Consider the following 55,948-nt stretch of genomic DNA (forward strand, 5'->3'; position numbering starts at 1 on the left):
AAACGCGCCCGGTCTTCCGGCAGACCGATCCCATTGTCTGCAATGGTGATGACTGTACCCGCATCATCGCTTGAAACCGCCACCTTGATCTGTGGCACCAGGTTTTCCGGGGCCCCTTTTTCTTTCAGAGTTGCAATGGCTTCTCCGGCATTCTTAATCAGGTTCGTCAACGCTTGATTAAGCATGGTCGCATCTACATCCGCCATGATCGGCTGCTGCGGCAGGTCGGCATCAATCTGTACGTCCGGCTGTCCCGCCTGTTGCAAAAGTACGGCTTCGCGCACCAGTTCGACAAGGTCCTCTTCGCGGCGAACGGGCTCGGGCATCCGCGCGAACTTGGAAAACTCATCCACGATACGCCGCAGGTCATTGGTTTGCCGCACGATGACGCCGGTCATCGATTCAAGGCTGCCGCTGTCTTCCTCATCAAGTTTGCGGGCGAACTTGCGCTTGATGCGCTCTGCGCTGAGCTGGATCGGCGTCAATGGGTTCTTGATTTCATGTGCAATGCGGCGGGCCACGTCACCCCACGCCGCCATTCGCTGCGCGCTGACCAGATCAGTTACATCGTCAAAGGCAACCACATAACCTTCCAGCCCGCCATCCTCTCCACGACGGATAGCCATGCGAACCAGCAGGTTTTCAAGCTGCCCCTTACGTGTGACCTTAACCTCACCCTGAACAGCCTCCTGCCCGCTGTCCTTGAGGCTTTCAAACAAAGGCAGAAACTCGGGAACCGCAATGCCGATAGCCAGGTGTTCTTCACCACGCGACCAGTCCAGCAAGCGTTCAGCCGAGCGATTGACAAACGTAACGCATCCATCGGGGTCCACGCCGACAACACCGGACGTGACCGAACTGAGCACGGAATCAAACAGGCGACGCCTGCTTTCGATTTGCTGGGTATTTTCCAGCAGCGTGTCCCGCTGCCCTTTTAGTTGTCGGGTCATCTGGTTGAAATATCGGCCCAACATCGCAATTTCGTCGTCGCTGGCCTCTTCGATGACCTGAACGCTCAAGTCTCCGGCGCCGACCCGCTGCGCCGCTGTCGTCAAACGTCCGACCGGGCGCGACAGGCGTTCGGCAAACCACATCCCCAGCGACATCGCTGCCAGGATCAGGATCAGCGCAAAGCCCAGATAAAGCAGACCGAATTCGAACAACACCCTGCCCCGTTCACTTTCCAGCTGCTGATAGAACTGCGCCGTTTCCTTGGTGTCATCCAGCAGCGTCAACAGCTGCCCATCCACCTCGCGGCTGACATAGAGGTAGCGGTCCAGATAAGCGGTCAGAGGCACAAGCGCGCGGAATTCATTATTCGGCCAGTCGGCAATGATCAGCAGCCCCTTATCTGACGCTTCCGTCATTTGCTCGGCTGTTGGTGCCTCATAGTTGAACAGATAGGATCGATCCCCGCGCGACCGGATTTCGCCCGTTCCGTCGATGACATAGGCTTCGCGCAACCCGCGCTGAATCCGGGCCTGCCCCTGCGCCAGAACCTCGCGGAGTTCGGCATCAGAAATGTAAAACTCCACCGAACGTGCATTGTTCAGGAACCGCGCCAGAACCGTAGCGTCCTGCGTCAGACCGCTGCGATGTTCCTGCTCATAAGCCTCTGCTGCTGTCAGGGAAGACCCGACAACCTGGCGCACGCGATCCGAAAACCAGCCTTCCAGGCCGATATTCACGGTCAGGCCGGCAAAAATGGCGACCGTAACGGTCGGAACCAGCGCAAGCAGCGTAAACGCCCCAATCAGGCGCAAATGCAGGCGCGAGCCCGCCGACTTGGCCCGTCTGGCCGCAATCAGGCTGCCCAACTGACTGAGCACCAAAGCCGCAACGACCAAAACATAGACAAGATCGGCCAGCAGAATCAGCCGCAATGTCGGCGCGGTCGCACCTAGGTCAAAGGGACCAATGACAAGATATGTGGCAAGCGCCAGAACAGGCCCCAAGAGGACCAGCCCAAAGGTGCCAAAATTGCGCAGTTTCCGTGATTTACGCCATCGACCAATCGATGGGATCATCCCGCTCTGTGCTCGGGTTGCCACCGTCTGCCCTCATCCTGATGTGCCGCTTGTGCGGCTTACCGCCATATATCGTGATCTTTTCCCGACAGATGCCGGGATGCCACGGTTTGTGTGGCGATATTACATCAGTTTGCGGCGCCGTGTCACCTGTATATCGAGATCTGTAATCTTTTTTCGCAGCGTATTTCGGTTAATCCCCAGTAAATCAGCACATTTTGCCTGGTTCCCGCCAGTTGCATCCAGTGCGATTTCGATCAGCGGGGCCTCAACCTCACGCAAAATCCGCTGATAAAGGCCCGGTGGCGGCAATATATTGCCGTGCAGATCGAAATACCGTCGCAGGTGACGCTCGACCGAGGTTGAAAGCTTCTCGCGTTCGCCGCCGCTCAGAACCGGTGCAGCTTCGGGCTGGCTGCCCAACACCATTTCCACCTCGGCCTTTGAAATCTCATCTGCCCGACTGGTCAGCCCCAAACGGCGAACGGCGTTTTCAAGTTGCCGCACATTCCCCGGCCATGAATAGCGCCGCACCAACTCAACCGCTTCCGGGCTGAGCCACCGCTTGTTTCCGCTTTCCTTCTCTTCCCGAGCCAGAAAATGTTCGGCCAGCAGCGGAATATCGTCGACCCTTTCGCGCAACGAGGGCACGTGGATCGTCGCCCCGCACAAACGATAATACAGGTCCTGACGGATACGGCCGTTTTCCATCCCATCGATCAAGTTTGTCTGGCTGGTCGCCATGAAACGCGGAACATGATCACCGGGCGTATCCATCATACGCACCACGCGGGCTTGAATTTCATCGCCGATATCCGCGATTTCATCTATCAGCAGCGTACCGCCACGCACCCGCGCCATCACGCGGGCCGGGCCCTCCAGATCGCTTAGGTCGGCTGCGGTGACTGTGACAAAGGGTAATGTACGCCGATCCGAAAAGTCGTGAATTGCCCGGGCAATCAGCGACTTACCCGTTCCGCTTTCACCCGAAATCATAACCGGCAGGTCGGTGTTCATCACGCGGGCGACCAACCGATACAAAGCCTGCATGACTGGCGTGCGGCCGACCAGCGGCAGTTCATCCGGACGCTCACCACCTGCCTGTATGGGTTCCGGCTGTGCGCGCTGCTTCTGATCCAGCGCCCGCGCCGTGCGCTTCATCAAATCCGGCAGGTCAAACGGTTTGGGCAGATAGTCATATGCGTCAGCCTCAGCCGCCTGAATCGCCGTCATGATCGTGTTTTGCGCGGAAATCACGATAACCGGCAATCCAGGGCGATCCTTTGCGATCTTCGGCAGCATCTCCAGACCGTTGCCATCGGGCATAACAACGTCCGAGATCACCACGTCGCCTTTGCCTTCGCCGACCCAACGCATCAGGGTGGTCAGCGAAGACGTTGCGTGCACCTTGCATCCGGCCCGCGTCAGCGCCTGAGTCAGAACGGTGCGGATTGTGCGGTCGTCATCCGCAACCAGTACGGTGCCATCCATCAGGTGCTCTCCTTCTTGTGTTCGGTTGCATCTCGCGGCGCGCGGCGCAGCGACAGTTTGAAAACGGTGCGGCCGGGCACGGAGTCGGCGGAAATCCAGCCGTCATGGTCGGAAACGATCTTACTGACCAGCGCCAGTCCCAGACCGGTGCCGTTTTCCTTGCCCGACACGAACGGGTCAAAAATGTCACCGCGGATATCCTCGGGCAGGCCCGGACCGTCATCGATGATCTCGATCTGCAACGGCAGGGAATGACCCGATCCATCACTTCGGCGCAGGCGGAAGGAATGTTCGAAATACGTGCGCAGACGGATTGTTCCGCCCTGAGGCCCCGCGGCCTCGGATGCGTTTTTCAGCAGGTTCAGAACCACCTGAAGAAACTGGTCCGGATCGCCATAGGCCAGCGGCAATGACGGATCGTAATCCTCGATGATTGTCATATCCGCGCCAAATCCCAGCAGCGCGGACCGCCTTGCACGGTCCAGTACATCGTGGATATTGACCGGCCTGAGGTCCGGTTTCTGCAAGTTGCCGAATTGCTCGACCTGTTCCAGAAGCTTCACGATCCTGCGGCTTTCGGCCACAATAAGGTCTGTAAGTTCAAGATCCTGTGACGAAATATTCATGCTCAGCAGTTGCGCTGCACCGGTAATCCCGGCCAGTGGGTTCTTAATTTCATGCGCCAGCATCTCGGCCATGCCAATCGCCGACTGCGCCGCTGACTTGACCGTGTTGCCCAAGGTCATCCGGCCCGCCAGTTCACGAGGCGATATGATCATGATCATCGACCCCGGATGCCCGACCAGAGGCGCGATTTGCAACGCACATTGCAAGGGTGCACGATTCCCAGAACCCGCATCCACATCGTTAACGAACAGTGGCGTGCCTTGCGACCGGGCGCGCAGGAAAGCTTCCTCCAGCGGCGCGTCAACGGCGATCTGGTCCCATACCGGGTGCCCGATTACCGACCGGCGCGAGGCATTCAAAAACCCCTCGCCCGCCGAATTCACATCTGCGATGCGGTCGTTTTCATCAATAATAAAGGCCGGAACCGGCAAAGAGTTCCAGATGTTGGCGTTGGAGTTCATGCCGCCGCCTCGCCCGTTTCGGCAAGTGCATCCCCAAGAAGGCGCAGGACATCATCCGTGTTGCGCGACGTCAGAACCGCCCGGCGCAGCGGCGCGGGGGTTGCGGCCTGATCCATGTACCATCCCAGATGCTTACGGGCGACACGCAGGCCCAGATCGGCACCGTAGAACCCCAGCATCGCCTGATAATGCGTGCGCACCATGTCGATCAGGTCATTCCCGACCGGAATATCCGGCGCATCCGCCCCGTAAAGGTCGTGACTGATCTGCGCCAGAAGCCAGGGTTTACCCTGTGCGCCACGCCCGACCATGACGCCATCTGCACCAGAGTGTTCCAAAGCGGTTCGTGCGGCTGCTGTGTCTACAATATCTCCGTTCGCAATAACCGGAATCGACACGGCCTGTTTCACGGCCCGGATTGCGCTCCAGTCAACGCGCCCCTTGTAGAACTGGCATCGCGTGCGTCCGTGGATCGTAACCATCTGAACGCCTGCCTCTTGTGCACGGCGCGCAACCTCGGGGGCATTCAGCAGGGTGTCATCCCACCCCAGACGGGTTTTCAATGTCACTGGAACGTCGACTGCACTGACAACGGCCTCGATCAGCGTCAGTGCGTGGTCCGGTGTTTTCAGCAGGGCCGAACCGGAATACCCATTTGTTACCTTTTTGGCAGGACACCCCATGTTGATGTCGATCACCCGCGCTCCACGATCAGCAACCTGACGCGCGGCCTCCGCCATCCAATGCGCCTCGCGCCCTGCCAGTTGCACAGCTGTGTTTTCCACATCGGCGGACAGTTCGGCGCGCTCCCGCACTCCGGGTTTGGCCTGCACCATCTCCTGACTGGCGACCATTTCGCTGACGACCATGCCGGCACCAAAGCGCATAACCAGATCCCGAAACGGGCGATCTGTGATTCCGGCCATCGGGGCCAGCAAAACCGGCGATGTTACGAATTTGTCAGCGAAGCGCAAAGTCAACGTGCTTAATCCTTGGGCAGTTGCAGTTCTGATATCGAATTCCACGCATATGAACAACAAAACGACGCGCAACAAGCCCGCAAAACCATCATCTGCCTATTTTTTAATCACTAGACCATAGGTGATTGCCACTGCAATCACCGCCGCCTAAACAAACGCAACAAAATGGAGGGCGCGCTGCATGACCACAGCTGCCATCATAGTCGCCGCAGGCCGCGGCATGCGCGCAGGGGGCGACGTCCCAAAACAGTGGCGCAGCCTTGCAGGTCGTCGCGTGGCAGACTGGACAATCGATCGGTTCCGCGGACAGGTCGCTCATATCGTTCTGGTCTTATCCGACGAAGACACTCTGGTCTGGGAGGAGTTTCGTGATACCGATCTGATCCTCGCCTCGGGCGGCACAGATCGCACGGGTTCTGTACGCAATGGTTTGAAGGCCCTGGCGCACCTCGACGTGAAGCGCGTCCTGATTCATGACGTTGCCAGACCCTGCGTTTCGTCACGCACCATTCAGGACGTCTTGAACGCATTGGATGCACATCAGGCCGCCGCCCCCGGACTGGCGGTGACTGACGCCTTGTGGATAGGACAAGACGGGGCCGTGACTGGCACACAAGACCGCAGCAACCTGTTTGCGGCGCAAACACCGCAAGGCTTTCACTATGACACCATCACCGCCGCCCATGCGGCGCATCCGGGCGGTGCTGCTGATGATGTTGAGGTTGCACGCGCTGCGGGGGTAGATGTCTGCATCGTACCGGGCGATGCGGACAACCTGAAGATCACCCGCCCCGAGGATTTTGCCCGGGCGGAACGTATCATGGGAATGGATATGGATGTAAGACTTGGCAACGGCTATGACGTGCACCGGTTTGGCGACGGGGATCATGTGGTCCTTTGCGGTGTGAAGGTTCCCCATGATCGCGGGTTGCAGGGGCATTCAGATGCGGATGTCGGGATGCATGCTGTAACCGACGCGATTTATGGCGCATTGGCGCAAGGGGATATCGGACAGCATTTTCCACCCTCGGATCCGCAATGGAAAGGGGCCGCCAGCGAGATCTTTCTGCGTCACGCGGTCGAACTGGCCGGACAGATGGGGTATCGCATCTCGAACGTGGATTGTACGCTGGTCTGTGAATACCCGAAGATTGGCCCTCACGCCGCTGTTATGCGCGAAGAAATGTCCAAAATCATGGGCTTGCGTGCCGATCAGGTCTCGGTCAAGGCCACCACGTCCGAGCGTCTGGGCTTCACCGGTCGCGGTGAAGGCATCGCATCGATTGCGACGGCCTGTCTGGTGAAATCATGAACGCGGCGCAGTTGATTGGTACCGTTGGCGGTGTCGGATATTTGCGCCCTGCCCCCGGCACCTGGGGTTCGCTGGCCGCGCTGCCGATGGCTTGGGGCCTGCACACGCTGGGGGGATTCCCATTGCTGGCAATCGCGACACTGGTGGTGTTCGCAGGCGGCCTGTGGGCCACGCGCGTGATGACCGACGGTCAGGACGATCACGACCCGTCGGAAATCGTTATTGATGAGGTTGCAGGCCAGTTCATTGCACTCTGGGCGATCTCATATCCGTCCTGGGCGCATGGGATCGACATTACCGCCCTCTGGCCCGGTTGGGTTGCCGGGTTTGCCCTGTTCCGCCTGTTCGACATCACCAAACCTGGCCCCGTCGGTTGGGCAGATCGTCGCGGCGATCCTATGGGAGTGATGCTGGACGACGTGATTGCGGGTATTCTCGCAGCCATTGGCGTGATGGTTCTGGCAGGCATCGCACACGGGGTTTTGGGCCTATGAACGTGCCCGACCTGCTGAACCGCGCCAAAGCGCAGGGCGTTATGATCGCCACAGCGGAAAGCTGCACCGGCGGTATGGTCGCTGCGGCCCTGACGGATATACCCGGCAGTTCGGCTGTCGTGGATCGGGGTTTTGTCACCTATACCAACAGGGCCAAACAGGACATGCTGGGTGTGTTGGCAGAAACCCTGGAGGCTTTCGGCGCAGTGTCCGAGCAGGTCGCTCGCGAAATGGCCGAAGGCGCATTGCGCAACTCACAAGCGCAGCTTGCCGTCGCGATTACCGGCATTGCCGGGCCGGGCGGGTCTGAATTTAAACCCGAAGGGCGCGTATGTTTCGGACTGGCCAGAGAAGGCCGGGAAACCCGAACCGAAACGATTGAGTTTGGCGCGCAAGGGCGGGATGCGGTGCGCCGCGCCGCGCGGGATCATGCGCTGGCGTTGCTTCTGAATGGGCTTTCATAACGCGCACCTTTTTTAAGCATTATCTGCCCATAGCCGCCAAAACCGTCATCACTTGAACAAAAGGCGACAAAATAGGCGACCAATTCGGGTGTTGCCTCTTTTTTCCTCACCTGCCCTCCGCTTCAAGGCTCTGCACATACACTCACTCGATCCCGGGCGTTGTCAGATGACCTGCCCGGGAAACCATGCAGGGAAAAGGAGAGCGGCCCATGAATGGAGCCGATACAGCCTGGATCATTGTTGCTACAGCACTGGTCCTTTTCATGACATTGCCGGGGCTGGCCTTGTTTTACGGCGGGCTTGTACGTGCCCGAAACGTGCTCAGCGTTTTTATGCATTGCTTTGCCATTGCCTGTTTGATGAGCATTCTGTGGCTGGTGGCCGGGTACTCTATCGCCTTTGGAGCCGGTGAAAGTGGGCTTTGGGGTGGTTTGGGCAAGGCTTTCCTCAACGGTGTTGATGTAGACAGCCTTGCTGGCACTCTCCCGGAAATCCTGTTCTTTGCCTTTCAGATGACCTTTGCCATCATCACCCCAGCCCTGATCGTGGGCGCATATGTCGAACGGGTGGGCTTTGGCTTTGTGCTGACCTTCTCGGCGCTGTGGATGCTGCTGTGCTATGCGCCTGTGGTTCACTGGATCTGGGGCGGTGGAATGCTGTCCGATGGTGGTATTTTGGGTGACATTGGCGTGCGTGATTTCGCTGGCGGTATCGTGGTGCACGAAACCGCTGGTCTGGCAGCCCTGATCATCGCCGTCATCCTTGGCCCGCGCCGAAACCGAACGACCCCGCCACATAGTCCCGGCTATGTCATGGTCGGCGCCGCGATGCTGTGGGTCGGCTGGTTCGGCTTCAATGGCGGTTCGCAACTGGCCGCGGACGGTGGCGCTGCGATGGCGATGACCGTTACCCACCTGTCCGCCGCAACCGCGTCACTGACATGGGCGCTTTGGGAACGCATCCGCTTTGGCAAAGCCTCGATGGTGGGTCTTGTCACCGGGACAATTGCAGGTCTGGCCTCGATCACGCCCGCTTCGGGTTTTGTGGGTCCGGTTCAAGCCCTCATCATCGGTGCTGTTGCGGGCATTCTGTGTCAGGAAGCCGTCAGTCTGGTGCGCAACAAGCTGAATATCGACGATACACTGGACGTGTTCGCGGTACATGGCGTCGGAGGCATCTTCGGCACCATCATGATCGCCCTGTTCGGCCTTGGCACATGGACCGCACAGTTGGGCGGGCTGGTTATCGTGGGTGTCTTTACGGCAGCTGTCACGTTTGTGTTGGTCAAACTGGTTGCACAGATCACACCACTTCGCGTAAACGCCGAGACCGAGACAAATGGCCTCGACCTCTCGGTACATGGTGAGCGGGCCTATGACATGAGCAGCTAAGCCCACCTTGGCTGCCTATCGCCCGCAAGGGCAAAAGCGGACCTGTCATGGGTCCGCTTTTCTAGTTTTCGCATCTTATCCACTTACGACACACCCAAAGCACCCTGAACCTTCAGGGCAAATGATCAGCCTGACGCAGGATGCGCATTGGTTCCCTTCGGAATTACGATCCGGCATTCCAGACCGCCAAGCGAGTTGGATGCACCCAGATCAAGCCGACTGTCATAGGCCTTTAACAAATCAACCGCGATGGCCAGCCCGAGGCCGCTGCCCGAAACAGAGGTATCCAGCCTCCCCCCCGATCGCAACGCCTCGCGGTGAGCGTCCTGAGGAATTCCCGGGCCATCGTCGTCAATCACAACTTCGATCCCGTTCGAGGTTCTCATGGCCGTCATGCGGACCTTGTGTTTGCACCATTTGACCGCGTTATCCAGCAGGTTGCCCAAAACTTCTTCGATATCCTGCGCGTCCATTCGCACCCAAAGACCCGGGTCGCGTTCGATTTCCAATGACTTTCCATCCCGCTCGGCCATGGTGGTGAACAGACGCGCCAGTCGATCAATCGAATGAGACAGATCAGTACGAGAATGGGTCAAATCTGCAGTGTTCAGCGCCCGCATTCTGGCCAAAGACCGGCCCAGTTGCGCGTCAATGCGGTCGAGAGCTTCCACAGCGGTTTCCGTAGAACCTCCCGCTTCGGACAACAGCAGCAGTTCATTGCGCATGATTGCAGTAGGCGTTTTCAGGGCATGGGCCAAATCTGCCGCCTGACGACGTGATCCCGATACGATTTCCCGGTTTCGACGCAAGAGCTGGTTCAGATCCTCGACCAGAGGAGACACCTCTTCTGGATAATCGCCTGGTTTAAGGTCTTCGTCCCGATCCCAACGATGCGCCACATCTGACCGAAGCTTTCTGAGTGGCGTCAGGATGATTGACATCAGCAGTAGCGATCCAACGACACCGATCAGACCGACCAGCGCAAAAACCGGAAGCAGGCTTTGTTGTGCAGCGCGGCGTTCCGCGACAAGCTGGGCCTGACTTTCGGCAACGCTGACCCCCCAGACCGTACCATCCTCATAAGTAATTTTCTGAAAGGCTCCTCGTAAAGCTTCGTTTTCCGGACCAGGCGTGTTCCAAAGCGTCGTTACATCAGGGTTCCCCGGCGGTTCGGCAATGACTTCATCAAACAGGGAAGCCGAGGTAAAGATCTCGCCTTCGCTGTTGCTGACTTGCCAGTATCTGCCGGAATACGGTGTGCCATAGGCTGGATCGAACATCAGATTCCGCAGCGCATCCGGGTCATGGGTCGTAACGCTCAACCCAACGACCAGTTGCGTGTGACGATCAAGTAGTGCGGTATCAAACCTGTCTGAAACGCGGGCATTGATGAACGAGAACACGGCCAGCGTACCGACACCCACTGAAAGGGCACCCGACGCGATCCCCCCCAGTAGAGCCCGTTGACGCAGGGATAACATCAGGCAGAGTCGATCATGTATCCGCGGCCCCGAATCGTTGTGATCAGATCAGGGCCAAGTTTTTTGCGCAGACGGGTTATGAAGACGGCAATGGTGTTCGAGTCCCTGTCTCCATCGTATTCGTAGATATGTTCCGACAACTCGGTCCTTGAGATCATACGCCCAACATTATGGGCCAGATATGTAAGAACAGCCAACTCCTGCGCGGTCAGGTCGATGGGCACGCCATCCGCCGTTACACGCCCGTTGCGGGTATCCAGCACAACATTTCCCATTTCGACGACGGGATTCAACTGACCGCTCTGCCGCCGCAGTATGGCACGGACCCGCGCTGCCAGTTCGGGCATATGGAATGGCTTGGTCATGTAGTCGTCCGCGCCTGCGTCCAATCCGTCGACCCTTTCGCTCCAGCCATCGCGGGCCGTGAGGATCAGCACCGGGGTCTTGATGCCCGCGCTGCGCCATTCCCGCAGAACTGAAATGCCATCGCGTTCCGGCAATCCAATATCGAGGATGATCATGTCATAGGGTTCTGTTGCACCCAGATGCAAAGCTTCCAGGCCGCTGTTCACAATGTCCACGACCCGACCTTCAGCGTTCAACAGTTTCTTGATCTGCTCGCAAAGGTGCGGTTCGTCTTCTGCCAGTAAAACTCTCATACTTGGGAATTATAGGCGTGCGAATGGCAGTTTAACCATTACTTTTTACCACCCCCGTTGCCGCCGCCGTTTCCGCCACCGTTACCACCCGAGTTGCCACCACCGTTACCACCGGAGTTGCCGCCACCGTTACCTCCGGAATTGCCGCCACCATTGCCGCGACCGCCACCGCTGTTCCCACGGTTGCCGCTTTGACCACCATTTGCGTTGGCAGAAGACTTGCCTTGAGATTTCGCATTGGCCGAGTTTCCGGGCGCAGATTTGGCCGCTTCTGAGATTTGTTTGCCGATCTTGGACCTGTTGGAAACGACAACGCCGGTTTTTGCGTTAACAATAACACTGACAATCTTCCCGTTCGGTTTTTTAACCAGCACGCGGTAGTAAACTTTGTCGGCCTGAAAAGCTCGCGCATCAATGGGCGTACCGCCAAAGACCTGTTCGACCCCTTTGATGACTTTCTGCAACCGGATTGCGTTGCCCGAGGTTGTTGCTTTGCGCAGTTCTGCCTGCTTCAGCTCACGAACGGCTGCATTGCCTTCTCCGGGCTGGAGAACGGCAACAAGAAACAAGATGGTTAAGAGCTTTCTCATCTTCAGCACTCTTTACTGCGCAACCACCTTAACAATCTATCGATTTCAACATGAACTGGCGATGAACGAACAGTTCGGCGTGGGTTCAATGATGATGGGTTTAGATAGCACCTGTCAGATATTGATTCCGGCAAGCGTTTTCTGTGTGTGCAAAGCGCGAAACACACTGCCGGCCCAAATGAAACCCGCGTTCGACCTACGAGGACCGCTATGAAAACCAATTTGACCGGCGTGCTGAAGGCCTCCGCTCTCGCAATCGCAATGTTGGGCTCCACCGCAATTGTGGCGGCAGTTGCCCTTCCTGATGTGGCCTATGCCAAAGACGGTAATGGCAACGGTGGGGGCAATGGTGGCGGTAAAGGAAACGGCGGCGGTAAAGGAAACAGCGACGGCGCCGGAAATGGCAAAGGCGGCGGTAATGGGGCGGCTAAAAGTGGTGGTTCAAAATCCGCCGGTAAGTCGGGGCGCACTACCTCTGGCGCAAAGGGTTCGAAGTCAAAATCTTCGAAGGGAAAATCGTTCTCTTTGAAAGAATTGTTTACCGGTAAGAAGTCCAAGAAAACTCAGACCAAGACCGCACCGTCAGCGCACGCGACAAAATCCAAGGTTCAAGTCGAGGAAACGGACCTGACCGATTCCCACAAGAAAGGGAACAAACTGGCTGCCGCGCTGGGCGTCCACCCTTCGGAACTGGGCGCACTGAACGCAGCCAACGCAAGTGAGAAGGCCCTTCAGAACGCTGCTCCGAATTCGCGCGTCGGTCGCATTGCAACCTATCGCGACACGGTTTTGGCTGGCGACAGCATCCGAGCTGAGCTTGCCGAAAAACAAGACCTTCTGGATGATATGACCCCGCCGGAGCGCTCCAGCGCTGAAATCAATGACGACCTTGAGGATGCGCTGGCCGATGTTCAGGAAAAGCAGGACATCGTCGATGATCTCGAACAGCAACTGGCAGATGCGGGAGGCACCAATCCTGATATCGAGGACGCACTTCAGGACGCAAACGATGATCTGCAAGCTTCCAAAGATGCCGCTGACAGCCTGAATGCCGAAAAACAGGCTGCCTTGGAGTACGAGGAAGCCGTGCAAGACGTCGAAGACCTGACTGACGCCGTTGAGCAGCAGTCACTCGATGAGCGCGCAGCATTGGAAGACGCTGCGAACAAACCCGTCACCGACGAGGTCGAGGCTGCTGTAAAGGCAATGCTTGGCCTGGATAGCTAACAGCTTTTGCCTTCATTCTTATGAAGTGGGCAAAAGACCGGGCCAGCTAAGTGATTACCAGCCGTTTGGCTGGCCCGACTTTCTCATAAAGATCCTGACTGCCAGGTTGTATTGCGCGCATGCTCTACGCAAGTTGGCAAAGGTTACTGAGAAAAAATTTAGCCCGCTCCAATTCGGAGCGGGCTTTATCTTTCCCTGATCAAGTTGATCCGGAAATCCATCGGACGTCTGATTTTCAGAAGTCCCGGTTCGCCTCTTCTAGTCGCTTGTTATTTACGATTTCTGTCAGTGCATTTTCGATAGGAGGGAAGCGACTGCTGCTCGAATTTGTATTACTTGAAACTTCGCCGTTCATGACGGGATTATGGGGTTGCATTGTCGCACATGCATACGGCGCAACCTCAATAGCAGTCTTGATCATGCTGTTCCCCTTCCATTCAACCGGACGTGGTTTGCCCGGCCTGTGCGATCAGTATGCCCCGAGCCAGTTGAACACTCAGAGAATACATTGTTCACATTATGTTAATGTTGTCGCGAAATCATGAACAACGACTAAGTAGCTAACAAAACAGGATATTTTTTCGTCAACAGATACAATCAAACTGGAAGAGCATAAAAATCTGACGCGCTCTCCCCACTCCGTAGGGTTGTTTCCTCCCTACGAAAGCGGCAGTTGGTCATGGCGAACGAGTCAGATTCCCTACATTGCTATAGAGAGCAAAATTGCGGCCGAAATTTAGAAACTTACAAGACAGCCGACGAAATTGCGACTAAGTTCAGCAGTTGTTCGACCGTCATGGAACAACAATGGGTAGGACCATGACGACAGATGGATCCTTAAAAGATCAAGAAAAGGTCTTCAGACCGTCCTGATAGCAATCCATTCGGTTCGCTAACCCGCGATCTGAGCAAAACCCCTGTCAGCATCAACGCTTCGGTTCAATAGATGCAAAAGCTCGACCTGGCTCGTCGCCCCTGTTTTGGAAAATATGGAACTTAGGTGCGAGCGAACTGTTGTCGGGCCAATGGACAGAGTCTCCGAAATCGTCTTCACTGTCATTCCCTCTTTCATCATCGCACATACCCGAAACTCGCATCTGCTGAGGTCGGCCGGATTATGTGGATCAAGGATCGGAACAAAGCGATTGTTGCTGTTGAACTTGGACCGGTGACTCCGAAGAACCTCGGAGTTGGCAGCAACTGTTCCGGGCAAGCGTTTGCTCCAGCCAGACGATAATGTTGGAGCCAGCGCACTTATCAGATCAAGTTCGAAGGTCTGCGGGTGAATACTGTAGTGAAGCTCAATGTAATCAACCTGCGCCCCGGTTACGTCCAGCGGAATCAGGATAACCTCCACCAGCCCCTCAGGCCTTTGGGGCCGACAATGGGACATTGGTGATGCGTCGGATAACACCAAGTCTGATAGTTTCCAGACTGAACCCGGCCTTGCCGTTGATATACATTCTCCAATAACCAACTCTGCCTGCGTTTGCGGCTGTGAAGGCCAGATTTTCCCCTGCTGGACACAACAGCGCGCAATATGCTTTGCCTTCCAATCCTTTTTCTGCATTCTGACAATTAGAACCGCATCAGCATTTGCCAGGCGCATTAAACAATTTACGGATCGAGACACGGAGCCATTACCGCATAGGGCCTGAGTCCACTCCACTACAAAGTCCAGACTCTCCCTCGCCTGAGCGCTCTTTAAAAAACTCACACTCATAACAATTAACCATTCAACCAAACAGACCGACCAAACAAACAGGTTCGGGTTACTACAACAAATTTGTGTTCCTTTCGAAGTCACAGCAACCGGAATTATAGGCTTGTCTGCGCGGGAAGTTTTCAAACAAAGGCTTTTTAGGAACTTTATATATCTGTTTTTAATATGCTTTTCTAAGTCTTGTCATCACTGAACCGCACGATGCCAATCCGCAAACGCCAGACCGGTCAGTAAAAATCAACCACCATCCCGCTCACAATTGCGACCCGGCTCAATTCATTGTTTCCGAAAAAGGGCGATTCGCTGAACGTTAATACGTTGTTAACGCAGGGTTAAATGTATTCGCCCAAAAGGGTGATTTTCTTCAATTGATTCAACCAAAAGGTGTATTTCAATTACCTTTGAAGGAAGGCACGCATTTCCCCCGTTCCTATTCTGATTCCCGAGCTAATGCATTTTCGCCTGGCTTGCGCTCAAGAATACGGAGCGCTGATAACATCTAACCTATTTGGGGGAAATAATGACTAAATTCATGAAGAAGTTTGTTAAGAATGAAAGCGGTGCAGCAATTGTCGAATATGGCCTGGCTCTTTTGGTCGTGGCGTCGATTGCAGTTGGCGCATTCTCGTATCTGGGCACCACTACCAACACAAACGTGACTGGTGCATGCGCTGCTCTGGGTAGCGCGACCTGCTGACCCAAACACACTTACCAAAATACAGAGCTCTGTGCCGCCGCGCCACTGTTGCGGCGCAGAGTTCACCGCCAGGAATTTCGCGAAAACAAGACGACCGAAGTTCCATATTTCAGAACGTAATTGTTGGAGAGAGTGATGCGTATCAGGCCAATCATTTCTACACTGTTTGGAATTGCGATAGCGTCCGGTTCCGTTTACCTGGCGAAAGATCACATTCAGTTTAAGACAAGCACTGCCGGTGTCTCGCCAGATGCCGATCTGGTTGAGATCTACGTGGCCCGATCAGAAATCGCGTTTGGTCAAACGATCGAAGCGCACGACGTCACAATTCACCCCTGGCCGCGCGAGGCGCTCCCGGCCGGAGTTTTCACGGACATTGATGTACTTGTTCCAAACAATCGCCGTCAGCTGCGGCGCGCCAAGGGCCGGTTCTATCCCGGCGAAGTAATGCTTCTTTCCAAGGTTTCGAACTTTGGAGAAAAAGTCACCCTTGTTCAGAAGTTGGGTGAAAACACACGCGCCATGGCGATCGAGGTCGATGCTGTAACAGCCGTGGGCGGTTTTGTTACCCCAGGCGATCACGTTGATATCGTCTTGACCCAAGGTGCCAAGCAGGACCTGCGCGCGGTCACCATCTTGCAGAATATTCGCGTCATTGGCGTGGACCAGCAGTCGGAAGAATTAAGCGATCAGCCGGAGGTCGCCCGCACGATTACGGTGGAAGTGACCCCGCAGCAAGGTCAACGTCTGGCCCTGGCTCAAAAGGCCGGAACCCTGAGCCTGACACTGCGCACCCTGGACAGCGTCGAGGATGAACCCATGGAGATGGTTCGCCTGCGCGATCTGTTGCAGGAGGAAGGACCGGTAGAAAAGGTGGATATTCAACCCACTGTAAAGCTGCGCCGGGGAACCGAGACTGAGGTTGTGACCATCCAGCGGCAACAGGAAGAAGCGGAACAGGCAACAGAAACTGCGCCCGCCGCCGAATTGCAACCTGATACCCAAAAAGATGCGCAGCTTGCGCCGGCGTCCGCGACTCCGCGCGTCAAACCCCGCATTCGCCCAATCAAAGTCAGTCAGACACCCGGTCAATAAGTTCAGCCATGCCAACTCGCGCTATCATATCCGCATTCGCCCAAGAGGAGAACGGCACCGTCGCGATCCTGTGGGGCACTGCTTTGGTCGCATTCCTTGGGTTCTTTGCAATCACACTGGACGTTGGCCGGTTGAATTCGACACATGCAGAGCTTCAGTCATTCGCCGACAACGTAGCTTTGGCCGCAGCGGGAGAGTTGGACGGCCAACCGGACGCGATTACGCGAGCCACAAATGCAGCAGCAAATCTTGTCAGCGACAGCCAGACATTCGCAAACGGGGCGACCACGCTTTCAGGATCTTCGGATTATACCCTCCTGTTTCACTCGGCGCTTCCGGCATCGGATCTGACCCCGCTTGGCGCAGATATTACAACCGATCCACGAAAGGCCAGGTTCGCGCAGATCGTGTTGACACCTAAATCCCTGACGATGAGCCTGGCTTCGGCGCTGGACAAAATGCTTGGTGGGGCTGGGTTTTCTGCTGCCAGCGTTTCAGCCGAGGCAGTGGCCGGATACTCGAAAGCGGCGTGCGATATCTCACCCCTAATGTTCTGCCTGCCCCCGAATTGGGAATCCACTTTGACCGTAGGCGACCAGATATTGCTGCGCAGTGGCGGCAACGGAACGGCTTGGGGTCCGGGCAATTTCGGCTTTATTGATCTGGCGAATTTCCAAGACAGCTCGGGTGTATGTGCCGACGAAGGGGGCAATAAGCTGGCCTGTCTGATCGCGGCGCAAAGCCAGATCACCCAATGTGTTCTGACCAATGGTCTGAATACCGAACCCGGCCAGAAGAACGGCATTACCAATGCTGCGTTCAACGTCCGCTTTGACATCTACCGCTCGGTTCTCAACGGTGAGAAGAACAATATCGATTTCGCGCCCGCACCGAATGTTATTAAGGGGATTGAAAGCAACGGTGGCGGCGCTTGCATTCAGGGTAATGAACAGACGACCCCTGATACAACAGGTTTGGGGCGCGACCTGTGCATGACGGCGGGCACCTGCGGTGGAAACAACCGTTTCGGTGACGGCAACTGGGATCGAACCGGGTACCTTAATCGAAACCACGATCTGGCAGATGGGATTGCCGACGGCATCGGCAGCGACACACATCTGCCACCACTGTCCGGGTCGGATACCGTTTTTTCCGGGACGCGGTATGGAATGTATCTGAGGGAAATAGCCTACGGGAACACGAACCCCTACGCGGCACCGAACGCAAATTCCATTCTTGACCCTTCACTTGCCGAAACCGGCCGTCCAATGTGTTCCAGCCAGATGTCCAACGACCCGGCACGGCGCGTTGTAACAGCTGCCGGTATTGATTGCGCGCTGAACCCAGTATCTGGTTCGACAACTGGGGTTCCGGTCACCAAATTTGTTGCCGTGTTCCTGACTGAACCGGTCGGTGATGACGGTGGCTCCCCCCCCAGTTTCGACATCCACGGAGAGGTCGTCGGTTTCCCCGATGTGACCGGTGTTGGCAGCGGCGGCAACGGGTTCGGCGGCATCTTTCGCGACGTCGTACAGTTGTATCGATAGGGGCAGAGTGTTCATGTGTATTCGCCTCAGATCCCCTTTCAAACGCTTCGCCAAAAACGAAGATGGTGCGATCCTTGTCGAGTTTGGCCTTGTCATGCCGATTATGCTGCTGCTGTTGGCGGTGACATTGGAATCCGCACGCCTCATGTGGTCGTACCAGTCGGTCATTGCCGGGGTCCGTGATGCCAGCCGTTATATGTCGCGCGTCACGCCCTCGGATATCTGTTCGTCTGGCGGAACTGTCGCGGGGCTCAGCACAACTCTGAAAGGGATTGTCGAGCGTGACATTCATGGCAACAGCCTGTTTCCACCCAGTATAACCGTCAACTCAGTAACGCCCAGCTTGTCCTGCGTGTCGGGCACGTATCGCATGAACCCGGCACCCGTCGGTCAGGTAAGCGCCAATATCACCGTTCAGTTCCCGCTGGGGGGCATTCTGAAGCTTTTCGGCAGCGGCGCGTCATCGATAACCACCGACGTCGCTGACACATCGCGGATATTTGGCCAATGACACGGTTGCGGAATAACCGCGCTATCTTGCGCCAGGTCGCGGACAAGATGCTGCGCGACCAGAATGGTGGGGTTCTTGTTGAGTTTGCCTTGGTGGTGTCCCTGTTTTCCTTCCTGTTCCTGGCATTGCTGGACTTTGGTCGGCTATCATACAGCGGAGTGAACGCGCAAAAAGCCGCACAGTTGGCGGCGCGCATCGCTGTGGTGCGCCCTGCGGCCTGTCCGGGTGTGCCACAAACCCACACGCGGGGAACATCCGCGTTGTCCCCTCGCTTTGGCACCCCATGCAGTGCGTCGGCTGGCGTATGTGCCGACCCCGTAACGCCAGCTTGTGTGGGTGACGCCACCAACACCACAGCATCTGAAATCTGGGGGCGCATCAACCCGTTGCTGCCCCCCGGCACGACGATTGACGCCTTGCAGTTTTCCTATGATTTCAATTCCAATCTGGGCTTCCTGGGTGGCCCTTACACACCCATGGTCACGGTTGAGCTGAACCTGAATGATTTTCAGTTCGTGTCGCCGCTGGCCGCGCTTGCAAACGCTGCGGGCGCAACCAGCAGCACAATTCCTTCAACAGCTGGGTTTTCCAATTTCAGCGTTTCGCTGCCTGCCGAAGACCTGGCATCAGGAGAGTCAGGTTAATGGTTAAGAACGTTTCTAGTCTCAATTCACATTCCGTCATGCTTGTATCTGAAAGCGAAACCGTCGCTCAGGTGGTCGCCAGTGCTTTTCCCGCCGGTCAAAATAACGAAATCTCAGAGAATGCGGGTTCGTTCAAAGCGTTGAACGGCACGGCGCGCAATCTGGCATTCAAGCATGACCTGGTTATTTTTGAAATCGACCCCTGCGACGCGGGCGAGGTTCTGGCTGTCAAAGACCTGCTGACCCATCGACAAGACGACACCTTGTTTGTTGCGCTGACGCAGAATGACGTTTCGATCTCGGTCGCCCGCGAGTTGCGGAAAATCGGCATCGACGAGGTTCTGCCCCTGTCCATTGACGAGGATGGGCTGAAAGCCGCAGTAGCAGAAAAAATCTCTTCCCGATCACTTCCGCAAGGGTTCATTCGAAATGGCCCCTCTGCCCTTGGCACGGTGATCCCGGTTGCAAAATCCCGCGGTGGAATCGGAGCGTCAACGGTCGCAGTCAACCTTGCCTGCTCGCTGGTGGGCGGGAAAGAATCCTTCCTGAGGAAAAAGGCGAAAAACCGCGTCGCGCTTCTGGATTTTGATCTGCAATTCGGAAACGCGAACGTGTTTCTGGATCTTGAAGATAACGGGGGATGCCTCCAACTCATCGAAAATCAGGAAGAGCCGGATGATCATTTCCTGACGTCGATCCTTCAGAACCATACGCTCGGCATTGATGTGTTGTGCGCGCCCGCGCCGCTGGTTCCGCTTCAATCCATACGACCGGGCTTGATCGAGGGGATGCTCGACCTGCTTCAGCGCCGGTACGACTATGTTGTCATCGACCTGCCCTGTGCCGTTGTGGAATGGGTCGAACCCATCTTTAAACGCGCGAACCAACTTGCACTGGTTACTGACACCACGGTTCCGTGTGTTCGCCAGACCCGGCGCCTGATCGATTTCTATCGCGAGGCGAACGTGGCCCTGCCCGTCGAGGTTGTCGTGAACCGCGAACGGAAGACGCTGATCAAACCCGCACACGTTCGCGAGGCCGAAAAAGTGCTGGAAACGAAACTGAAGCACTGGCTGCCGGACAATCCCAAGATTGCGCGAAACGCAGTCGATCTGGGACGACCGATTGTGGACATGAAGCCGCATTCGGACCTTGGCAAGGCCCTGACGAAACTGGCTGCGTCCATGTCCGAAGGCACCCGGCCAGCCACACAAAAAACTGCATAATGGGAGATCGCCGTGTTTAACGAGTACAAATCACGCCGGGCCGCGTCCAAGTCGAACGTGTTGGTTCTGGAACGGCCGATCGAGGTGCCAAAGTCCAAAGCAACACCAGAGCCGGTGGACGTTGACCTGCAAGCGCATCTGGAGCTTAAAAGCCGCCTGCACAGTGAGCTTCTCGACCGTCTGAACCTGTCTGTGATCGACAAGGTCGAACGGTCCGAACTGAAACGTCAGATCGCCGCGCTGGTCACAGGGCTGATCGAGGCCGAACGCCTTCATTTACGGTCCGAGGCATTTACGGCCCTTGTTGATGAGCTCATTCACGAAGTGATGGGTCTGGGCCCGCTGGAACCCCTTTTGGAAGACCCGACCATCAACGACATTCTCGTCAACTCTTATGATCAGGTCTATGTGGAACGATTTGGCCTGCTGGAGCAATCCTCCGTGCGCTTTCGCGACGAACGCCATCTGCTTCGGATCATTGACAAGATCGTCAGCCGGGTCGGCCGCCGTATTGATGAATCCCAGCCATGGGTCGATGCGCGTCTGGAAGACGGAAGCCGGGTCAACGCGATTATCCGCCCGTGTTCAGTTGATGGGCCGGCGCTGTCGATCCGCAAATTCTCGCGCAATCCTCTGACCATCGACAAGTTGGTCCAGCGGGACAGCATGAACGAACAGGCAGCCAAGCTTCTGGCCGCGCTGGTCGAAGCCAGGCTGAACATTCTGATTTCTGGCGGCACCGGTTCGGGCAAGACAACAATGCTGAACGCCGTTTCATCCTATATCGACGGCAAGCAGCGTATCGTGACAATCGAAGATGCAGCGGAACTTCAGTTACAGCAAAGCCATGTCGTACGCTTGGAAACCCGCCCCCCAAACTCGGAAGGTCAAGGGGTGATCACGCAACGCGATCTGGTGCGCAACGCGCTCAGGATGCGGCCTGACCGCATTATTGTCGGCGAAGTCCGTGGTTCCGAATGCTTTGACATGCTTCAGGCCATGAATACGGGACATGACGGCTCCATGACGACCGTACATGCGAATTCGGCCCGCGATGCGCTCAGCCGGGTCGAACAGATGGTGACAATGCTGGGGGCGGACCTGCCCGTCAGAACCATCCGGTCTCAAATCGCCTCGGCCATTCAGATCGTCCTGCAACTCAGCCGACTGAGCGACGGGACACGCAGGGTCGTCAGCATCTCGGAAATCACGGGCATGGAAGACGATACGATCACGATGCAGGACATCTTTGTTTTCAAGCGCCGTGGCAAGTCTGAGAATGGCGACGTTTTGGGAGAGTTCCTGCCGACCGGCATACGGCCAAAATGCTTCGACCAACTGGTGGCGGCTGGTGTCGATGTGGACACCAACATGTTTATTCACGGGGCAACGGCATCATGATTGACCTTCAGCCCAACATACTGAACATCCTGATCTACGTGTCGATTTTTCTGGGTATTCTGCTTGCCTACGAAGGCGTTCACCAGCTTCTGGCGCGCAAGGAAACGCATGGCGAAGCCCGAAACCGCCGCATGAAACTGATCCAGAACGGGGCTTCGACGGATCAGGTGTTGCAGCTGCTCCGCGATCCCGCAATGATGGCCGCTGGCGAAAAAGCCGGGCTGATTACGCGGTTTCGCCGTCTGCTTGTGCAAGCCGGTTTGGCGGTCAACCCGATTTGGGTCGTGCTCGCCGTCTCCCTTCTGGTTTTGATGATCTTTTTCGGGGCTTCCCGGTTCCTTGCCCCGGAACTGGCAGTCATTCTGAGCGCTGTGTTCGGCCTCATCGGCCCGGTTATCGTGCTGGTCGCCATGAAAGACGCCCGCGCGAAGAAACTGACGAAACAATTGCCTGACGCGTTAGACCTGATGGCCCGGGGGCTGAAGGTGGGGCATCCCGTTGCAGTGACGGTTGGAAACGTTGCCTCTGATCTGCCGGATCCGATCGGGTCAGAGTTTGGCATCATCAAAGACCAGATCAACTATGGTGATGACGTCGCGACCGCCTTTCACGACTTTGCGCACCGCGTCGGAACAGAGGATGCAAAATACCTTGCTGTAAGTATCGGCATTCAGCATGGAACTGGCGGCAACCTGTCCCGCGTTCTAAGCATTCTGTCCCAGACCATCCGGGACCGGCACACGATGCAAAAGAAGATCAAGGCAATTTCCGCCGAAGGTCGCCTGAGCAGCCTTATCCTCACGATTTTGCCGGTCATCATTTATCTTTCGATCGAGGTCTCCTCCCCAACATTTTACGGCGACGTACGCAGCGATCCGCTGTTTCCGTATTTCGCCCAGGTGATCATTGGCCTGACAATTGCCCAGGGTTTCATCCTGAAGCGGCTGGTTAAATTCAGATTCTAAGGGGAAATGGGATATGGATATTCTTCAGGACATTCTAAACGATCCGCGCATCACACCGCAGTTGATCCTGTTGGTCGGAATTGCCCTTAGTGTTTTTTTTGTCGTCATGGGCCTTTCCGGATTTACGGCAAGTGAAAACACGGCAGCACGCCGTATGCGCGTTGGGTCGGTTTCACAAGGGCATGGGCAGGATTTTGACCTTATCCAGGGTGACAACAGCGACCCGCACGGGCTGCTGAAGGCCTTCGTCCCGTCGTCAAAACGCGAACGCTCCAGGATCGGGAAGCTGTTGAAACAGGCCGGAATTCGGCAAAAGCACGCCATTCGCACCTATTATACCTTTCGGGTCGTCCTGGGATTTGTGTTGCCTGCCGCGTTCGTCGCAACCATGGCTTTGCCGATCGAAACGCAAGTTCAGTTAGGGATCGCCGACCTTTTGCAGGGTGTTACGTGGGTTAACACAATGCAGGTCGTGACGGCTCTGATGGTCTTGGGCTTTTATGGCCCGGCACTGTGGTTGCGACGTCGCATAAAGAAACGCCGCCAGGCCATCGAACACAGCCTGCCAAACGCGCTTGACCTGTTGCAAGTCGCCATCGAGGCCGGGCTGGGCTTTGACGCGGCGATGATCCGGGTCTCGCATGAAATGGCTAAGGCAGCTCCGGAAATCTCGCAGGAGTTTTCGATTCTTCAACTGGAGTTGCAGGCAGGCAAAGAACGTCAGGCCGCCTTTCTGGACATGGCGAACCGGGTCGGTATCGACGAGATGAACTCGTTCGCGAACGCCTTTTTGCAATCCAACCAGTACGGCACCAGCATATCCGCATCGTTACGCCGCTTCGCCACTGACATGCGGCTTGACCGAGAACTTCGCGCCCAGGAAAAGGCAAACCGTCTGCCTGTGCAGATGTCTGCTGTGATGGCCATGTGCATGATGCCTGTCCTGTTGCTGATTTGTCTGGCACCAATGCTGATCCGGTGGGTCAACATGTTCGGGCAAGGGTAACGCAGCGACAATGGTGTTCGCATAGCTGACTACCCGGAAACAGCGGACCTTAGGGGGGTCCGCTTTTCTTTTGTTCCAACAGCTCTCGACTCCGGGCCAAGGGTCGGGCTATCAGCCCGAAACATCATTTCATCGCCGAGGTCCCGCCATGATCCCCAGTTCTTTTCCCGATAGCACTGAAATCGCTCGCCTGACGGCCCGGATGCTGCTGGAGATCAAGGCCGTCCACTTCAACGCGCGCGAGCCGTTCACGCTGGCAAGTGGCCTTCCCAGCCCGACCTATATCGATTGCCGCAAGCTGATCTCCTACCCGCGCATTCGTTCCACGCTGATGGATTTTCTGACCGTTACGGTGATGCGGGACGCGGGTTTTGAAGCCTTTGACAACATTGCGGGCGGCGAAACTGCGGGCATCCCCTTTGCCGCGATGGTGGCCGAACGTATGGCATTGCCGATGACCTACGTGCGCAAAAAACCCAAAGGTTACGGGCGCAACGCCCGCATTGAAGGCGCAATGAGCGAAGGTGAACGCGTGTTGCTGGTCGAGGACCTGACTACCGATGGCGGTTCGAAACTGTCCTTCGTCGATGCAATTCGCGAGACTGGTGCCACCTGCGGGCATACGGCTGTGATTTTTTACTACGGTATCTTCCCCGAAACCGAGAAGACGCTGGGCGACCATGGTGTAAAGCTGCATCACCTTTGCACGTGGTGGGACGTTCTGGCCGAGGCCAAGGCGCAAAAAGCCTTTGATCAGGAAACACTTGACGGGGTCGAGGCGTTTCTGAACGACCCGCGAGGCTGGCAGGACGCGCGAAAATCGTGATTTTCAGCCTGTGGACGGCTTGGGGATAGTTGATTTTCGAATCGCATCAAAGCGCGCCTATCTAGTCAAGATATCCAGCCAACACACCAAATGTTGCGGTAACGCTGCGCCCGTGTAAAACTAGGGCAAAGTTATCCCCATTGGGGTGGGCAGTTATCCCAAGGCGGGGGGCAGTTATACCAACTTACCCCCATTCATTTGCAGATAGCTTGAACCGGGGTGTGGCGTGTAGAACCTCGGAACGGGCAGCGGGGACATGATGAACGAGATCAGCAGTATCGAGCAGGCAGCGGCGCATATTCAGAACGCCGAAACCATGCCGCATTCCATTGAGGCTGAACAGCAGCTTCTGGGTGCAATTTTGACGAATAACGACCTTTACGACCGGGTCGCTTCGATCATTGGGTCCGAGCATTTCTATGACCCGGTTCATGCCCGCATTTATGAGGTCGCCGCCGCACGCATTGCAAAGAACGCGCTGGCCTCGCCTGTGACGCTGAAATCCTTCATGGCCGAGGATGAGGGCCTGAAGGAATTGGGCGGGCCCGCTTATCTGGTCAAACTGGCCGGCGCGTCGATCAGTGCCTTTGCGGTACATGACTACGCCCAGATGATATATGACCTCGCCATCCGGCGCGAGTTGATCCGCTTGGGCCGCGACATCTCCGACAAGGCCGCGCGGGTCGATGTAGCCAGCGAACCGAAAGAACAAATCGTCGAGGCCGAACAACAGCTTTATCAGCTTTCCGAGCAGGGCCAGACCGAACAGGGGTTCCAGTCCTTCCTCAAGGCGGTCACAGAAGCCGTCAATGTCACCAACGAAGCTTACCAGCGCGGTGGCGGCATGGCTGGGATCTCGACCGGTCTGGTCGATCTCGACAAACAACTGGGTGGTCTTCACCCCTCGGACCTGATCATTCTCGCAGGTCGTCCGTCGATGGGGAAAACCTCGCTGGCGACCAACGTGGCCTTCAACGTGGCCAAAGCATACAAACGCGGTCTGAAACCGGATGGTTCCGAAGGCGCAATTGACGGCGGGGTCGTCGGCTTTTTCTCACTTGAGATGAGCGCTGAACAGCTGGCCGGGCGCGTTCTGGCCGAGGCGTCCGAAATCTCTAGCCACAAGATCCGTCAGGGCGACATGACCGAGGCCGAATTCCGCCGTTTCGTGGATGCGGCCAAAGAACTTGAAGCCTGCCCGCTTTTTATCGACGACACGCCCGCCCTTCCGATTTCTCAGCTTGCCGCACGCGCGCGACGGTTGAAACGCACACATGGGCTGGACCTGCTGGTGATCGACTATCTGCAACTGTGCCGCGGCATGTCCGACAACCGGGTTAACGAGATTGCCGAGATTTCAATGGGCATGAAAGCAATCGCCAAAGAACTGAACATTCCGGTGATTGCCCTGTCGCAGCTTTCCCGCCAGGTCGAAAACCGCGACGACAAACGTCCGCAGCTGTCTGACCTGCGTGAATCAGGCTCGATCGAACAGGACGCCGATGTCGTGATGTTCGTGTTCCGCGAAGAATACTACAAAGAACGTGAAAAACCCGGCGATCACGAGCTTGAGAAGATGGAAGAATGGAAGCAGGCCATGGAACGCCTGCACGGCAAGGCCGAGATTATCGTTGGCAAACAGCGCCACGGTCCAATCGGCACGGTCGAGCTGTCATTCGAGGCGCAATTCACCCGGTTTGGCAATCTGGTCAAGCCGTGGCAGCAGGGTGGTGAGATCGAAGGTTATTGATCGCGAAAGGACAGCCTTACTTGGGTTTTCCCGACTTTCCTTTGATTGTTGGCAAAGCAATAACGTTCTCTGAGCTTTTCGCGCGATTCAGGATCTGGTGCGCGAACCAAGAATGAGGTCCGCCCGCCTGTTTTCTGACAGATTGAACCCCGCACTCACCAAAGCGTCGGATTGTTCAACGCAGACACGCAGTGCGACGGGCCGCTAAGTGGCGCAAGCGCCTGACCATCCAGCGACTGCCCCAGCCAGCCATGCGGATGGCTCAGCTTTTGCGGCGGTTGTGCAGTGGCCTCAGAAATCTGCTCAAAACTTGTTTTTCGATAGTAAGCGGGATCACCATAGGTGAGTGCCACGTTCACGCCTGATGCCCGCAGGCAATCCAGACCATAGGCAATCAAAGCCTGTCCAATCCCGGCTTTTTGCCTGTCTGTTCGGACAGCCATAGGCGACAGGATAAATACCCGGCGCGCGTCCTGTGGAAACAGCAATCGGGAAAAGATGGCGCAGCCAAGCGGCACCTGATCGTGACGCGCGGTGCACACCATCAGATCCTGTGGTGGGGTGGTATCGATCACCTCTTGAACAAAAGCTTCGATAACCACCCCCTCGTCCGGGCCTTCCGACGCCGAAAATACTTCTGCGAAAAACCGGGCTGTTTCGAACGGGTCTGGCGTTTGATCGATATAAAAATCCATGATTTCCTCGGGATATGCCGCCGCACCGTTTTTTGCCGCGATGGGACGATCTTGTTCACAAGATCACTTTAACACCTATGTGAAGACAATCCCGAAAACGGCTTAACACAGCAGTAAGTCGCCAAAATGTCTGCTTTTTTGGGTGTTTTCCGCCGTACCTGTCGTTTGATGGGCGTAATCTGTCGCGGAAAAAGCCCTTTCCCTCTTGACCTTGGACGGCGCAATGTCATGAACAGTCCCATGAGTACTGCACGTTTAACGATCAATCTTCAGGCCCTCGCCAGAAACTGGCGGACACTCGACGCGAAAACCGGAGTCGAAACCGGTGCCGTGGTCAAGGCAGATGCCTATGGGCTGGGCGCAGGACCTGTCAGCGACACGTTGGCAGAAGAAGGTGTTCGCAAGTTTTTCGTGGCTGCTGCAGAAGAAGGCACAACCGTTCGCGAGGCCGTTGGCCCCGGCCCGATGATTTTCGTTTTTTCGGGACATATGGAAGGCGATGCCGATCTGCTACGCGGCAACAACCTGATACCGCTGATCAACTCGCCAGAACAGTTTCTACGCCATACAGAGACCCTGCCCGACCACCCGTTTGGTATCCAACTGGACAGTGGTATGAACCGGCTTGGTCTTGAACCTGCTGACTGGGCTGAGTTGCGTTCCAAGGCCGAAGCCTTGAACCCGGCACTCATCATGTCTCATCTGGCCTGCTCGGACGAGCCGGAACACCCGATGAACCAGCAACAACTGAAAACCTTCCGCGAGATGACTGATGGGGTCGCTGCGCCGCGCTCCCTGGCAGCGACGGGCGGGATGCTTTTGGGGCCTGAGTTTCATTTTGACTTCTGTCGCCCGGGTATTGGTCTTTATGGCGGAATGCCCTTTGCCGGTGCAAAGCCTGTCGTAACCGTTGACCTTCCTGTCATTCAGGTGCGCAAGTTGGCTGTCGGCGAGACCGTGGGTTATGGAAACACCTGGGTGGCGCGTCGGCCGTCCCGGATCGCCACCGTTGCTGCCGGCTATGCAGATGGCCTGCATCGCGCCATTGGCGGCGGCATCGACACATTTGCGGGCGACCAACCCTGCCCGGTTGTTGGACGTATCTCAATGGACCTGATCACCGTGGACGTCACGGACCTGCCGAAAGACCCGGAGCGCCTGCGCATTCTCAACGGTCATCAAACCGTTGATGATCTGGCCGAGGCTGCTGGTACAATTGGCTATGAAATCCTGACATCAATGGGCAATCGCTATTCGCGGGGCTACGTGGAATGAACCCAATCAGCGCGCTGGGGGGGCTGGGCCGCACCGTGCTGGGCCTGCTTGCGGCCTTTGGCCGGGTGGCCCTGTTTGCGCTTGATGCAGCGTCGCACATCCTGCGCCCACCCTTCTATCCGCGCGAATTCGGGATGGCCCTGCTGAATATCGGCTGGCTGTCCCTGCCCGTCGTCGGCCTGACCGCCATTTTCACCGGCGGCGCGCTGGCCTTACAAATCTATGCAGGCGGTGCACGGTTTAACGCCGAGGCGGTGGTGCCCCAAATCGTCGCCATCGGCATGGTGCGAGAACTTGGCCCGGTGCTGGTCGGCCTGATGATCGCCGCGCGCGTGACCTCGTCCATCGCGGCCGAGATCGCCACGATGAAAGTGACCGAACAAATCGACGCTCTGGTCACGCTGTCGACCCATCCGATGAAATACCTTACTGCTCCACGTGTGCTGGCCGCGCTGATCACCGTGCCTGCACTGGTCGCCGTAGGTGACGTTATCGGGATTGCGGGCGGGTACACTGTCGCTACGCAGAATCTGGGCTTCAACCCGGCGGCGTATCTGAAAAACACGGTCGATTTCCTTGAGATGCGCGACATTGTATCGTCTCTGGTCAAGGGCGCGGCCTTTGGCGTGATCGCGGCTATCATGGGCTGCTACTACGGCATGAACTCGGGCCGCGGCGCACAGGGTGTCGGTCGTGCAACCAAAGGGTCGGTCGAGGCCGCAGCCGTTTTGATCCTGGCCGCAAACTTTGTTCTCACAGGGGTGTTCTTCTCGCTATGATCCGGATGGAGAACGTAGAAAAAGCCTTTGGCGACAACCACGTATTGCGTGGAATGAGCCTAGAGATACCCAAAGGAACCTCGATGGTCATCATCGGGGGTTCCGGCACGGGGAAATCTGTTGCCCTGAAATGTATCCTGGGCCTGATCAAACCCGACAGCGGCATGATCTATGTCGACGGCAAAGACGCAACCAAAGGCGACCGTGACGCGTTTCTGGCGCGGTTTGGCATGCTGTTTCAGGGCGCGGCCCTGTTTGACTCGCTGACCGTCTGGCAGAATGTCGCCTTCCGCCTGCTGCGTGGATCCCTGAAACGTCCCACCGAGGAAGCGCGCGAGATCGCCATCGAAAAACTGCGCCGCGTAGGCCTGAAATCCGACGTGGCCGACCGCTTTCCGGCAGAGCTGTCAGGCGGGATGCAAAAACGTGTGGGCCTTGCCCGCGCCATCGCCGCCGAGCCTGAGATTATCTTTTTTGACGAACCCACCACCGGCCTCGACCCGATCATGTCCGGCGTCATCAACGACCTGATCCGCGAAATCGTGACCGAGATGGGCGCCACCGCGATGACCATCACCCACGACATGAGCTCAGTCCGCGCGATTGCCGACAACGTGGCCATGCTGCACGGAGGTGTGATCCAGTGGACCGGCCCTGTCAGCCAGATGGATGCCTCGGGTGATCCTTATGTGGAGCAGTTCATCAGCGGGAGCGCAGTGGGGCCGATTGAGGCGGTGCGGTGACCGGCGTCGTCTCAATCGCTGAATTGTCTTTACCTGTCAAAGAACTTGGCATCTATTATTGTGCTGGTGTTGGATTTGCTTCTTCCGGTGTCCTTCCCGGTCTCATGTCATCATCCGGCACACGCGAGAGGTACTCGGACGCGGTCGCTTCGTTCAGACGACAGAAATTTGGCTGGGGCGCCGAAGCTCGTCATGCCGAGGCGACAAAGGACGGTTCTCTACTAATAAGTGTTCTTACCTGGGCACTCCTGGCCGCCACGATTTTCTTGCTGTGGTATCTGATGAATAAGCTACAGAATCCCGTTGCGAATATAATCGTCGGAATCTCGTTTTTTGTGTTGGCTATCAAAACCAGACATAGCTTCCGAAAGCGCTGGACCGGCAGTATGCTTGAGTATGACTGCGGCAGCCTCGCGTTCACACTTCTTCTGTTTGTAATTGGCATGTAGATTTGCCCCTCCGCCTCGCCACCCTCTCCCTCCTGATCCTCTACCCCATCGCGTGGTTCGCCCCGCTGATGCGCGCAGGGTTCCTGCCGATCTTTGGCCTCAGCGAAATCAGCGTCATCACCGGCCTCCAGTCGCTTTGGAAATCCGACATCTTCCTTGCGCTGGTCGTCACCATCTTCGCCCTTTTCGCGCCCTACATCAAAACCATCGGCACCGCCCTGATCCAATGGAACCTGCTGGATGCCCGTGTGCAGCCCGCGCTCAACATCCTTGGCAAGCTGGCGATGGCGGATATCTTCCTGATCGCGCTTTACATCACGCTGGCCAAAGGCATCTCTTACGCCACTGTTGAAACCGCATGGGGTCTTTACCTGTTCACCGCCTGCATCCTTGCCTCCATCGCTTTGGGCATTCTCACCGAACGCCACTGGAAAACCATCGCCCGGACATAGGGCGCTGACGACGAGGAAAGCCCAGCAAGGGCTTGAAGAACCGCCCGTCCTCGGGCACCAAGACGTCATGGCAAAACCAACCTTCTCCTGCTCCGCCTGCGGCGCATCCCATTCCCGCTGGTCGGGCCGCTGCGACGGGTGCGGCGAGTGGAACTCGATCATCCAGGACGTACCTCTGTCGTCCGGCCCAGCCAAGAAATCGCTGGGCTCGAAACGCGGACGGTCGATGACGCTGACCGACCTGTCGACCGAGGAAACCCCGCCACCCCGCACACTCTGCGGAGTGGAAGAGCTGGACCGGGTTCTTGGCGGCGGGCTTGTTCCCGCATCTGCCCTGTTGGTGGGCGGCGACCCCGGCATCGGTAAATCCACCCTGCTGCTGCAAGCGGCTGCCCGATTTGCCCGTGCTGGCGTCAAGACGATCTATGTCTCGGGTGAAGAAGCCAGTGCGCAGGTTCGCATGCGGGCGCGCCGCCTTGGGCTGGAGAATGCGCCGGTGCAACTTGCTGCCGAAACCAACCTGCGCGACATTCTTACCACGCTTGAAGCCGAGAAACCCGGTCTGGCGATCATCGACTCGATCCAGACCATGTGGGCGGACAATGTCGACAGCGCGCCGGGGTCCGTGTCGCAAGTCCGGGCGGCTGCTCATGAATTGACCGCCTTTGCGAAACGGCATGGTGTGTCGATCATCATGGTCGGGCACGTCACCAAGGAAGGCCAGATCGCAGGGCCCCGTGTTGTCGAACACATGGTTGATACGGTGCTGTATTTCGAGGGCGAGCGCGGCCATCAGTTTCGTATTCTGCGGGCGGTCAAGAACCGCTTTGGTCCCGCCGACGAAATTGGCGTATTCGAGATGACAGGCAAAGGGCTGGCGCAGGTCACCAACCCCTCGGCCTTGTTCCTGTCGGAACGAGGTAAGCCCAGCCCTGGCTCTGCCGTCTTTGCCGGGATTGAGGGCACACGGCCCGTTTTGGTCGAATTGCAGGCCCTTGTCGCCCCGTCCCCCCATTCGCAACCACGCCGGACAGTGGTGGGCTGGGACAGCGGGCGGCTGGCGATGATCCTTGCCGTGCTCGAAGCGCGTTGCGGCATTCCCTTTGCCGGTCTCGACGTCTATCTGAACGTGGCCGGCGGGTTGAAAGTCAGTGAACCCGCCGCCGATCTGGCCGTTGCTGCTGCATTGCTGAGCGCACGCGAAGACACGGCCCTGCCCTCAGACACCGTCGTTTTCGGGGAAATCTCGCTATCCGGGGCACTTAGACCGGCTCCGCAGACAGAAAACAGGTTGAAAGAAGCACAAAAACTTGGTTTCACAGCGGCAATAGCTCCGGCAGGTGGCAAAACCGGTACTGTGGCAGGTCTGACACTCACCCGACCCTCAGATTTGGTGGGGTTTGTTGGCGAAACCTTCGGAGCAGGTTAAAGTCGCGCCTTGAGGGGCAGAAGAAGAACAGGCGAGGGCCATGGAAGGTTTTACAATAATCGACGGGGTGGTTGCCCTGATCATCGTGCTGTCAGGCTTGCTGGCCTACTCGCGTGGGTTCATGCGCGAAGTTCTGGCCATCGCGGGTTGGGTTGCGGCGGCCGTTCTGGCGTTCATCTTCGCCCCGCAGGCTGTACCTCTGGTCAAGGAAATCCCGGTCGTCGGAGATTTCCTGCGTGACAGTTGCGAACTGTCCGTGATCACCGGGTTTGCAGCGGTCTTTGCGGTGGCGCTGATCGTGGTCAGTATCTTCACACCGCTGTTTTCATCACTGGTCCAGCGCTCGGCCCTTGGCGGTCTGGATCAGGCTCTGGGGCTGTTCTTCGGCATCGCTCGTGGCATTCTTCTGGTTGCGATCGCATTCTTCGTTTACGACACCGTGATGACCGGCCAGTCTTACACAATTGTTGATGAAAGCCGGTCGGCCAAGGTGTTTGAACAGTTCAGCGGCCAGATTGAGGAACAAAACCCCGAGGCGGCTCTGGGGTGGGTTACGACTCAGTATGAACAGCTGGTCGCCAGTTGCACGGCAGGAAACGCTGAACCGGCAACAACTGCACCTTCCAACGGCTGATAGAGGCAGATCACCAATTCATGAAAGCCCGGCCCTGCCGGGCTTTTTTGTTGCAGATCAGACAAACCCCTCGCCACCGCACACGGTACAGCGGATTGTTTTCAAACCAAAGCACCCGTCACATCGACTGAAGATCGGTTTTCCAAAGATATCTCTGCTTTTGGCGATCTCACCCGCTCCGTTACAGATCTGGCACGATGCGCGCCCCAATCCCCTGCACCGATGGCACCGCTGCCTGATCCGTTCCTGGTTCTTGTGAGGAGGTTTATGTTGCCACATTCAGGTCCCCCCGAGGTGCTGAGATTTAGCAGTTATGTATGCAATCAAATGCATGACAGCACATATGTTTGCGCATGTCACCATCTTCGTTTTTCTACATCGACATGCGCAAACTTGGCCTGCGGCATTTGGCTATTGTGATCCTTTGATGACAGCCACGCCAATAGGCATTATGTGGGGGCCAACCCGCCACGGAATCGGAGCCACCGATCTTGTACTTTCTGTATGAATGCGCGCTGATCGCAGTGATGGTCGCCCTAACGGCGTCTTGTTCCTGTTTAGCGAACATTTCCGCGCTGAAGATGCAGAAAGTCCGGTGCCGAACTGCGGTCAATCCTCGAATGAAATCGTCATAGAAGTTGGAGCCCCTTGAATGTGTGGGATTTTAGGAATCGCAAGCCGGACACATGATGTCTTTGCTGAGATCTATGACGGGTTGCTGATGTTGCAGCACCGGGGTCAGGATGCCTCCGGGATCGTGACCTACAACGGCGAATTCTTCCGGGAAAAGAAAGCCAATGGTTTGGTCAAGGACGTGTTCAACGCCCAGGATGCTGAAACCCTTCTGGGTCATATCGGCATGGGTCATGTTCGTTATCCCACGGCCGGATCACTCAGCGCGGCCGAAGCGCAACCTTTCTTCGTGAACGCGCCCTACGGTATCTATCTTGTTCACAACGGCAACATCACCAACACAGCGGAACAGCGCGAGAAAGTGACCGGGAAATATAGTCGCCACCTGCGCACCACATCGGATTCGGAAATCCTGCTGAACGTGCTGGCCGACAAAGTGGCTGACGCCATCAAGGTGAACGGCAATTCGGATCCGATCCGAAACATCTTTGCCGGTGTGAAGATGACGATGGAGCGGGTTCAAGGTGCCTACTCGGTAATCTGTCTGGTGGCTGGTGTTGGCATGCTGGCGTTCCGCGACCCATATGGCATTCGGCCCCTGTCGGTCGCAAAGCGCAATGTCGACGGTCAGGGGGACGATTATGCCTTTGCTTCGGAAGACGTGGCCTTTGGCATCAACAGTTTTGAGAAGCTGCGCGATCTGCGCCCGGGCGAGGCCATCCTGATCGACCTGAAAGGCAACATGCACGAGTTTCAGGCGGTCGAAGGCAAGCTGACGCCCTGTATCTTCGAGTATGTGTATCTGGCACGTCCGGATTCACTGCTGGACGGAGTCTCGGTTTATAAAACCCAGATGCGCATGGGACAGACGCTGGCGAAACAAATTCAGGACTCGGGCCTGGAAATCGATCGGATCATTCCCGTACCCGACAGCGCCCGCCCCGTGGCACTGGAAGCGGCTAAAATCACCGGCATCCCCTATCGCGAGGGGTTGGTGAAGAACCGCTATGTCGGGCGTACCTTCATCATGCCGGGCCAGGCCGAGCGACAGAAATCCGTCCGCCGCAAGCTGAACGCCGTTCCGCTGGAATTCGAAGGCCACAGCGTTCTGTTGATCGACGATTCCATCGTGCGCGGCAACACCATCAAAAAGATCGTTCAGATGTGCCGCGATGCCGGGGCCAAGAAGGTTTATGTGGCCAGCGCCTCGCCGCCGGTCAAATACCCCAATGTCTATGGCATAGACATGCCGACCAAGGCCGAGCTGATCGCAAATGGCAAAGAGATCGAAGAGATCCGTGAAGAGCTGGGCGCCGATGCACTGTTCTATCAGCATCTGGAGGACCTGATCTGGGCGGCCCAGGAAGGCAACCCGGACATCCAGGGATTTGATTGTTCCTGCTTTGATGGCAATTACATTACAGGCAGCGTTAGCGCGGATTACCTGGACAGTCTGGAAAACAGCAGCCGTGTCAGCCAGAAACGCGCGGATATGCAGGTTCCGGGCGGGTCGTGGAATGCGGCTAAACTCGCCTCAGGCTGAATGACTCCGCCCACCGAGTGCACGTCCAGCTTCTGTTCAGACCGCGAATCAAACCGTTCGGCATGCAGATAGGACAACCCTGTTCAGGGTGGCTCGCATCTATACTGTTCCACCGATGAGTGGAAATCTGCCACAACCCGGCGGCGATTCTTGCACGATCACAGGGACTAACAAAAAGGTCGCTACGTCGTGAATCGTGGAGTATGTGAAGGTCTTTTGCTTACCTGATCGTTTTGGTATCGGGCGGCAACCACTCACTCGAAATAAGGGGTTCGGAACTCATGCCGGGCCACGGACCATGTCAAACACCAATGTCAAAAGCGCGGCCACACAGCAGGGCGCGTTAAACAAGAACTCTGTTTCTGTTCTGGGGGTGTTCGGGCCCAAAACCGAACTGCACGCCTTGGTACGCCTGTCATCGGGCCGCGTGAAAGAGGTTGAACCCGGAAGCCGCGTCGCCTCGGGTACGGTGATAGCAATCGACGAACAGGGCATCATGCTGCGACAAAGCGGCCAGACCAAGCGGATCGCCATTCCCGGAAGCTAATCGCGACTTGACGCCCCTCGCGCAGGGGTTCAAACCGCAGCCATGACCGATCAGACAAAAATCGCCCTTATCACCGGGGCCTCTCGCGGGTTGGGCGCTGCGCTGGCCGAAGCGCTGGCACCTGAATACCATATCGTCGCCGTCGCCCGGACCACCGGCGGGCTGGAAGAGTTGGACGACCGTATCAAGGCCAGGGGCGGGTCAGCCACCTTGGCCCCCATGGACATCACCGATCCAAACGCCATGGCGACCCTGTGTCGTGGCATCCATGACCGTTGGGGTAAGGTCGACCTGTGGATGCACACAGCCATCCACACATCAGCACTGACACCGGTGCATTTTGTTGACCCCAAGGAATGGGCCAAGGCGATCAACACAAATGCAAACGCGACCTCGGTTCTAATCCCCTATGTCTCACCCCTTCTGGGCGAGAGTGGCCATGCGGTGTTTTTTGACGATCCGAAAGCTGGCGAGAAGTTTTATGGCATCTACGGTGCCACCAAGGCCGCGCAGATGGCTCTGGCCCGCAGCTGGGCCGTCGAGACCGAACGCACCGGCCCGCGGGTTTCGGTTGTCGAGCCCGCGCCAATGCCCACGGCCGTCCGCGCACGGTTTCATCCCGGGGAAGACCGGAGCGTGTTGAACAGCACCAAGGATGAAGCCGCGCGGATTCTGGCGCTGCTTTAGGAAATGGCCCTGACGGGCCATGCCTCTGGCGGGGATATTTACAGCCAGGTGAAGCCGGGATCAGGTGATATGCACGCCGTTGCGCCCAGCCAGATCGACGAAGAATTGCCAGGCGACACGGCCAGAGCGCGACCCGCGCGTGGCTTGCCACTCAATTGCCTCGGCGCGCAAGATCTCTGCATCAACAGAAACGCCATAGGCGGCGCAATAGCGGTCGATCATCGCAAGATACTCGTCCTGATCACAGGGATGGAACCCAAGCCACAGGCCGAAGCGATCCGACAGCGAGACTTTTTCTTCGACCGCCTCGGAAGGATTGATGGCGCTGGAGCGTTCGTTTTCGATCATATCCCGCGGCATCAGGTGGCGACGGTTTGAAGTGGCATAGAAGACCACATTCTCTGGCCTGCCTTCAATACCACCATCCAGAACAGCCTTGAGAGATTTGTAGTGCTGGTCATCATGGCTGAACGACAGGTCATCGCAAAACAGTATGAACCTGTAGGGCGCTGCGCGCAGATGGTTCAGCAACCGCGCCACCGTTCCCATATCCTCGCGCTGCAATTCGACCAGTTTAAGGTCGGCATAATCAGCGCTCAGAGAGCCGTGCACGGCCTTTACAAGGCTGGACTTTCCCATCCCCCGCGCGCCCCAGAGCAGCGCGTTATTTGCCTTATACCCTGCTGCAAACCGGCGCGTATTGTCCATCAACGTGTCGCGAGAGCGGTTGATGCCGACCAGGAGATCCAGATCGACCCGGTTGACATGTGTAACAGGTTCCAGTCGATCCGGTTCGACATGCCACACAAATGCCGGAGCAACGGCAAAATCAGGCGCCGCCAAAGGAGCCGGTGCCATGCGTTCCAACGCCTCGGCGATACGGTTCAGGGCTTGGTCGTCCATGTGGGCCTCCGGTTTTGTCTTGAGGGGGTCAAAGCACGTTCCAATTGGCACAACAAGAGTTTCAAACAAAAAAGGCGCGCCTTTGGATGGCGCGCCCATTTGTTTTCATCGGCAGACTTACTTGTCGTCTTCGAATTCCTGCATCAGGTCATCATCCGCTTCCGGCTCATCATCGTAATAACCGTCAGCGCGCAACTGGTCCTCGCGTTTCTTTTCTACTCGCGCGACCAGGAAGATCGAAATCTCGTACAGGCCGTAGACCACCACAAACAGAATGATTTGTGTGATGACATCCGGTGGTGTGACGACTGCGGCCAGAACCAGAATGCCGACCACCGCATATTTCCGAACAGCACCCAGCCCCTCGGCACTGACCAGTCCTGCCTTCCCCATGAGGGTCAGGAGAACCGGCAGTTGGAAACATAATCCAAAGGCCACGATGAACTTGATCGTCAGGTTCAGATATTCCTGGGCTGAGCCCTGGAACACCACACTCAGCGGTGCCGCGTTGACCCCGTCGGCCACGGCTTCACCCTCAGCCCCGAATTGCTGGAACCCGAGAAAAAAGTCATAGGCCAGAGGCGTGACGACGTAGAAGGCAAAGCTTGCGCCCAGGAGAAACATAAAGGGCGAAGCCAGCATGAAAGGAAGGAACGCGTTTTTCTCGGACTTGTAGAGGCCCGGTGCCACAAAGCGCCACATCTGCATCCCGATATAGGGAAATGCCAGAATGAACCCACCCAATAGGGAAACCTTGATCGCAACAAAGAAACCTTCCTGTGGCGAGATGAAGATCAGGCCACAATCCTGCCCGCGCTCAGCCAGAACGTCACACAGGGGATTGGTCAGGAAATTAAAGATCGGCGTCGCCACTGAAAAACAGATGATCATACCGACCAGAAACGCCACAACGCTATGGATTAGCCGTGTGCGCAGTTCGGCCAGATGTTCGATCAACGGGGCCGAAGAATCGTCAATCTCGTCGGTTTTGCTCATGTCTTGCTTTCAGTGTTCAGCGCGGCTTCGGCCTCTTCTGCCTTGGCCAGCGCATCGGCTGCTTCTTTGGCCTTGCGCTCGGCGGTGGCCCGGGCGGCTGACGCCTGAACCTTTTTGGCCTGCTCGGCCCGCTCGGCCGCCAGTTTCCCTGTTTCGCTGTCAGGATCGAACTTTGTGGGATCGATGCTTTTCGCCATCTCCTGCGCGGCTTGCTTGACACCGTCCATGGCCGATCCCACAGGGTTCACGGCAGCGTTGAGACCTTTCTTGATCTCATTCACCCCTGCCTGATCGGCGGCTTCGTTCATGGCGCTGCTGAACTCGCGCGCCATTCCGCGTGCCTTGCCGACAAAACGTCCGACATTGCGGAACAGCACCGGCAGGTCCTTTGGCCCCACAACGATCAGGGCAACGATGCCGATGACCAGAAGCTCGGTCCAGCCCAGATCAAACATCTGCGCTTACGCCTTGTCTTTCTCGGCTTCAGGTGTGACGTCCTTGGCCAGCTCAGAAGCGTCCTTTTCCAGCTCTTCCGAACCGTCCTTGACGCCCTTCTTGAACGCGGTGATGCCTTTGCCAACTTCGCCCATCAGCGAACTGATCTTGCCGCGCCCGAACAGAACCAGAACCACAACGGCGATCAGCAGCAGGCCAGGAAGGCCGATATTGTTGAGCATGTCTTTTCTCCTTTTTCATCGGCACGTTTGCGCGCCGGGAACATCAACTGACTCAGTCTTTACGCCTCGATCGCCGGTCTCAAAAGGGATCTGCTCCGATTTGCTGGCGAAAATTGTAGCAAACGCGTGAAATCTAAGGGGTCGCAATTTCCAACTGACAGGTTTATGTCAGTTGCTGTCCGCTAAGACTTTGGCATCGAAACAAGGTCAATGGAGAAATAAATGACCCACATTGCTGAAATCGTCACCTTCACGCTGGCCAATGGCACCACCCCGGAAGAGTTCGTGAAACTCAGTCAGGCTTCTGAGGCCTTTGTGCGCAGCGCTCCGGGATTTGCCCATCGGCAGCTTAGCCAGGGCGAAGATGGTCGCTGGACCGATTATGTTGTCTGGACCGATTTGAAGGCGGCAGAGGACGCCGCTGCGCAGTTTCCGCAACAGGAATGTGCAGCAGGCATGATGGCGGTCATCAATCCAGATAGCATCCAGATGCGTCACGAGAAAGTCCTATGGAACATGACTGCCTAAACGCAGTCAGAACGGCGTGTCATGCGCCGCACTGACCGACTGTTCGATATCATCCAGATCCTGCGCGATGGCAAACTGCACCGCGCGCAGGACATTGCGGACCGGCTTGAGGTGTCGGTCCGCACCATCTATCGCGACATGGATACGCTGGTGGCCTCGGGCGTTCCGGTCGAGGGAGAGCGCGGTGTCGGCTACATGGTGCGCGAGCAGATCACCCTGCCCCCGTTGAACCTGACCCCAGCCGAGCTTGAGGCGCTGAACCTTGGCATGGCCATCGTGGCCGAGGCTGCGGATACTGACCTGAAAGCAGCCGCACAATCGCTTGCCGACAAGATCGACGCTGTTTTGCCAACGCAGGTCGTGGCCGAGGCGGACAGCTGGAAATTCGCGGTCTACCCGTTTGCCGATGCCGCAAGGGGCCTTGCCCATATGGCCCCGATCCGTGCAGCCATCAAATCTCGTCAGAAACTTCACCTGTCCTATCGTCGCATTGACGGTGTTTTGACAGAACGCATCATCCGTCCGCTCCATATGGAATACTGGGGGCGGGTCTGGACCCTTACCGCCTGGTGCGAGCAGCGCAACGGATTTCGTGTTTTTCGAATTGACCTGATCGAAGCTGTTTCACCCCTTCCGGAGATCTTCGCCGACGAACCCGGAAAGCGCCTGAGCGACTATGACCCGTACGTCTGACAGGCTTCATCTTTTCAGAAATACTCTCGCCGAAGGCATGGCCCGGTACGGGCCATCTAGTCTCACTTCAGATAAGGTTCCGGGTCTACGGACTCGAACCCTTTGCGGACTTCGAAATGCACATAGGCATTGTCGCCGCCCCGCAGTTGCGCCAGCTTCTGGCCACGGCGTACCTTATCGCCTTTCTTGACAGTGATCTTGTCGACATTTGCATAGACAGTCAGAAGATCGTTGTTGTGCTTGACCACAATGATCGGCACCTGATCCGCGTCCGCGGTGATCGCCGCGACCGTACCGGCTTCGGCAGCTGTAACCGACGTACCCGGAGCAGCAGCAATGTCGATGCCCTCATTCTTGCCCTTGTCATAGCCGCGAATGATAGTGCCGCCAACCGGCAGGGACAGCGCGGAAGTGCGCGTATTGGTTGGCGCTTCGGCGGTCACGTCGGGGGCCTCGGCCAAAGGCGCAACTTTTTCGTCCGGCAAGGGCTGCGTAGCGCTGGGTGGCGTCGGCGTCGGAGAACCCTGCCCCGGTTCCGTCACTTCCGTGGCGGGAACGGGCGCGGCACTAGCCGCATTTTGCCGGGGCGCTGACTGGTTCTTGACCGGAATCAACAAGTACTGACCTTCACGCACGGTAAAATCAGATCCCAGCCCGTTCCATTCCGCCAGAGATTCAACCGGCACCTGGTAGAGGCGCGAGATTGTATAGGCCGTCTCACCCCGCTTGACCTTGTGCCTGACCGGCTCCGGCCCAGCTGACACCGGCGCGGGTGTTGGTGCCGGTTTCGCAGGTTCCAGTGTTGTGGTCTGAACCGAACCCGACGACGGCACCTGATCAATTGCAGACCCGGCAACCGACGCGATGTCCACACCGCTGCCAGCACCAACAGTGCGTGGCAGTGCAAGAACCTCACCCTCTCTTAGCGTGTCCGTTGTCTGAAGGCCGTTGAAACGCGAAAGCTCACCCTCGGGCAGGCCAACCCGCGCGGCCACGTCCCGCACCGTATCGCCGCGGCGCGCCACGACCACCTGGTAGTTCGGATAGGTAATGACACCCCTGCTGTCTGGTGCCGGGCGGGATGCCGTCGCGGATTGCGCTGCATTGGTGGTCGAAAAGCCACCGATCTGCCCGCGAAGGTCATAATCCAGAGGCCCCTCGCACCCGGCCAGAATGGCCAGAGCGGCCACCCCGGTCGCACAGCGCCGCATTGCTGATTTGGATACTGCTCTCATAATTCTGTCCTCAACGCCTGCCCCTGTTACCCGGAGTTCCGGCGACCAATTCTTTAAGCCTATTACGCCTCGTCCTTTCCAAGCCCCTCCAGAAGGGGCACGAAACGGACAGACGTTAATTCGTCATAGTCCAGACCATCTTCGGTGCGCGTCACTTTGATCAACTGCTGCACCGCGTCCGACTGGCCCACGGGTAGAACCATAATACCCCCGATTTTCAGCTGCGCCAAGAGCGGGCCCGGAGGATCCTCGGCTGCGGCTGTAACAATGATCCGGTCAAAAGGGGCTTGTTCCGGCAGGCCAAATGACCCATCCGACAACATCGAAGTGATATTCGTCAGGCCCAGGTCGGCAAACAGCTTGCTTGTTTCGCTCACCAACCGCCTGTGGCGTTCCACTGTGTAGACCCGGCGGGCCAGTTTGGACAGTATAGCTGCCTGATAACCCGAACCTGTCCCAATCTCGAGCACCGTGTCCCGGGGCCTCACGTTCAGGGCCTGCGTCATCAGACCAACGACCGAGGGTTGACTGATCGTCTGGCCGCAGGAAATCGGCAGCGGCATGTCCTCGTAAGCGCGCCCTGCGAACAGGCCGGTGACAAAGCGACCGCGGTCCACCTGCTCCATCGCAGCCAACACGCGCGCATCCGTGACCCCCCGTTTGCGCAGGGCAAACAGGAATTGCATTACAGTTTCAGGGTCCAGTCCGCTCATTCGACCGCCTTCAATGCCTCCAGCATGTCATGTGCAGTCAGGTCAGCGCGCATCGGCGTGACCGAGATATAGCCTTCCAGATTAACAGCCGCATCCGTTCCGGGTGCGGTCGGATTGTGCTGATAGCCGCCCTTGATCCACAGGAACCTCCGCCCTGAAGGCGAGCTGTGCGGTTCGACCGAAAAACGCGTATCGCGCCGAAACCCCTGCGCCGCAATCCGCGTGCCCAGAACATCGTCTGCCGGAACCGGTGGGAAATTCACATTGTAGAATAGCCGGTAATCACCCTGTTCTGCCGGAGTTGCGTCCAGAATCCGGCGCACCAGATCTGCACCATACCGGGCGGCTGCCTCAAACGGGTCGTCTAGGCCCAGGTTGCGAGGGCCAAAATATTGCGACAGGGCAATCGCTGGGACGCCCTGCAATGCCGCTTCCATCGCACCGCCGATTGTACCGGAATACAACGTGTTTTCGGCCGAGTTATTACCCCTGTTCACGCCGGACAGAACCAGATCGGGAGGGGTATCCAACATAACGTCGTGAAGCCCTGCCAAAACACAGTCGGCAGGCGATCCTTCGGCGGCAAAGCGCCGCTCGCCCAGCTTGGCGACCATCATCGGGTGGGTATAGCTGATGCAGTGCCCGACCCCGGACTGTTCAAACGCGGGCGCGACCACCCAGACCTCTCCATCCGGTCCGGCCAGCTCAGCCGCAATCGCCTCAAGCGTGATCAAGCCCGGCGCATTGATCCCGTCGTCATTGGTCAGAAGAATTCGCATGTGCCCGATTTACCCCCGCGTTTGGCTCTTGATAGACCCGGGCCTGCGTTGCGGCAAGCGACGTGGCCCCGCAATCTGAGGATTTCGCGCACCACTTGGGCGGAAATCGAAGGATCAGCGCCTAGTCTCGGGAAAAACGAAACATCTGTCGCGGCGGATGGTCAGCCACATCACCCGGCCCGGGTTGGGGACAAACACGTTCGGAACCGTCGCCCTCAGGATCGAACCATCATAGTCCATGCGGAACTCCACCAGGCTTTCATTGCCCAGAAATCGCGCACGTTCAACGACACCACGGGCTGCCACACCATCAGTTGCTGTCGGCAATGGCCCCTTGCCGTTGCGGTCGAAGTCCAGCTTGATGTGTTGAGGGCGAAAAACGATCTCGACATCCGTACCATTCGGAATGCCCGGCGCCAGGAACTGACCAAAGGGCGTGTCCGCCAATGCGCCATTCACTTGCGCTCGCAAAACGTTGACATCACTGAAAAACGCCACCGCTGCCTTGTCTGCGGGACGCGTATAGACGTTATAGGGAGCGCCCTGTTGCACGATCTTGCCACGCCGCATCAGGGCGATCTCGTCGGCCATGCGCATCGCTTCTTCAGGCTCGTGCGTGACCAGCAGTACGGCGGCATCTTCTTCCTTGAGAATGGCCAGCGTTTCGTCACGGATACCATCACGCAAACGGTTGTCGAGGCCCGAAAACGGCTCGTCCATCAGCATAATGCGCGGGCGCGGCGCCAGGGCACGCGCCAACGCCACGCGTTGCTGCTCGCCACCCGATAGTTGATGCGGAAAACCATCGATGAACCGCATCAGGTCGACCTTCTGCAACAACTCCTCGACCCGGGCGCGTTTTTCGTCCTTGTTGCCCTTAAGGCCGAAGGCTACGTTTTTGGCCACGCTCAGATGTGGGAACAGTGCAAAGTCCTGAAACATCAGTCCGATCTCGCGCCGTTCCGGAGGCACCCGGAACACGGTGTCGCAGATCAGCTTGCCATCAACATAAATCTCACCCGAGTCCTGCATCTCGACCCCGGCGATCATGCGCAACGTGGTGGACTTCCCGCAGCCCGACGGCCCCAGCAGACAGGTCACCTTGCCTGCCTGAACGGTCAGCGAAACATCATCCACAACAACCCGCCCCTCAAACCGACGGATAATGTTGCGAATTTCCAGACGCGGTGGAATTGCGTTACCTGTCACCGATGGACCCCGTTGCCTTTCCCGATCAAATCCATCGGGCTTGAGCGGGGATAGCAACCCCGCCCCTCAGGTGCAAGGGATCAGCAACACCCGCCAGAAGCGACAGATGCACCCACGGCTTCAAAAGGGCTTTCGCCACCACAGCCTTCGAAAATGCCATAATGGGTCGAAAAATCGCCGACAAAGTCAAAGTGACGGGCAAATCGGGTGTCTTTCAGCATCATCCAGGTGTTGCCGCAGACCGGAAACACCTTGCAGGCTTCGATAACGTGATGGTCATCCAGAACAAATTCATGCGGTGCGTTCGGCACGGTTCCCTTATAGATCACGGCTTGCCCATAATCTTCACAAGCCGGTTCCAATGCGGGCAGTTTGAACAGTCGGTATGTCGCGGACAGGAACTTCAACGGCGCAACACGCTCTTCCAATACCGGATTTTCGATCGTCAGCGGACGGTGCGTCACACGGCGCGGGTCGCCGAAACCGGCCGTTCGAGCCATTGACAGGAAATCATTCCAATAAAGCGCGCCGGACAGGCACTCGCCATAAAGAACTTCGTCTTCGGCCATCGCCTGCGGAATACGGCGGTCAGCATAGACATCCGAGAAATACATCTCGCCGCCCTCTTTCAACAACCGATGCGCGCCGCGCAGAACCGCATTCTTATCCGTGGCCAGGTTGATCACACAGTTCGAGACGATGATATCGAACGATCCGGGTTCCAGATCAAGCTCGTCCAGTTTTTCGATATAGCCGTGATGGAATTCCACATTGCTGCGGGCATATCCAAATGCCTCGGCGTGATAATCCTGATGCGCGCGGGCGACGTCCAGTTGTTCGGGCGTCATGTCGACACCCACTACCCGGCCCGTCTTACCGACCATGACGGACAAGGCATATACATCCCGCCCGGCCCCACACCCCAGATCTAGGATCGACGTGCCTTCAAGGTCAAGTGGGGCAATCAGACCGCAGCCATAGTAGCGAGTCAGAACGTCGTCATGAATCTTTGAAAGGATCTTTTTGACATGGTCGGGCATGTCGTCAGGCGTGCAGCACGCATTGGTCTGCAAGTCAGCACTGCTTTGCAGGACTTCACCATAATAGTTCTGCACCGATTCATGTTTCATCGCGCTTTTCCCTCGCAAATGGTCACATCCGAGCTAATGCAGCCGCCGGGGGTTCGCAATCCGGCGAAGGCGTTTTTGACGAAAGCGTGAGCGGTCCCGCGCGGTTTTACCCAAGCAGGTCGAAGTCCACGCCTGCACGAATTTTGCCATTTACCTGAACCTCCAGCCGGTGCGCGCCGGGAACCAACTTGAACGTTGTGGCATCACCCTTCAACTTGTGGCGTTTTTCCAGCGTCAGTTTCCCGTTCTTCAAAGCCGCCTGCTTCAACTTGTGCACCTTGGCTGAGATTTTCCCGCCAGGTCTTTGAAAATGAATGACATAGTCAACCAGAACTGGCAGATCTCCAAACCCGTTCAAAGTGACCGAAAAGGCCAGAGCGTCCCCAATCCGAGCTTCGGAGGTCAGGTTGACTGCGACCTCGATTTCCGCTTCCGGGTCATAGCCTAACATCTTCATCGCTTCAGGATGCCCCGCTTTCACAAGTCCGCGCAGGGTGTGTGACGTCATCCAGTCCAGCTCGTCCTGATTCTGATGACCCTGGCTGCGCCACGCCGTCAGGCGATCCAATACCAGATCCGGGTCTTTCTTGGTGATGTCATTCAGGTGATTGGATACGGACCGGGTGACATACCGCGTCGAATCCATGTGCAACTTGTCCAGCAACGGCAGCGGGTCCTGCAAACCCAATGCGACCGCCTGCCCCCATGGCAATCGGGGGCGCGTCCCTTCGCTGACCAGCCTGCGCACATGGTAACTGTCATGAGAGCACCAGTCCTGCATCCGCCGCAACACCCGGTCCGGGTCATGGTTCAGGAACGGACGGATTGCCCATTCCATGGAAAACCTCTGTGTCAGTTCCTCCATCACGTCTAAAGCCAGATCAACATGCTCAAGACCTATGGCCGCTACCCACTCACCGACCGGCGCAAAGATGAAATCGCCAAAATCGTCATCCGTTTTCGTTGGGTCCAAAGGCGCAGGCAAGGCGCGCAGGATCGTCGGGGCAACAGCAGGCAAGTCACCGGGCACCGCCTGTTGCAGACAAGTGGCGATCCAGATGATCCGATCCTTCATCTCTAGATCCAGCAATCGCGACATGACCGCAGATCGGAATGCCGGGGCATCAAATTCTGCATGAGACTCGGAAAACAAACCACTGAGATAATTTACTTTCTCAGCGTTGAACATCTGATCTTTCAACGAAAACCCTTGCGCCATGGTCACATCGTCAAATTGGTTGCGCCACCATCCAGCAGAATGTTCTGACCAACGATGAACCCCGCATGTTGAGAGCACAGGAACGCGCAGGCTGCCCCGAATTCCTGCCGCCTTCCATAGCGTCGCGCGGGAATGGATGCCGAACGGTTTGCGCGTGCGTCTTCGATCGAGATGCCTTGCTGTGAAGCCACACCGCTGTCCAGCGCATCTGCACGATCCGTCGCGTGAATGCCGGGCAGCAGGTTGTTGATGGTCACGCCATGCGGTGCAACCTGGCGTGAAGTTCCCGCGACATATCCGGTCAAACCCGTGCGGGCTGCATTCGAAAGCCCCAGCACCGCAATTGGCGCGCGCACAGATTGCGAGGTGACGTTCACAACCCGACCCCAACCTTTGTCCATCATTCCAGGAAGCAGCGCCTTCATGAACGCAATGGGGGTCAACATATTGGCATCCAGCGCCTTGATGAAATCATCACGCCCCCAATCCGACCATAAACCCGGCGGCGGGCCGCCGGCATTTGTCACAAGAATATCAACGCCCTGCGCTGCTTTGATCACCTGCGCCTGCCCTTCCGCAGTCGTCACGTCACAAGCGACTGTTTGTACCTCGACACCTTGCTCTGACCTGAGGCGTGCTGCCTCACTCTCCAAAGCGTCTGAACCACGCGCATTCATCACAAGGTTTACGCCAGCCTCAGCCAAAGCCTCGGCACAGCCCAAACCCAACCCTTTGCTGCTGGCACAGACCAGCGCGCGCTTTCCTTTTATTCCAAGGTCCATCGGATCCTCCCTGTCAGTCATTGCCGCATGTCTAGCATCGGCCAGACAGGGAAGACCAGAAATGGCTTGGGATCAGTAGAAGAACTCTTCTCGCACGATCTTGCCATCTGCGACGTGATAGACACCCACTTCACGCATATCAAAGGCTTCGCCCGTTTCCTTCACCTTACCCTGCACTTCGAAAATCACTGCAAAGCGGTCCTCGCCGTGCACAAACGGGTCGCTGACCGAAGCGCCAGAAACCTCGTGGGCTCCTTCCCACCATTCATGTTTGCCACGGATCGCGTCACGCCCTTGTACTTCGCGCCCCATGCCTGAGTAATCGACTGCTTCGACCGAAACCGCGTCTGGCGCATACAATTTCTCAAGGTTTTCCTTGGCGCGGTCCTCACGGCAGCCGGCCACCAATTCATTGGCAATCTCTTTCAAATCCATCGAATTACTCCATTATTTGTTCACTATATGTTCTTATAGCCACAAGGCCGTGATTCGAACCAGCCCCTTTGTCTTGCCTCGGCAGGATTCCCCGCCTATACGCGCGTTCATGCTTGATACCTCGAACCAACCTGCCCTGCCGCCCGAGATTGCCCGTCGCCGGACATTCGCCATCATCTCGCACCCGGATGCGGGCAAAACGACGCTGACTGAAAAGTTCCTGCTGTACGGGGGCGCCATTCAGATGGCCGGTCAGGTGCGCGCCAAGGGCGAGGCACGGCGGACACGCTCGGACTTCATGCAGATGGAGAAGGATCGCGGAATCTCGGTTTCCGCATCGGCCATGTCGTTCGACTATGGCAATTTCCGGTTCAACCTTGTTGACACGCCCGGCCACAGCGATTTCTCGGAAGATACCTACCGCACGCTGACGGCCGTGGATGCGGCCGTGATGGTGATCGACGGCGCGAAGGGTGTCGAAAGCCAGACGCAAAAGCTGTTCGAGGTCTGCCGCCTGCGTGATCTGCCGATTCTGACCTTCTGTAACAAGATGGACCGCGAAAGCCGCGATACGTTCGAGATCATCGACGAAATTCAAGAGATGCTGGCCATCGACGTCACCCCCGCCGCATGGCCAATTGGCGTAGGTCGTGATTTCATCGGCTGCTACGACATGCTGCGCGACCGGCTGGAGCTGATGGACCGCGCCGACCGCAACAAGGTGGCAGAGAGCATCGAGATTAACGGGCTTGATGACCCGAAACTGTCGGAACATATTCCTGCGCACCTGCTGGAAAAGCTGCTGGAAGAGGTTGAGATGGCGCGCGAGTTGCTGCCCGCGCTGAACCCGCAGGCGGTGCTTGAAGGGCATATGACACCGATCTGGTTCGGCTCGGCCATCAACTCGTTCGGCGTCAAGGAACTGATGGAAGGCATCGGCGCTTATGGCCCACAGCCGCAGGTTCAGTCCGCCGAACCCCGCCAGATATCGCCGGATGAAAAGAAGGTCGCGGGCTTTGTTTTCAAGGTGCAGGCCAATATGGACCCCAAGCACCGCGACAGGGTGGCCTTTGTCCGCATGGCATCAGGCCATTTCAAACGCGGCATGAAACTGACCCATGTGCGGTCAAAGAAACCGATGGCGATTTCAAACCCAGTGCTGTTTCTGGCATCTGACCGGGAACTGGCAGAAGAGGCCTGGGCCGGTGACATCATCGGCATTCCCAACCACGGCCAATTGCGCATTGGTGACACGCTGACCGAGGGTGAGGCGCTGCGCGTCACCGGCATCCCCTCTTTCGCGCCGGAACTGCTGCAAGGCGTCCGTGCGGGTGATCCGATGAAGGCCAAGCATCTGGAGAAAGCCCTGATGCAGTTCGCCGAGGAAGGCGCGGCCAAGGTGTTCAAACCTTCGATCGGGTCAGGCTTTATCGTGGGTGTCGTCGGCGCGTTGCAATTCGAAGTGCTCGCCAGCCGGATCGAGATGGAATACGGCCTGCCCGTGCGTTTCGAGGCGTCTCAGTTCACCTCGGCCCGCTGGGTCAGCGGTGACAAGGCCGAGGTCGAAAAGTTTGTGAATGCAAACAAGCAGCACATCGCGCACGACCATGACGGCGACATTGTCTATCTGACCCGGCTGCAATGGGACATCGACCGGGTGGTTCGGGACTATCCCGCCCTGAACCTGACCGCCACCAAAGAGATGATGGTGTGATCCAACTCACTGATTGCACAGCCGAGTCTGCCTGTGCAATTCTGCGCGCATGAGCAAGGATGAACTGACTTTCCCCGGCGGTCTGCCCGACATGCTGGACAGGTATGAAAACCGGCGCAGCCCGTTTCAGTTCGGCACCACCTCTTTGCCTGACCTTGACATTGACCTTATTGAACTGGCCGGTCGAACATTGCCCGAAAGTGCGACTGTGCCCCCGCCGAAGCCCAGTACAAGTTGGGATCGCAAGCGTGCTCAGATTGCGCGGGAATTTGTCGGAAACTCGGAACTTGCCTTCCTGAATGCCCAGCTGATCTCGAACTTGCGAAAGCGGTCCTTCCCGCGTCACGCCCCGCTTCTGTTTTGTCGCCTTTGGGACGAACAGTCGGACCACCTTCTGTCCACGCTTGATTTGCGATGGCTGGTCTCGTCGGTTCAGACCTTTGCGGACCACGGTCAAACTGCAACTCAGCGCGAGGTTGGTCACGCTTTGCGCATGTTGTTCGGCATGATGAAGCTATATGAGTTCGAAAGGCGCTTTTCGGGGCTGACCCCGGAAACACCATTTCCGTATCAAAAATTGAAACGCGTCCCGCTGCCCTATCAGATGAAAGGGTTTTCCCTTGGAAGTGGCGGGCTGGACGTCAATCTGATTGCTCCGGTCTGGACCAAAGCCCTAAGCGACACCACCATCGCGCCACTGGTCGATCACTTGATGACCGAGCTCAACAGTGATCCCGGCGGTGTCTTTCGCCGCCTGAAACTCATGCGCGAAGCGCGCGCGCAGCGCACATGACCACATGGGGTGTCGTGTCGATGGTCAGGGGACCGACCGAAGACGTCCTTCGGTTCGTAGCCTATCACCTCGATCTGGGTGCCGAGACCATCTATATCTATCTGGATGAGCCGAACCAGCGCACGTTCGAGGCGCTGAAGGCACATCCCAGTGTTTGCGTACAGGTTTGCGATGATGCCTATTGGCAAAAGCTAAAACGCACACGACCGGACAAGCACCAGGTTCGCCAATCGGTCAACGCCACCTATGCCTATCGTGAAACGCACCTGGATTGGCTGGCCCATATCGATGTTGACGAGTTTCTGTGGTCGCCGACCCCAATCTCGGATGTGTTGCGCGATATCGGGGACAAGGTTCACGCCGCCCGGGTCCGCCCAATCGAGGCGCTGGCAGGCGGCGAAGACCTGTACAAGGCGCATGTTCCACAAAGCCCGGCCCGAACACAGCTGATTGAGATGCTTTATCCCAACTATGGGGCTTTCGTCCTTGGCGGGTTCCTCAGCCATGTACAGGGCAAGTTGTTTGCGCGCACGGGATTGAAACGTCTGAGTTTTCGTATCCACAACCTGTTTCAGAACGGGAAATTGCTGCCGTGTAAATACGAACTTGCGCAGGTCGATCTATGCCACCGCCACGCGCCGGACTGGGATCACTGGATTGCACATTATCCGTTCCGCTTGGATCGCGGCTCGTATCAGGCTGGCATGGCCCCGAATGCCCCGCGCGAGATGGGGGGGCTGAACAAGAATGAATTGCTCAGCTGGATTGAAAGCGAACACGGCGAGGACGGGCTGCGCGCGTTCTTCAACGAGATGAGCGGCGCTGACCCAGAAGTCCGCGCCCGGCTGGAGCAGAAAGGGCTGATCCGCCACCGCGTGTTGAATCTGGACGGGAAATTGGCGAAACACTTTCCCGGAAGTTGCTGAATTGTTGCGCAAAACTCGAACCTGTCTCGATGAAACCCTGATGTAGCGGTCTTCATTTGACCCCGACCAACGTTTTTGTTATGTCCGCGTCCAAGCCGAAATGTCGCATCACGCGCATGGCCATCCGGGCCCGGCACATCTTATACGCGCGGGCCAGGTCAAGTGTCCGCATTCAACCGGACTTACATGACAAAGTTTAACGAACTGAACCTGAACCCGAAGGTCCTCAAAGCCATTGAGGAAGCCGGATACGAAACCCCAACTCCGATCCAGGCAGGTGCGATTCCGCCCGCATTGGAAGGGCGCGATGTTTTGGGCATAGCTCAGACAGGCACGGGTAAAACCGCCAGCTTTACGCTGCCAATGATCACACTGCTGGCCCGTGGCCGGGCGCGTGCCCGTATGCCACGTTCGTTGGTTTTGTGCCCGACGCGGGAACTGGCCGCTCAGGTGGCCGAGAATTTCGACACCTATACCAAACACCTGAAACTGACCAAAGCGCTGTTGATCGGTGGTGTCAGCTTCAAAGAGCAAGAAGCCCTGATTGACCGTGGCGTCGACGTTCTGATCGCCACGCCGGGCCGTCTGCTGGATCATTTCGAGCGCGGCAAGCTGTTGCTGACCGGCGTGCAGATCATGGTGGTGGATGAAGCGGACCGTATGCTCGACATGGGGTTCATCCCCGATATCGAACGCATCTTCTCACTAACACCTTTCACCCGTCAGACCCTGTTCTTCTCAGCCACCATGGCATCCGAGATCGAGCGGATAACCGACACGTTCCTGTCGGCCCCTGCCCGGGTCGAAGTTGCCCGTCAGGCGACCGCATCCGAGACCATCGAACAGGGCGTGGTCATGTTCAAAGGCGGCCGTCGGGACCGCGAAGCCAGCAACAAACGCAAGGTTCTGCGTGCGCTGATCGATGCTGAAGGCGACAAATGCACAAATGCGATCATCTTCTGCAACCGCAAGACTGACGTGGATATCTGCACAAAATCCCTGAAAAAACACGGCTACAACGCGGCCGCCATCCATGGCGATCTGGACCAGTCGCAGCGGATGAAAACACTGGACGGTTTCCGTGAGGGATCATTGCGCCTGCTGGTCGCCTCGGACGTGGCTGCGCGTGGCCTGGATGTGCCAGCCGTCAGCCATGTGTTCAATTTCGACGTCCCCGGCCATCCCGAGGATTATGTGCACCGCATTGGCCGCACCGGCCGCGCCGGCCGTGAAGGTAAAGCCATCACAATCTGTTCGGGACGCGACGAAAAAGCACTGGTTGCGATCGAAAAGCTGATCCAAAAAGACATCCCGCGCATAGACAACCCGGTTCAGGACGACCCCAGACCCGAACAGCCAAAGCCTGAGAAAAAGGCCAAAGCCCCCGAGAGCCCGAAAGAGGGCAAAAAGGTTCGCGAGCCTAAGGGGCGCAGTCGTGGACGCAAGGAAGACACCGGCCCGGCCGTCGTGGGCATGGGAGATCACCTGCCCAGCTTCATCGCGCTCAGCTTTGACGAACGTCGCGCCAGCTAGATTGCCAGAACAAGCGCTAAAATCGAAAACCCAAGCAACATCATCCCGGCGATTTCGCGCCGGGTGATCGTCTCGCGGAAGAACAGGATCGACGCCATCAGGCTAAAGATCAGCTCTACCTGCCCCAGCGCTTTTACATAAGCCGCATTCTGCAAGGTGAAGGCCCAGAACCAGCAAAACGAGCCGCCGAGGCTGGTCAGGCCGACAAATACCCCGGTCTTTCTCGTTTGCCAGACTGCGCGCAGTTCGGCACGGTCGCGCCACAGCAGCCATATCCCCATGCTGGCGAACTGGAATGTCACCACTGCGGCCAATGTTACCAGCGCTCGGAACCACGCATCGATATCGCCCAGTTGCAGTGAAGCCCCACGATAGCTGACAGCAGAAAACGCAAACAAAACACCTGATCCAAGCCCCAATTGCGAAGCCCGATTGGTCAGATGGCGCCACCAGGGTCCGTCCCCTCCAGGTGTTTTTGACAACAAAAGAACAGCCATCAACCCCAACAGGATCGCGAACAATGCGCCCGGCGACACACTGTCCCCCAAGACCAAAAAACCAACGATCGCGGTCTGGATCACCTCGGTTTTCTTGAAGGTAATTCCAACGGCAAAATTACGTTGTTTGAACAACGCCACCACGCAGATCGTTGCAAGGATTTGCGCTGTCCCTCCGATGACCGCGTAAAGCCAGAACAAACTGCCAAGCCGAGGCATGCTCGCCCCGGTTATCTGCAACGCAACATATAGCCCGATAACCGCCAACGGCATGGAATAGGCAAACCGCGCAAAAGTTGCACCTGCAGCAGATAGTTTCACGCTAGCCAGAGATTTTTGCAGCATGAAACGCACAGTCTGAAAACTGGCGGCGGCGATGGTGACAGGGATCCAGAGACTCATGCCACCCGTTGTGTCGTCAATTCAAGGCTTTGGCCAGAGAGGATGTGGCACAGGGTCTTTTGCGCGAACGAAATACTGCCGGAATATCTGTGCATAGGACCGGTAAACATAGGCTTCGTTGCAAGCCAAGTACCTGTCCTTTCCGTCGCGGTACAATGCAGGCAAGCGATACCACGGAGCCGCCGGATTCATGTGATGAACGACGTGTAGGTTATTGTTTAAAAACAAAAATGCCAAAGGTCCGCGATCTTCGACAATCACCGTGCGGGCGCGGGATTTTTCATGTGCACGATGCTCCAGAAACGTGCGGATCTTCAAAAGCGACAGCCCCATATAGGCCGCGACCAGATAGGCCCAAACCGGCATGGCCGATTGCGCAGCTACCCACAGAACCACCGCCGCGCCGGGAAGGTGCACAGCCCATGCCAGCAGGATCGCCCTGTCCCCGCGTATCAACCCACGCCATTCGTCAAACATAAACAGACCCTGACCAAGGACGGGCCCCAGTACCATCCGCCCCAACAGCGTGTTGTTCAGGCTCAGGATCATCTGCGCCAGCCGCGGCAATCCCGACCAGATATGCGGATCCAGATAATTCGATTCCGGGTCGTCATAAGGGTCCGTCAGGGTGGCATCCTGATGATGCGCCAGATGCAGGTCCCGAAAGCGGTTATACGGAATTGCCAATGTCAACGGCAGTGCCATCAACGCCTCGTTCAGCCATTTTGCACGAAATGGGTGCCCGTGCAGGGCCTCATGCGTCAGTGACGAATGCAAAGCCGCAACAACACCCAGAGCAGGGATAGCCAACCACAAGGATGTGTTTGCCAGCCAGTACAGACCGGCAAGCCACGCGGCATAACACAAGACGATCAGGAAAAACGTGCCCCATTCGGGCGATTTGGGTGTAGTGGGATCAGCCATTTCGGCCCCACGAAATGTTCGCCCAAATTCTTTCGTAAATCACGTACATCGTCAGGCCGATGGCCGTGTTCACCAGCGCCAGCGCCCCTCCTACAGCGGCAGAGCCTGTTGCCAACAGGCCCACCATTGTCATGATCGCCAACCCCATCGCATTCCAAACGATTGCTTTCACGACTGATCTTCGCCGCGTTTCCATTCCGAACCCCGTTTTTTTCTTACTCAAAGCGTTACATCCGGACCCCGGTATTGGAAATTCTGAATATGATTAACAAAATTCATCAAATGTGATAAAAAACACGACATGCAGGAAAATATCGACAAGCGCGACCGAGCCGCGCAATTTCGTCTCCGCCTCGCCCGCGCGATGGAAGAGCGTCATGTCAGCCAAAGTGCCCTTGCGCGCAATATTGGCGTTGACCGCTCGACCGTTTCCCAATTGCTGACAGATCATGGCGCGCGGTTGCCCAACGCACATGTTGTTGGCGGATGTGCAGCGGCGCTTGGCGTTTCGGCCGACTGGTTGCTAAGCCTATCTGACAGGCCGGAAAGCGCGGCTGAGCTTCTGGCTAGCTCGCTGACCTTTACCGAGGCCCCACGCGCCCTTGTCGATGAACGTATCTTCGAGTGGCATCAGGAGGCCGCCGGGTACAAAATCCGCTATGTCCCGGCCACCCTGCCCGACATGCTCAAGACGCGTTCGATACTGGAATGGGAATACGCCCCGCATCTGGGCCGGACCGCTGACCAAGCCATCGGCGCGTCGGCGGATCGTCTGGCATGGATGCGCAGCGCCCAGTCAGACTATGAGATCGCCATGCCGCTATTCGAAATCGAAAGCTTTGCAAGCGCCACTGGGTATTATCAGGGTCTCAGCCCCGAGGTTCGGCTGGAACAGATCGATCACCTGTTGGCGCTGTGCGAACAGCTCTATCCGCGGATGCGTATCTATCTGTTTGACGCAAAACGGCTTTATTCCGCACCCGTGACGATTTTCGGCCCGCTGCTTTGTGTATTTTACGCAGGAAGTCACTATATGGCCTTCCGCGACCGGGATCGGATCGAGACATTCTCACGCCATTTCGACACACTGGTACGCGAGGCCGACGTGGCCGCCCGGGACTTTCCAAACCATCTGCGTCGCCTCAGAACGGCGGTTTCCCGCGACTGGTGATGCAGCGCCATCCAACCTGTGCTATTCTACTGTGGCGCGAACCATAAGGCATTCCGAACACAGACGGAGGAGCACAGGAATGGACGCAATTCAAACCGCTCAATACGCACGTGCACTTTTTGCCGCCCATGGAGACCAAGCCGAGGCCGAAGCCGCGCAAAAAATGCGCGACTGCGAAGCTGCCGGAAACCGGCAAGAAGCCCAGGACTGGCAGGCAGTCCGTCAGAC

At 57.2% G+C, this 55,948-nt stretch carries 59 protein-coding genes (2 of these 59 running past the window's edge); 34 read left to right on the forward strand and 25 right to left on the reverse strand.

Annotated features, from left to right (window positions below):
* The 4 genes from ACR0BZ_RS05330 to dusB form a co-directional block, all read right to left on the reverse strand.
* Positions 1–2,027, reverse strand: partial view of a sensor histidine kinase NtrY-like gene (locus ACR0BZ_RS05330; RefSeq protein ID WP_480919753.1) — the 5' portion only. 238 nt of this gene lie to the left of the window's left edge; the window shows 2,027 of its 2,265 coding nt (coding positions 1–2,027); the start codon lies at positions 2,025–2,027; the stop codon falls past the left edge of the window.
* Between the two features lie 123 nt (positions 2,028–2,150).
* The gene (locus ACR0BZ_RS05335) at positions 2,151–3,518 is read right to left on the reverse strand and encodes a response regulator (protein ID WP_480919646.1); all 1,368 of its coding nucleotides are present in this window, start codon (positions 3,516–3,518) and stop codon (positions 2,151–2,153) included.
* Complete coding sequence (locus tag ACR0BZ_RS05340; protein WP_209503761.1) at positions 3,518–4,606, reverse strand: two-component system sensor histidine kinase NtrB; 1,089 nt, start codon at positions 4,604–4,606, stop codon at positions 3,518–3,520. Before ACR0BZ_RS05340 ends, ACR0BZ_RS05335 begins: the two co-directional genes overlap by 1 nt.
* Complete coding sequence (gene dusB, locus ACR0BZ_RS05345; RefSeq protein WP_480919647.1) at positions 4,603–5,586, reverse strand: tRNA dihydrouridine synthase DusB; 984 nt, start codon at positions 5,584–5,586, stop codon at positions 4,603–4,605. Before dusB ends, ACR0BZ_RS05340 begins: the two co-directional genes overlap by 4 nt.
* 181 nt (positions 5,587–5,767) lie before the next feature.
* Here dusB and ACR0BZ_RS05350 point away from each other — a divergent pair, with 181 nt between their 5' ends.
* The 4 genes from ACR0BZ_RS05350 to ACR0BZ_RS05365 all read left to right on the forward strand — a co-directional run bounded on the left by ACR0BZ_RS05350 (position 5,768) and on the right by ACR0BZ_RS05365 (position 9,247).
* Positions 5,768–6,898 (forward strand): bifunctional 2-C-methyl-D-erythritol 4-phosphate cytidylyltransferase/2-C-methyl-D-erythritol 2,4-cyclodiphosphate synthase, encoded by a 1,131-nt coding sequence (locus ACR0BZ_RS05350; RefSeq protein ID WP_480919648.1) that lies wholly within the window; start codon positions 5,768–5,770, stop codon positions 6,896–6,898.
* Positions 6,895–7,392, forward strand: a complete 498-nt coding sequence (locus ACR0BZ_RS05355; protein ID WP_480919649.1) for a phosphatidylglycerophosphatase A family protein — start codon at positions 6,895–6,897, stop codon at positions 7,390–7,392. The genes ACR0BZ_RS05350 and ACR0BZ_RS05355 overlap by 4 nt, the downstream gene beginning before the upstream one ends.
* Positions 7,389–7,856, forward strand: a complete 468-nt coding sequence (locus ACR0BZ_RS05360; RefSeq protein ID WP_480919650.1) for a CinA family protein — start codon at positions 7,389–7,391, stop codon at positions 7,854–7,856. Before ACR0BZ_RS05355 ends, ACR0BZ_RS05360 begins: the two co-directional genes overlap by 4 nt.
* Before the next feature lie 209 nt (positions 7,857–8,065).
* Positions 8,066–9,247, forward strand: coding sequence for an ammonium transporter (locus ACR0BZ_RS05365; RefSeq protein WP_480919651.1), 1,182 nt, complete (start codon positions 8,066–8,068; stop codon positions 9,245–9,247).
* A 125-nt stretch (positions 9,248–9,372) separates the two neighbouring features.
* Here ACR0BZ_RS05365 and ACR0BZ_RS05370 read toward each other — a convergent pair whose 3' ends face one another.
* From ACR0BZ_RS05370 to ACR0BZ_RS05380, 3 genes are read right to left on the reverse strand one after another with little or no spacing between them, the layout of a single operon-like run.
* Complete coding sequence (locus ACR0BZ_RS05370) at positions 9,373–10,728, reverse strand: ATP-binding protein (protein ID WP_480919652.1); 1,356 nt, start codon at positions 10,726–10,728, stop codon at positions 9,373–9,375.
* Positions 10,728–11,387, reverse strand: coding sequence for a response regulator transcription factor (locus ACR0BZ_RS05375; protein ID WP_209503754.1), 660 nt, complete (start codon positions 11,385–11,387; stop codon positions 10,728–10,730). Before ACR0BZ_RS05375 ends, ACR0BZ_RS05370 begins: the two co-directional genes overlap by 1 nt.
* 38 nt (positions 11,388–11,425) lie before the next feature.
* A complete protein-coding gene (locus ACR0BZ_RS05380) occupies positions 11,426–11,977 on the reverse strand; it encodes a PepSY domain-containing protein (RefSeq protein WP_480537998.1) in 552 nt (183 codons plus the stop codon).
* Positions 11,978–12,187: 210 nt separating this feature from the next.
* Between ACR0BZ_RS05380 and ACR0BZ_RS05385 the strand changes: the two genes are divergently transcribed.
* Positions 12,188–13,204, forward strand: coding sequence for a hypothetical protein (locus ACR0BZ_RS05385; RefSeq protein ID WP_480919653.1), 1,017 nt, complete (start codon positions 12,188–12,190; stop codon positions 13,202–13,204).
* 235 nt (positions 13,205–13,439) lie between these two features.
* Here ACR0BZ_RS05385 and ACR0BZ_RS05390 read toward each other — a convergent pair whose 3' ends face one another.
* Complete coding sequence (locus tag ACR0BZ_RS05390) at positions 13,440–13,625, reverse strand: hypothetical protein (protein WP_480473092.1); 186 nt, start codon at positions 13,623–13,625, stop codon at positions 13,440–13,442.
* A 471-nt stretch (positions 13,626–14,096) separates the two neighbouring features.
* A complete protein-coding gene (locus ACR0BZ_RS05395; RefSeq protein WP_480480665.1) occupies positions 14,097–14,561 on the reverse strand; it encodes a helix-turn-helix transcriptional regulator in 465 nt (154 codons plus the stop codon).
* A gap of 898 nt (positions 14,562–15,459) precedes the next feature.
* Between ACR0BZ_RS05395 and ACR0BZ_RS05400 the strand changes: the two genes are divergently transcribed.
* The 11 genes from ACR0BZ_RS05400 (at position 15,460) to ACR0BZ_RS05450 (ending at position 26,595) form a co-directional block, all read left to right on the forward strand.
* Complete coding sequence (locus ACR0BZ_RS05400) at positions 15,460–15,624, forward strand: Flp family type IVb pilin (protein ID WP_267367933.1); 165 nt, start codon at positions 15,460–15,462, stop codon at positions 15,622–15,624.
* Between the two features lie 135 nt (positions 15,625–15,759).
* Positions 15,760–16,719, forward strand: coding sequence for a Flp pilus assembly protein CpaB (cpaB, locus tag ACR0BZ_RS05405; protein WP_480480662.1), 960 nt, complete (start codon positions 15,760–15,762; stop codon positions 16,717–16,719).
* Positions 16,720–16,727: 8 nt separating this feature from the next.
* The gene (locus ACR0BZ_RS05410) at positions 16,728–18,266 is read left to right on the forward strand and encodes a pilus assembly protein TadG-related protein (RefSeq protein WP_480869390.1); all 1,539 of its coding nucleotides are present in this window, start codon (positions 16,728–16,730) and stop codon (positions 18,264–18,266) included.
* A gap of 13 nt (positions 18,267–18,279) precedes the next feature.
* Entirely contained in the window at positions 18,280–18,777 is a 498-nt protein-coding gene (locus ACR0BZ_RS05415) for a TadE/TadG family type IV pilus assembly protein (protein WP_480517257.1), read from the forward strand.
* Positions 18,774–19,421, forward strand: a complete 648-nt coding sequence (locus tag ACR0BZ_RS05420) for a TadE/TadG family type IV pilus assembly protein (protein WP_267367915.1) — start codon at positions 18,774–18,776, stop codon at positions 19,419–19,421. The genes ACR0BZ_RS05415 and ACR0BZ_RS05420 overlap by 4 nt, the downstream gene beginning before the upstream one ends.
* 38 nt (positions 19,422–19,459) lie before the next feature.
* The gene (locus tag ACR0BZ_RS05425; RefSeq protein ID WP_480919654.1) at positions 19,460–20,647 is read left to right on the forward strand and encodes a CpaE/TadZ family protein; all 1,188 of its coding nucleotides are present in this window, start codon (positions 19,460–19,462) and stop codon (positions 20,645–20,647) included.
* A gap of 12 nt (positions 20,648–20,659) precedes the next feature.
* Positions 20,660–22,048: a TadA family conjugal transfer-associated ATPase gene (locus ACR0BZ_RS05430; protein WP_348540371.1), complete on the forward strand. Its 1,389-nt coding sequence runs from the start codon at positions 20,660–20,662 to the stop codon at positions 22,046–22,048.
* Complete coding sequence (locus tag ACR0BZ_RS05435) at positions 22,045–23,013, forward strand: type II secretion system F family protein (RefSeq protein WP_480919655.1); 969 nt, start codon at positions 22,045–22,047, stop codon at positions 23,011–23,013. Before ACR0BZ_RS05430 ends, ACR0BZ_RS05435 begins: the two co-directional genes overlap by 4 nt.
* Positions 23,014–23,026: 13 nt before the next feature.
* Entirely contained in the window at positions 23,027–24,019 is a 993-nt protein-coding gene (locus ACR0BZ_RS05440) for a type II secretion system F family protein (RefSeq protein WP_480919656.1), read from the forward strand.
* A gap of 148 nt (positions 24,020–24,167) precedes the next feature.
* On the forward strand, positions 24,168–24,845 hold the full coding sequence (locus ACR0BZ_RS05445; RefSeq protein ID WP_267366868.1) for an orotate phosphoribosyltransferase: 678 nt from the start codon (positions 24,168–24,170) through the stop codon (positions 24,843–24,845).
* A 259-nt stretch (positions 24,846–25,104) separates the two neighbouring features.
* Positions 25,105–26,595 (forward strand): replicative DNA helicase, encoded by a 1,491-nt coding sequence (locus tag ACR0BZ_RS05450; RefSeq protein ID WP_267366870.1) that lies wholly within the window; start codon positions 25,105–25,107, stop codon positions 26,593–26,595.
* Positions 26,596–26,750: 155 nt separating this feature from the next.
* Here ACR0BZ_RS05450 and ACR0BZ_RS05455 read toward each other — a convergent pair whose 3' ends face one another.
* Positions 26,751–27,290, reverse strand: a complete 540-nt coding sequence (locus tag ACR0BZ_RS05455) for a GNAT family N-acetyltransferase (RefSeq protein WP_480919657.1) — start codon at positions 27,288–27,290, stop codon at positions 26,751–26,753.
* Between the two features lie 240 nt (positions 27,291–27,530).
* Here ACR0BZ_RS05455 and alr point away from each other — a divergent pair, with 240 nt between their 5' ends.
* The 10 genes from alr (at position 27,531) to ACR0BZ_RS05505 (ending at position 36,461) form a co-directional block, all read left to right on the forward strand.
* The gene (alr, locus tag ACR0BZ_RS05460; protein WP_480919658.1) at positions 27,531–28,565 is read left to right on the forward strand and encodes an alanine racemase; all 1,035 of its coding nucleotides are present in this window, start codon (positions 27,531–27,533) and stop codon (positions 28,563–28,565) included.
* A complete protein-coding gene (locus tag ACR0BZ_RS05465; protein ID WP_480480639.1) occupies positions 28,562–29,344 on the forward strand; it encodes an MlaE family ABC transporter permease in 783 nt (260 codons plus the stop codon). The genes alr and ACR0BZ_RS05465 overlap by 4 nt, the downstream gene beginning before the upstream one ends.
* On the forward strand, positions 29,341–30,087 hold the full coding sequence (locus ACR0BZ_RS05470) for an ABC transporter ATP-binding protein (RefSeq protein WP_480919659.1): 747 nt from the start codon (positions 29,341–29,343) through the stop codon (positions 30,085–30,087). The genes ACR0BZ_RS05465 and ACR0BZ_RS05470 overlap by 4 nt, the downstream gene beginning before the upstream one ends.
* A complete protein-coding gene (locus ACR0BZ_RS05475) occupies positions 30,084–30,536 on the forward strand; it encodes a hypothetical protein (RefSeq protein WP_480919660.1) in 453 nt (150 codons plus the stop codon). Before ACR0BZ_RS05470 ends, ACR0BZ_RS05475 begins: the two co-directional genes overlap by 4 nt.
* 2 nt (positions 30,537–30,538) lie before the next feature.
* Positions 30,539–30,988, forward strand: coding sequence for a paraquat-inducible protein A (locus tag ACR0BZ_RS05480; protein WP_480919661.1), 450 nt, complete (start codon positions 30,539–30,541; stop codon positions 30,986–30,988).
* A 67-nt stretch (positions 30,989–31,055) separates the two neighbouring features.
* Positions 31,056–32,417, forward strand: coding sequence for a DNA repair protein RadA (gene radA, locus ACR0BZ_RS05485; protein ID WP_480919662.1), 1,362 nt, complete (start codon positions 31,056–31,058; stop codon positions 32,415–32,417).
* 40 nt (positions 32,418–32,457) lie between these two features.
* Positions 32,458–33,051 carry a CvpA family protein gene (locus ACR0BZ_RS05490; RefSeq protein WP_267364181.1) on the forward strand — a complete coding sequence of 198 codons (594 nt, stop codon included), beginning with the start codon at positions 32,458–32,460 and terminating at the stop codon, positions 33,049–33,051.
* 652 nt (positions 33,052–33,703) lie between these two features.
* Positions 33,704–35,227, forward strand: coding sequence for an amidophosphoribosyltransferase (purF, locus tag ACR0BZ_RS05495; protein WP_480493046.1), 1,524 nt, complete (start codon positions 33,704–33,706; stop codon positions 35,225–35,227).
* Positions 35,228–35,525: 298 nt separating this feature from the next.
* Positions 35,526–35,774 carry a hypothetical protein gene (locus ACR0BZ_RS05500; RefSeq protein ID WP_209503732.1) on the forward strand — a complete coding sequence of 83 codons (249 nt, stop codon included), beginning with the start codon at positions 35,526–35,528 and terminating at the stop codon, positions 35,772–35,774.
* 42 nt (positions 35,775–35,816) lie between these two features.
* A complete protein-coding gene (locus ACR0BZ_RS05505; RefSeq protein ID WP_480558017.1) occupies positions 35,817–36,461 on the forward strand; it encodes an SDR family NAD(P)-dependent oxidoreductase in 645 nt (214 codons plus the stop codon).
* Between the two features lie 60 nt (positions 36,462–36,521).
* Here ACR0BZ_RS05505 and ACR0BZ_RS05510 read toward each other — a convergent pair whose 3' ends face one another.
* The 4 genes from ACR0BZ_RS05510 to ACR0BZ_RS05525 form a co-directional block, all read right to left on the reverse strand.
* Positions 36,522–37,364, reverse strand: coding sequence for an ATP-binding protein (locus ACR0BZ_RS05510; RefSeq protein WP_480919663.1), 843 nt, complete (start codon positions 37,362–37,364; stop codon positions 36,522–36,524).
* Positions 37,365–37,481: 117 nt separating this feature from the next.
* Positions 37,482–38,360 carry a twin-arginine translocase subunit TatC gene (tatC, locus tag ACR0BZ_RS05515; RefSeq protein ID WP_480772793.1) on the reverse strand — a complete coding sequence of 293 codons (879 nt, stop codon included), beginning with the start codon at positions 38,358–38,360 and terminating at the stop codon, positions 37,482–37,484.
* Positions 38,357–38,815 carry a Sec-independent protein translocase protein TatB gene (gene tatB / locus ACR0BZ_RS05520; protein WP_267364187.1) on the reverse strand — a complete coding sequence of 153 codons (459 nt, stop codon included), beginning with the start codon at positions 38,813–38,815 and terminating at the stop codon, positions 38,357–38,359. The genes tatC and tatB overlap by 4 nt, the downstream gene beginning before the upstream one ends.
* A 6-nt stretch (positions 38,816–38,821) precedes the next feature.
* On the reverse strand, positions 38,822–39,037 hold the full coding sequence (locus tag ACR0BZ_RS05525) for a twin-arginine translocase TatA/TatE family subunit (protein ID WP_480473142.1): 216 nt from the start codon (positions 39,035–39,037) through the stop codon (positions 38,822–38,824).
* 222 nt (positions 39,038–39,259) lie between these two features.
* Between ACR0BZ_RS05525 and ACR0BZ_RS05530 the strand changes: the two genes are divergently transcribed.
* Entirely contained in the window at positions 39,260–39,565 is a 306-nt protein-coding gene (locus ACR0BZ_RS05530; protein ID WP_480919664.1) for a hypothetical protein, read from the forward strand.
* A gap of 21 nt (positions 39,566–39,586) precedes the next feature.
* A complete protein-coding gene (locus ACR0BZ_RS05535) occupies positions 39,587–40,258 on the forward strand; it encodes a helix-turn-helix transcriptional regulator (RefSeq protein WP_480919665.1) in 672 nt (223 codons plus the stop codon).
* A 62-nt stretch (positions 40,259–40,320) separates the two neighbouring features.
* On the opposite strand, the gene ACR0BZ_RS05540 is transcribed toward ACR0BZ_RS05535, so the two are convergent.
* From ACR0BZ_RS05540 to ACR0BZ_RS05575, 8 genes are all read right to left on the reverse strand, one after another.
* Positions 40,321–41,493: a peptidoglycan DD-metalloendopeptidase family protein gene (locus ACR0BZ_RS05540; protein ID WP_480919666.1), complete on the reverse strand. Its 1,173-nt coding sequence runs from the start codon at positions 41,491–41,493 to the stop codon at positions 40,321–40,323.
* Positions 41,494–41,555: 62 nt separating this feature from the next.
* Entirely contained in the window at positions 41,556–42,206 is a 651-nt protein-coding gene (locus tag ACR0BZ_RS05545) for a protein-L-isoaspartate(D-aspartate) O-methyltransferase (RefSeq protein WP_209503723.1), read from the reverse strand.
* The gene (surE, locus tag ACR0BZ_RS05550) at positions 42,203–42,985 is read right to left on the reverse strand and encodes a 5'/3'-nucleotidase SurE (RefSeq protein WP_267364192.1); all 783 of its coding nucleotides are present in this window, start codon (positions 42,983–42,985) and stop codon (positions 42,203–42,205) included. Before surE ends, ACR0BZ_RS05545 begins: the two co-directional genes overlap by 4 nt.
* Positions 42,986–43,099: 114 nt before the next feature.
* Positions 43,100–44,194 (reverse strand): ABC transporter ATP-binding protein, encoded by a 1,095-nt coding sequence (locus tag ACR0BZ_RS05555; RefSeq protein ID WP_480919667.1) that lies wholly within the window; start codon positions 44,192–44,194, stop codon positions 43,100–43,102.
* A gap of 80 nt (positions 44,195–44,274) precedes the next feature.
* Positions 44,275–45,324 carry a methyltransferase domain-containing protein gene (locus ACR0BZ_RS05560; protein ID WP_480919668.1) on the reverse strand — a complete coding sequence of 350 codons (1,050 nt, stop codon included), beginning with the start codon at positions 45,322–45,324 and terminating at the stop codon, positions 44,275–44,277.
* Between the two features lie 106 nt (positions 45,325–45,430).
* Complete coding sequence (locus ACR0BZ_RS05565; RefSeq protein ID WP_480869409.1) at positions 45,431–46,543, reverse strand: hypothetical protein; 1,113 nt, start codon at positions 46,541–46,543, stop codon at positions 45,431–45,433.
* Between the two features lie 2 nt (positions 46,544–46,545).
* Positions 46,546–47,325, reverse strand: coding sequence for an SDR family oxidoreductase (locus tag ACR0BZ_RS05570; RefSeq protein WP_480869410.1), 780 nt, complete (start codon positions 47,323–47,325; stop codon positions 46,546–46,548).
* 72 nt (positions 47,326–47,397) lie between these two features.
* The gene (locus ACR0BZ_RS05575; protein WP_480480611.1) at positions 47,398–47,760 is read right to left on the reverse strand and encodes a SnoaL-like domain-containing protein; all 363 of its coding nucleotides are present in this window, start codon (positions 47,758–47,760) and stop codon (positions 47,398–47,400) included.
* Positions 47,761–47,869: 109 nt separating this feature from the next.
* Here ACR0BZ_RS05575 and ACR0BZ_RS05580 point away from each other — a divergent pair, with 109 nt between their 5' ends.
* The 4 genes from ACR0BZ_RS05580 to ACR0BZ_RS05595 all read left to right on the forward strand — a co-directional run bounded on the left by ACR0BZ_RS05580 (position 47,870) and on the right by ACR0BZ_RS05595 (position 52,726).
* Complete coding sequence (locus ACR0BZ_RS05580) at positions 47,870–49,474, forward strand: peptide chain release factor 3 (RefSeq protein ID WP_267366522.1); 1,605 nt, start codon at positions 47,870–47,872, stop codon at positions 49,472–49,474.
* Positions 49,475–49,523: 49 nt separating this feature from the next.
* A complete protein-coding gene (locus tag ACR0BZ_RS05585; RefSeq protein WP_480919669.1) occupies positions 49,524–50,267 on the forward strand; it encodes a hypothetical protein in 744 nt (247 codons plus the stop codon).
* Positions 50,264–51,193 (forward strand): glycosyltransferase family 2 protein, encoded by a 930-nt coding sequence (locus ACR0BZ_RS05590; protein ID WP_480480607.1) that lies wholly within the window; start codon positions 50,264–50,266, stop codon positions 51,191–51,193. Before ACR0BZ_RS05585 ends, ACR0BZ_RS05590 begins: the two co-directional genes overlap by 4 nt.
* 186 nt (positions 51,194–51,379) lie before the next feature.
* The gene (locus ACR0BZ_RS05595) at positions 51,380–52,726 is read left to right on the forward strand and encodes a DEAD/DEAH box helicase (RefSeq protein WP_267366133.1); all 1,347 of its coding nucleotides are present in this window, start codon (positions 51,380–51,382) and stop codon (positions 52,724–52,726) included.
* On the opposite strand, the gene ACR0BZ_RS05600 is transcribed toward ACR0BZ_RS05595, so the two are convergent.
* Genes ACR0BZ_RS05600 through ACR0BZ_RS05610 form a run of 3 tightly spaced genes read right to left on the reverse strand, consistent with a single transcriptional unit; the run spans position 52,723 to position 54,745 of the window.
* Complete coding sequence (locus tag ACR0BZ_RS05600; protein ID WP_480919670.1) at positions 52,723–53,625, reverse strand: EamA family transporter; 903 nt, start codon at positions 53,623–53,625, stop codon at positions 52,723–52,725. The two genes, ACR0BZ_RS05595 and ACR0BZ_RS05600, sit on opposite strands and share 4 nt — an antisense overlap.
* A 21-nt stretch (positions 53,626–53,646) precedes the next feature.
* The gene (locus ACR0BZ_RS05605) at positions 53,647–54,549 is read right to left on the reverse strand and encodes a fatty acid desaturase (protein WP_480919671.1); all 903 of its coding nucleotides are present in this window, start codon (positions 54,547–54,549) and stop codon (positions 53,647–53,649) included.
* Positions 54,542–54,745: a DUF2061 domain-containing protein gene (locus ACR0BZ_RS05610; RefSeq protein WP_267366130.1), complete on the reverse strand. Its 204-nt coding sequence runs from the start codon at positions 54,743–54,745 to the stop codon at positions 54,542–54,544. Before ACR0BZ_RS05610 ends, ACR0BZ_RS05605 begins: the two co-directional genes overlap by 8 nt.
* Before the next feature lie 105 nt (positions 54,746–54,850).
* On the opposite strand from ACR0BZ_RS05610, the gene ACR0BZ_RS05615 reads away from it, so the two are divergent.
* Both ACR0BZ_RS05615 and ACR0BZ_RS05620 read left to right on the forward strand, forming a co-directional pair.
* Positions 54,851–55,720: a helix-turn-helix domain-containing protein gene (locus ACR0BZ_RS05615; RefSeq protein WP_267366129.1), complete on the forward strand. Its 870-nt coding sequence runs from the start codon at positions 54,851–54,853 to the stop codon at positions 55,718–55,720.
* 79 nt (positions 55,721–55,799) lie between these two features.
* Positions 55,800–55,948, forward strand: the 5' portion of a protein-coding gene (locus tag ACR0BZ_RS05620; RefSeq protein ID WP_267366128.1) for a hypothetical protein. It continues 34 nt past the right edge of the window; 149 of the gene's 183 nt are visible here — the first part of the coding sequence; its start codon is at positions 55,800–55,802; its stop codon lies beyond the right edge, outside the window.

It is taken from the genome of Ruegeria sp. P8, assembly GCF_056534665.1.

Coding starts and splice junctions, on each gene's coding strand:
- ACR0BZ_RS05605 (WP_480919671.1), bottom strand. CDS start 54,549: ATGGCTGATCCCACTACACCCAAATCGCCCGAATGGGGCACGTTTTTC.
- ACR0BZ_RS05355 (WP_480919649.1), top strand. CDS start 6,895: ATGAACGCGGCGCAGTTGATTGGTACCGTTGGCGGTGTCGGATATTTG.
- tatB (WP_267364187.1), bottom strand. CDS start 38,815: ATGTTTGATCTGGGCTGGACCGAGCTTCTGGTCATCGGCATCGTTGCC.
- ACR0BZ_RS05445 (WP_267366868.1), top strand. CDS start 24,168: ATGATCCCCAGTTCTTTTCCCGATAGCACTGAAATCGCTCGCCTGACG.
- ACR0BZ_RS05420 (WP_267367915.1), top strand. CDS start 18,774: ATGACACGGTTGCGGAATAACCGCGCTATCTTGCGCCAGGTCGCGGAC.
- ACR0BZ_RS05440 (WP_480919656.1), top strand. CDS start 23,027: ATGGATATTCTTCAGGACATTCTAAACGATCCGCGCATCACACCGCAG.
- ACR0BZ_RS05590 (WP_480480607.1), top strand. CDS start 50,264: ATGACCACATGGGGTGTCGTGTCGATGGTCAGGGGACCGACCGAAGAC.
- tatC (WP_480772793.1), bottom strand. CDS start 38,360: ATGAGCAAAACCGACGAGATTGACGATTCTTCGGCCCCGTTGATCGAA.
- ACR0BZ_RS05595 (WP_267366133.1), top strand. CDS start 51,380: ATGACAAAGTTTAACGAACTGAACCTGAACCCGAAGGTCCTCAAAGCC.
- ACR0BZ_RS05375 (WP_209503754.1), bottom strand. CDS start 11,387: ATGAGAGTTTTACTGGCAGAAGACGAACCGCACCTTTGCGAGCAGATC.
- ACR0BZ_RS05365 (WP_480919651.1), top strand. CDS start 8,066: ATGAATGGAGCCGATACAGCCTGGATCATTGTTGCTACAGCACTGGTC.
- ACR0BZ_RS05380 (WP_480537998.1), bottom strand. CDS start 11,977: ATGAGAAAGCTCTTAACCATCTTGTTTCTTGTTGCCGTTCTCCAGCCC.
- ACR0BZ_RS05350 (WP_480919648.1), top strand. CDS start 5,768: ATGACCACAGCTGCCATCATAGTCGCCGCAGGCCGCGGCATGCGCGCA.
- ACR0BZ_RS05580 (WP_267366522.1), top strand. CDS start 47,870: ATGCTTGATACCTCGAACCAACCTGCCCTGCCGCCCGAGATTGCCCGT.
- ACR0BZ_RS05335 (WP_480919646.1), bottom strand. CDS start 3,518: ATGGATGGCACCGTACTGGTTGCGGATGACGACCGCACAATCCGCACC.
- ACR0BZ_RS05450 (WP_267366870.1), top strand. CDS start 25,105: ATGAACGAGATCAGCAGTATCGAGCAGGCAGCGGCGCATATTCAGAAC.
- ACR0BZ_RS05540 (WP_480919666.1), bottom strand. CDS start 41,493: ATGAGAGCAGTATCCAAATCAGCAATGCGGCGCTGTGCGACCGGGGTG.
- ACR0BZ_RS05435 (WP_480919655.1), top strand. CDS start 22,045: ATGATTGACCTTCAGCCCAACATACTGAACATCCTGATCTACGTGTCG.
- ACR0BZ_RS05425 (WP_480919654.1), top strand. CDS start 19,460: ATGCTTGTATCTGAAAGCGAAACCGTCGCTCAGGTGGTCGCCAGTGCT.
- ACR0BZ_RS05415 (WP_480517257.1), top strand. CDS start 18,280: ATGTGTATTCGCCTCAGATCCCCTTTCAAACGCTTCGCCAAAAACGAA.
- radA (WP_480919662.1), top strand. CDS start 31,056: ATGGCAAAACCAACCTTCTCCTGCTCCGCCTGCGGCGCATCCCATTCC.
- ACR0BZ_RS05390 (WP_480473092.1), bottom strand. CDS start 13,625: ATGATCAAGACTGCTATTGAGGTTGCGCCGTATGCATGTGCGACAATG.
- surE (WP_267364192.1), bottom strand. CDS start 42,985: ATGCGAATTCTTCTGACCAATGACGACGGGATCAATGCGCCGGGCTTG.
- ACR0BZ_RS05575 (WP_480480611.1), bottom strand. CDS start 47,760: ATGGATTTGAAAGAGATTGCCAATGAATTGGTGGCCGGCTGCCGTGAG.
- ACR0BZ_RS05500 (WP_209503732.1), top strand. CDS start 35,526: ATGTCAAACACCAATGTCAAAAGCGCGGCCACACAGCAGGGCGCGTTA.
- ACR0BZ_RS05560 (WP_480919668.1), bottom strand. CDS start 45,324: ATGAAACATGAATCGGTGCAGAACTATTATGGTGAAGTCCTGCAAAGC.
- ACR0BZ_RS05535 (WP_480919665.1), top strand. CDS start 39,587: ATGCGCCGCACTGACCGACTGTTCGATATCATCCAGATCCTGCGCGAT.
- ACR0BZ_RS05545 (WP_209503723.1), bottom strand. CDS start 42,206: ATGAGCGGACTGGACCCTGAAACTGTAATGCAATTCCTGTTTGCCCTG.
- ACR0BZ_RS05370 (WP_480919652.1), bottom strand. CDS start 10,728: ATGTTATCCCTGCGTCAACGGGCTCTACTGGGGGGGATCGCGTCGGGT.
- ACR0BZ_RS05510 (WP_480919663.1), bottom strand. CDS start 37,364: ATGGACGACCAAGCCCTGAACCGTATCGCCGAGGCGTTGGAACGCATG.
- ACR0BZ_RS05410 (WP_480869390.1), top strand. CDS start 16,728: ATGCCAACTCGCGCTATCATATCCGCATTCGCCCAAGAGGAGAACGGC.
- ACR0BZ_RS05570 (WP_480869410.1), bottom strand. CDS start 47,325: ATGGACCTTGGAATAAAAGGAAAGCGCGCGCTGGTCTGTGCCAGCAGC.
- ACR0BZ_RS05525 (WP_480473142.1), bottom strand. CDS start 39,037: ATGCTCAACAATATCGGCCTTCCTGGCCTGCTGCTGATCGCCGTTGTG.
- ACR0BZ_RS05400 (WP_267367933.1), top strand. CDS start 15,460: ATGAAGAAGTTTGTTAAGAATGAAAGCGGTGCAGCAATTGTCGAATAT.
- ACR0BZ_RS05615 (WP_267366129.1), top strand. CDS start 54,851: ATGCAGGAAAATATCGACAAGCGCGACCGAGCCGCGCAATTTCGTCTC.
- ACR0BZ_RS05505 (WP_480558017.1), top strand. CDS start 35,817: ATGACCGATCAGACAAAAATCGCCCTTATCACCGGGGCCTCTCGCGGG.
- ACR0BZ_RS05530 (WP_480919664.1), top strand. CDS start 39,260: ATGACCCACATTGCTGAAATCGTCACCTTCACGCTGGCCAATGGCACC.
- ACR0BZ_RS05490 (WP_267364181.1), top strand. CDS start 32,458: ATGGAAGGTTTTACAATAATCGACGGGGTGGTTGCCCTGATCATCGTG.
- alr (WP_480919658.1), top strand. CDS start 27,531: ATGAGTACTGCACGTTTAACGATCAATCTTCAGGCCCTCGCCAGAAAC.
- ACR0BZ_RS05385 (WP_480919653.1), top strand. CDS start 12,188: ATGAAAACCAATTTGACCGGCGTGCTGAAGGCCTCCGCTCTCGCAATC.
- ACR0BZ_RS05585 (WP_480919669.1), top strand. CDS start 49,524: ATGAGCAAGGATGAACTGACTTTCCCCGGCGGTCTGCCCGACATGCTG.
- ACR0BZ_RS05600 (WP_480919670.1), bottom strand. CDS start 53,625: ATGAGTCTCTGGATCCCTGTCACCATCGCCGCCGCCAGTTTTCAGACT.
- ACR0BZ_RS05470 (WP_480919659.1), top strand. CDS start 29,341: ATGATCCGGATGGAGAACGTAGAAAAAGCCTTTGGCGACAACCACGTA.
- ACR0BZ_RS05610 (WP_267366130.1), bottom strand. CDS start 54,745: ATGGAAACGCGGCGAAGATCAGTCGTGAAAGCAATCGTTTGGAATGCG.
- ACR0BZ_RS05465 (WP_480480639.1), top strand. CDS start 28,562: ATGAACCCAATCAGCGCGCTGGGGGGGCTGGGCCGCACCGTGCTGGGC.
- ACR0BZ_RS05455 (WP_480919657.1), bottom strand. CDS start 27,290: ATGGATTTTTATATCGATCAAACGCCAGACCCGTTCGAAACAGCCCGG.
- ACR0BZ_RS05340 (WP_209503761.1), bottom strand. CDS start 4,606: ATGAACTCCAACGCCAACATCTGGAACTCTTTGCCGGTTCCGGCCTTT.
- purF (WP_480493046.1), top strand. CDS start 33,704: ATGTGTGGGATTTTAGGAATCGCAAGCCGGACACATGATGTCTTTGCT.
- ACR0BZ_RS05360 (WP_480919650.1), top strand. CDS start 7,389: ATGAACGTGCCCGACCTGCTGAACCGCGCCAAAGCGCAGGGCGTTATG.
- cpaB (WP_480480662.1), top strand. CDS start 15,760: ATGCGTATCAGGCCAATCATTTCTACACTGTTTGGAATTGCGATAGCG.
- ACR0BZ_RS05565 (WP_480869409.1), bottom strand. CDS start 46,543: ATGGCGCAAGGGTTTTCGTTGAAAGATCAGATGTTCAACGCTGAGAAA.